The 57,105-nt window shown below is 55.0% G+C and carries 52 protein-coding genes, 5 tRNA genes and 3 rRNA genes (2 of these 60 cut by a window edge); 23 read left to right on the top strand and 37 right to left on the bottom strand.

Going from position 1 to position 57,105, the window contains the following annotated elements; translation table 11 throughout:
* The 13 genes from phnM to O1723_RS19850 all read right to left on the bottom strand — a co-directional run.
* On the bottom strand, nt 1-831 hold the 5' portion of the coding sequence (phnM, locus tag O1723_RS19910; protein WP_014882178.1) for an alpha-D-ribose 1-methylphosphonate 5-triphosphate diphosphatase. 306 nt of this gene lie to the left of the window's left edge; 831 of the gene's 1,137 nt are visible here — the first part of the coding sequence; the start codon lies at nt 829-831; its stop codon lies beyond the left edge, outside the window.
* Complete coding sequence (gene phnL, locus O1723_RS19905) at nt 828-1,508, bottom strand: phosphonate C-P lyase system protein PhnL (protein WP_014882179.1); 681 nt, start codon at nt 1,506-1,508, stop codon at nt 828-830. The genes phnM and phnL overlap by 4 nt, the downstream gene beginning before the upstream one ends.
* A gap of 106 nt (nt 1,509-1,614) precedes the next feature.
* Entirely contained in the window at nt 1,615-2,370 is a 756-nt protein-coding gene (gene phnK, locus O1723_RS19900) for a phosphonate C-P lyase system protein PhnK (RefSeq protein ID WP_014882180.1), read from the bottom strand.
* Nucleotides 2,367-3,212 (bottom strand): alpha-D-ribose 1-methylphosphonate 5-phosphate C-P-lyase PhnJ, encoded by an 846-nt coding sequence (gene phnJ, locus O1723_RS19895; RefSeq protein ID WP_014882181.1) that lies wholly within the window; start codon nt 3,210-3,212, stop codon nt 2,367-2,369. The genes phnK and phnJ overlap by 4 nt, the downstream gene beginning before the upstream one ends.
* The gene (locus O1723_RS19890) at nt 3,205-4,269 is read right to left on the bottom strand and encodes a carbon-phosphorus lyase complex subunit (RefSeq protein WP_248191030.1); all 1,065 of its coding nucleotides are present in this window, start codon (nt 4,267-4,269) and stop codon (nt 3,205-3,207) included. Before O1723_RS19890 ends, phnJ begins: the two co-directional genes overlap by 8 nt.
* On the bottom strand, nt 4,269-4,853 hold the full coding sequence (phnH, locus tag O1723_RS19885; RefSeq protein WP_014882183.1) for a phosphonate C-P lyase system protein PhnH: 585 nt from the start codon (nt 4,851-4,853) through the stop codon (nt 4,269-4,271). The genes O1723_RS19890 and phnH overlap by 1 nt, the downstream gene beginning before the upstream one ends.
* Complete coding sequence (gene phnG, locus O1723_RS19880; protein WP_014882184.1) at nt 4,850-5,302, bottom strand: phosphonate C-P lyase system protein PhnG; 453 nt, start codon at nt 5,300-5,302, stop codon at nt 4,850-4,852. The genes phnH and phnG overlap by 4 nt, the downstream gene beginning before the upstream one ends.
* A complete protein-coding gene (gene phnF / locus O1723_RS19875) occupies nt 5,303-6,028 on the bottom strand; it encodes a phosphonate metabolism transcriptional regulator PhnF (protein ID WP_014882185.1) in 726 nt (241 codons plus the stop codon).
* 20 nt (nt 6,029-6,048) lie between these two features.
* Complete coding sequence (gene phnE, locus O1723_RS19870) at nt 6,049-6,828, bottom strand: phosphonate ABC transporter, permease protein PhnE (RefSeq protein WP_014882186.1); 780 nt, start codon at nt 6,826-6,828, stop codon at nt 6,049-6,051.
* A gap of 118 nt (nt 6,829-6,946) precedes the next feature.
* Nucleotides 6,947-7,963 carry a phosphonate ABC transporter substrate-binding protein gene (gene phnD, locus O1723_RS19865; protein WP_023336612.1) on the bottom strand — a complete coding sequence of 339 codons (1,017 nt, stop codon included), beginning with the start codon at nt 7,961-7,963 and terminating at the stop codon, nt 6,947-6,949.
* 22 nt (nt 7,964-7,985) lie between these two features.
* Nucleotides 7,986-8,774, bottom strand: coding sequence for a phosphonate ABC transporter ATP-binding protein (phnC, locus tag O1723_RS19860; protein WP_014882188.1), 789 nt, complete (start codon nt 8,772-8,774; stop codon nt 7,986-7,988).
* 136 nt (nt 8,775-8,910) lie between these two features.
* Complete coding sequence (gene yjdN, locus O1723_RS19855; protein ID WP_014882189.1) at nt 8,911-9,348, bottom strand: VOC family metalloprotein YjdN; 438 nt, start codon at nt 9,346-9,348, stop codon at nt 8,911-8,913.
* Nucleotides 9,349-9,471: 123 nt separating this feature from the next.
* The gene (locus O1723_RS19850; protein WP_008500067.1) at nt 9,472-9,807 is read right to left on the bottom strand and encodes a zinc ribbon domain-containing protein YjdM; all 336 of its coding nucleotides are present in this window, start codon (nt 9,805-9,807) and stop codon (nt 9,472-9,474) included.
* Nucleotides 9,808-10,403: 596 nt separating this feature from the next.
* Here O1723_RS19850 and crfC point away from each other — a divergent pair.
* Both crfC and O1723_RS19840 read left to right on the top strand, forming a co-directional pair.
* Nucleotides 10,404-12,758: a clamp-binding protein CrfC gene (gene crfC / locus O1723_RS19845; RefSeq protein ID WP_248191032.1), complete on the top strand. Its 2,355-nt coding sequence runs from the start codon at nt 10,404-10,406 to the stop codon at nt 12,756-12,758.
* Nucleotides 12,755-13,630 (top strand): diguanylate cyclase regulator RdcB family protein, encoded by an 876-nt coding sequence (locus O1723_RS19840; RefSeq protein ID WP_023336613.1) that lies wholly within the window; start codon nt 12,755-12,757, stop codon nt 13,628-13,630. Before crfC ends, O1723_RS19840 begins: the two co-directional genes overlap by 4 nt.
* 63 nt (nt 13,631-13,693) lie before the next feature.
* On the opposite strand, the gene kdgT is transcribed toward O1723_RS19840, so the two are convergent.
* Complete coding sequence (gene kdgT, locus O1723_RS19835; RefSeq protein WP_014882192.1) at nt 13,694-14,686, bottom strand: 2-keto-3-deoxygluconate transporter; 993 nt, start codon at nt 14,684-14,686, stop codon at nt 13,694-13,696.
* 650 nt (nt 14,687-15,336) lie between these two features.
* Between kdgT and proP the strand changes: the two genes are divergently transcribed.
* Nucleotides 15,337-16,839, top strand: coding sequence for a glycine betaine/L-proline transporter ProP (gene proP, locus O1723_RS19830; RefSeq protein ID WP_014882193.1), 1,503 nt, complete (start codon nt 15,337-15,339; stop codon nt 16,837-16,839).
* Between the two features lie 33 nt (nt 16,840-16,872).
* Here proP and O1723_RS19825 read toward each other — a convergent pair whose 3' ends face one another.
* Entirely contained in the window at nt 16,873-17,826 is a 954-nt protein-coding gene (locus O1723_RS19825; RefSeq protein ID WP_023338934.1) for a nickel/cobalt transporter, read from the bottom strand.
* A 496-nt stretch (nt 17,827-18,322) separates the two neighbouring features.
* On the opposite strand from O1723_RS19825, the gene O1723_RS19820 reads away from it, so the two are divergent.
* From O1723_RS19820 to rrf, 4 genes are all read left to right on the top strand, one after another.
* Nucleotides 18,323-19,862 (top strand): 16S ribosomal RNA (locus O1723_RS19820).
* Between the two features lie 85 nt (nt 19,863-19,947).
* Nucleotides 19,948-20,023, top strand: a tRNA-Glu gene (locus tag O1723_RS19815).
* Between the two features lie 192 nt (nt 20,024-20,215).
* Nucleotides 20,216-23,119: ribosomal RNA gene (locus O1723_RS19810) — 23S ribosomal RNA — on the top strand.
* A 65-nt stretch (nt 23,120-23,184) separates the two neighbouring features.
* Nucleotides 23,185-23,300, top strand: a 5S ribosomal RNA gene (gene rrf / locus O1723_RS19805).
* The 16S, 23S and 5S rRNA genes sit together here with 1 tRNA gene alongside, the layout of an rRNA operon.
* 216 nt (nt 23,301-23,516) lie before the next feature.
* Here rrf and O1723_RS19800 read toward each other — a convergent pair.
* The 6 genes from O1723_RS19800 to aspA all read right to left on the bottom strand — a co-directional run bounded on the left by O1723_RS19800 (nt 23,517) and on the right by aspA (nt 29,314).
* Nucleotides 23,517-23,592, bottom strand: a tRNA-Phe gene (locus tag O1723_RS19800).
* A 127-nt stretch (nt 23,593-23,719) separates the two neighbouring features.
* Complete coding sequence (locus O1723_RS19795; protein WP_014882195.1) at nt 23,720-24,295, bottom strand: transcriptional regulator; 576 nt, start codon at nt 24,293-24,295, stop codon at nt 23,720-23,722.
* Nucleotides 24,296-24,344: 49 nt separating this feature from the next.
* Nucleotides 24,345-26,048: a protein-disulfide reductase DsbD gene (locus tag O1723_RS19790; RefSeq protein ID WP_014882196.1), complete on the bottom strand. Its 1,704-nt coding sequence runs from the start codon at nt 26,046-26,048 to the stop codon at nt 24,345-24,347.
* Entirely contained in the window at nt 26,024-26,347 is a 324-nt protein-coding gene (gene cutA, locus O1723_RS19785; protein WP_014882197.1) for a divalent cation tolerance protein CutA, read from the bottom strand. The genes O1723_RS19790 and cutA overlap by 25 nt, the downstream gene beginning before the upstream one ends.
* 113 nt (nt 26,348-26,460) lie before the next feature.
* The gene (locus O1723_RS19780; protein ID WP_023331834.1) at nt 26,461-27,762 is read right to left on the bottom strand and encodes an anaerobic C4-dicarboxylate transporter; all 1,302 of its coding nucleotides are present in this window, start codon (nt 27,760-27,762) and stop codon (nt 26,461-26,463) included.
* A 115-nt stretch (nt 27,763-27,877) separates the two neighbouring features.
* Nucleotides 27,878-29,314, bottom strand: a complete 1,437-nt coding sequence (aspA, locus tag O1723_RS19775; protein ID WP_003855923.1) for an aspartate ammonia-lyase — start codon at nt 29,312-29,314, stop codon at nt 27,878-27,880.
* Nucleotides 29,315-29,649: 335 nt separating this feature from the next.
* Between aspA and O1723_RS19770 the strand changes: the two genes are divergently transcribed.
* A complete protein-coding gene (locus O1723_RS19770; RefSeq protein ID WP_014882199.1) occupies nt 29,650-30,114 on the top strand; it encodes an FxsA family protein in 465 nt (154 codons plus the stop codon).
* Between the two features lie 24 nt (nt 30,115-30,138).
* On the opposite strand, the gene yjeH is transcribed toward O1723_RS19770, so the two are convergent.
* The gene (gene yjeH / locus O1723_RS19765; protein WP_014882200.1) at nt 30,139-31,386 is read right to left on the bottom strand and encodes an L-methionine/branched-chain amino acid transporter; all 1,248 of its coding nucleotides are present in this window, start codon (nt 31,384-31,386) and stop codon (nt 30,139-30,141) included.
* Nucleotides 31,387-31,565: 179 nt separating this feature from the next.
* On the opposite strand from yjeH, the gene O1723_RS19760 reads away from it, so the two are divergent.
* Both O1723_RS19760 and groL read left to right on the top strand, forming a co-directional pair.
* Nucleotides 31,566-31,859, top strand: a complete 294-nt coding sequence (locus O1723_RS19760; protein WP_003855929.1) for a co-chaperone GroES — start codon at nt 31,566-31,568, stop codon at nt 31,857-31,859.
* A 31-nt stretch (nt 31,860-31,890) separates the two neighbouring features.
* Nucleotides 31,891-33,534 (top strand): chaperonin GroEL, encoded by a 1,644-nt coding sequence (gene groL / locus O1723_RS19755; RefSeq protein ID WP_014882201.1) that lies wholly within the window; start codon nt 31,891-31,893, stop codon nt 33,532-33,534.
* Nucleotides 33,535-33,607: 73 nt separating this feature from the next.
* On the opposite strand, the gene iadA is transcribed toward groL, so the two are convergent.
* From iadA to O1723_RS19740, 3 genes are read right to left on the bottom strand one after another with little or no spacing between them, the layout of a single operon-like run.
* On the bottom strand, nt 33,608-34,771 hold the full coding sequence (iadA, locus tag O1723_RS19750; RefSeq protein ID WP_248191060.1) for a beta-aspartyl-peptidase: 1,164 nt from the start codon (nt 34,769-34,771) through the stop codon (nt 33,608-33,610).
* 10 nt (nt 34,772-34,781) lie between these two features.
* Complete coding sequence (locus tag O1723_RS19745; RefSeq protein ID WP_014882203.1) at nt 34,782-35,243, bottom strand: YjiG family protein; 462 nt, start codon at nt 35,241-35,243, stop codon at nt 34,782-34,784.
* On the bottom strand, nt 35,224-35,889 hold the full coding sequence (locus O1723_RS19740) for a nucleoside recognition domain-containing protein (RefSeq protein WP_023331837.1): 666 nt from the start codon (nt 35,887-35,889) through the stop codon (nt 35,224-35,226). Before O1723_RS19740 ends, O1723_RS19745 begins: the two co-directional genes overlap by 20 nt.
* A gap of 232 nt (nt 35,890-36,121) precedes the next feature.
* Between O1723_RS19740 and O1723_RS19735 the strand changes: the two genes are divergently transcribed.
* Entirely contained in the window at nt 36,122-36,475 is a 354-nt protein-coding gene (locus tag O1723_RS19735) for a DUF4156 domain-containing protein (protein WP_014882205.1), read from the top strand.
* A gap of 65 nt (nt 36,476-36,540) precedes the next feature.
* Here the strand turns inward: O1723_RS19735 and epmB are convergent, their stop codons facing one another.
* Nucleotides 36,541-37,569, bottom strand: coding sequence for an EF-P beta-lysylation protein EpmB (gene epmB / locus O1723_RS19730; protein WP_014882206.1), 1,029 nt, complete (start codon nt 37,567-37,569; stop codon nt 36,541-36,543).
* A 40-nt stretch (nt 37,570-37,609) separates the two neighbouring features.
* On the opposite strand from epmB, the gene efp reads away from it, so the two are divergent.
* The 3 genes from efp to ecnB all read left to right on the top strand — a co-directional run bounded on the left by efp (nt 37,610) and on the right by ecnB (nt 38,611).
* Entirely contained in the window at nt 37,610-38,176 is a 567-nt protein-coding gene (gene efp, locus O1723_RS19725) for an elongation factor P (protein ID WP_014882207.1), read from the top strand.
* Between the two features lie 48 nt (nt 38,177-38,224).
* A complete protein-coding gene (locus tag O1723_RS19720; RefSeq protein WP_013095266.1) occupies nt 38,225-38,356 on the top strand; it encodes an entericidin A/B family lipoprotein in 132 nt (43 codons plus the stop codon).
* Nucleotides 38,357-38,464: 108 nt separating this feature from the next.
* On the top strand, nt 38,465-38,611 hold the full coding sequence (gene ecnB, locus O1723_RS19715) for a lipoprotein toxin entericidin B (protein WP_003025482.1): 147 nt from the start codon (nt 38,465-38,467) through the stop codon (nt 38,609-38,611).
* A gap of 37 nt (nt 38,612-38,648) precedes the next feature.
* Here the strand turns inward: ecnB and O1723_RS19710 are convergent, their stop codons facing one another.
* Complete coding sequence (locus tag O1723_RS19710) at nt 38,649-39,248, bottom strand: helix-turn-helix transcriptional regulator (RefSeq protein WP_014882208.1); 600 nt, start codon at nt 39,246-39,248, stop codon at nt 38,649-38,651.
* Nucleotides 39,249-39,506: 258 nt separating this feature from the next.
* Between O1723_RS19710 and sugE the strand changes: the two genes are divergently transcribed.
* Entirely contained in the window at nt 39,507-39,824 is a 318-nt protein-coding gene (sugE, locus tag O1723_RS19705) for a quaternary ammonium compound efflux SMR transporter SugE (protein WP_014882209.1), read from the top strand.
* Here the strand turns inward: sugE and O1723_RS19700 are convergent.
* Nucleotides 39,821-40,351, bottom strand: coding sequence for a lipocalin family protein (locus tag O1723_RS19700; RefSeq protein WP_014882210.1), 531 nt, complete (start codon nt 40,349-40,351; stop codon nt 39,821-39,823). The two genes, sugE and O1723_RS19700, sit on opposite strands and share 4 nt — an antisense overlap.
* A gap of 98 nt (nt 40,352-40,449) precedes the next feature.
* On the bottom strand, nt 40,450-41,595 hold the full coding sequence (locus O1723_RS19695) for a cephalosporin-hydrolyzing class C beta-lactamase ACT-52 (protein WP_014882211.1): 1,146 nt from the start codon (nt 41,593-41,595) through the stop codon (nt 40,450-40,452).
* Nucleotides 41,596-41,727: 132 nt separating this feature from the next.
* Between O1723_RS19695 and ampR the strand changes: the two genes are divergently transcribed.
* The gene (ampR, locus tag O1723_RS19690; RefSeq protein WP_014882212.1) at nt 41,728-42,603 is read left to right on the top strand and encodes a LysR family transcriptional regulator AmpR; all 876 of its coding nucleotides are present in this window, start codon (nt 41,728-41,730) and stop codon (nt 42,601-42,603) included.
* Nucleotides 42,604-42,632: 29 nt separating this feature from the next.
* Here the strand turns inward: ampR and frdD are convergent, their stop codons facing one another.
* From frdD to frdA, 4 genes are read right to left on the bottom strand one after another with little or no spacing between them, the layout of a single operon-like run.
* Complete coding sequence (frdD, locus tag O1723_RS19685) at nt 42,633-42,992, bottom strand: fumarate reductase subunit FrdD (protein ID WP_000609653.1); 360 nt, start codon at nt 42,990-42,992, stop codon at nt 42,633-42,635.
* Nucleotides 42,993-43,002: 10 nt separating this feature from the next.
* Nucleotides 43,003-43,398 (bottom strand): fumarate reductase subunit FrdC, encoded by a 396-nt coding sequence (gene frdC, locus O1723_RS19680; protein WP_014882213.1) that lies wholly within the window; start codon nt 43,396-43,398, stop codon nt 43,003-43,005.
* A 10-nt stretch (nt 43,399-43,408) separates the two neighbouring features.
* On the bottom strand, nt 43,409-44,143 hold the full coding sequence (gene frdB, locus O1723_RS19675) for a fumarate reductase iron-sulfur protein (protein ID WP_014882214.1): 735 nt from the start codon (nt 44,141-44,143) through the stop codon (nt 43,409-43,411).
* On the bottom strand, nt 44,136-45,926 hold the full coding sequence (gene frdA / locus O1723_RS19670) for a fumarate reductase (quinol) flavoprotein subunit (RefSeq protein WP_014882215.1): 1,791 nt from the start codon (nt 45,924-45,926) through the stop codon (nt 44,136-44,138). The genes frdB and frdA overlap by 8 nt, the downstream gene beginning before the upstream one ends.
* 310 nt (nt 45,927-46,236) lie before the next feature.
* Between frdA and epmA the strand changes: the two genes are divergently transcribed.
* A complete protein-coding gene (gene epmA / locus O1723_RS19665; protein ID WP_014882216.1) occupies nt 46,237-47,214 on the top strand; it encodes an elongation factor P--(R)-beta-lysine ligase in 978 nt (325 codons plus the stop codon).
* 198 nt (nt 47,215-47,412) lie between these two features.
* Nucleotides 47,413-48,912, top strand: coding sequence for a glutamate/gamma-aminobutyrate family transporter YjeM (gene yjeM / locus O1723_RS19660; protein ID WP_248191062.1), 1,500 nt, complete (start codon nt 47,413-47,415; stop codon nt 48,910-48,912).
* Between the two features lie 36 nt (nt 48,913-48,948).
* Here the strand turns inward: yjeM and mscM are convergent, their stop codons facing one another.
* The 3 genes from mscM to rsgA all read right to left on the bottom strand — a co-directional run bounded on the left by mscM (nt 48,949) and on the right by rsgA (nt 54,410).
* Nucleotides 48,949-52,272 (bottom strand): miniconductance mechanosensitive channel MscM, encoded by a 3,324-nt coding sequence (gene mscM, locus O1723_RS19655; RefSeq protein ID WP_014882218.1) that lies wholly within the window; start codon nt 52,270-52,272, stop codon nt 48,949-48,951.
* A 19-nt stretch (nt 52,273-52,291) separates the two neighbouring features.
* On the bottom strand, nt 52,292-53,260 hold the full coding sequence (asd, locus tag O1723_RS19650; RefSeq protein WP_014882219.1) for an archaetidylserine decarboxylase: 969 nt from the start codon (nt 53,258-53,260) through the stop codon (nt 52,292-52,294).
* A 97-nt stretch (nt 53,261-53,357) separates the two neighbouring features.
* Entirely contained in the window at nt 53,358-54,410 is a 1,053-nt protein-coding gene (gene rsgA / locus O1723_RS19645; RefSeq protein ID WP_014882220.1) for a small ribosomal subunit biogenesis GTPase RsgA, read from the bottom strand.
* A gap of 107 nt (nt 54,411-54,517) precedes the next feature.
* Here rsgA and orn point away from each other — a divergent pair, with 107 nt between their 5' ends.
* From orn to O1723_RS19625, 4 genes are all read left to right on the top strand, one after another.
* A complete protein-coding gene (orn, locus tag O1723_RS19640; protein WP_014882221.1) occupies nt 54,518-55,063 on the top strand; it encodes an oligoribonuclease in 546 nt (181 codons plus the stop codon).
* Nucleotides 55,064-55,259: 196 nt separating this feature from the next.
* Nucleotides 55,260-55,335 (top strand) — tRNA-Gly (locus O1723_RS19635).
* 36 nt (nt 55,336-55,371) lie between these two features.
* Nucleotides 55,372-55,447, top strand: a tRNA-Gly gene (locus tag O1723_RS19630).
* 36 nt (nt 55,448-55,483) lie between these two features.
* A tRNA-Gly gene (locus O1723_RS19625) sits at nt 55,484-55,559 on the top strand.
* Nucleotides 55,560-55,829: 270 nt separating this feature from the next.
* Here O1723_RS19625 and queG read toward each other — a convergent pair.
* On the bottom strand, nt 55,830-56,969 hold the full coding sequence (queG, locus tag O1723_RS19620) for a tRNA epoxyqueuosine(34) reductase QueG (protein ID WP_014882222.1): 1,140 nt from the start codon (nt 56,967-56,969) through the stop codon (nt 55,830-55,832).
* Between queG and nnr the strand changes: the two genes are divergently transcribed.
* On the top strand, nt 56,968-57,105 hold the beginning of the coding sequence (gene nnr / locus O1723_RS19615) for a bifunctional ADP-dependent NAD(P)H-hydrate dehydratase/NAD(P)H-hydrate epimerase (RefSeq protein ID WP_014882223.1). The gene runs 1,386 nt beyond the window's last position; the window shows 138 of its 1,524 coding nt (coding positions 1-138); it begins with the start codon at nt 56,968-56,970; its stop codon lies off the right edge, out of view. The genes queG and nnr overlap by 2 nt on opposite strands.

Here is a 57,105-nt window from a genome sequence, read left to right as displayed (position 1 = left end):
GCCGCGCACGATATTCGGTGCGCCCATCAGTACGTTCATCCCGTGCTGACGCGACGCCTCTGCGGCTTCGAACGTAGTGGGAAATTCGGCGATCACGCTACCAAGCTGGTGGGATTCACGCACATGATCGTGCGTGGCATCGTCATGGCTTGCCAGCGCAATATTGCGGTCACGGCACATTGCGGCAATCCTGAGACGGTTCGGCTGCGACCACTGTGCCGCAAGCGCCAGCTGTTCTTCTTCGTAGCGCGCCATCTCGGCATCGTTGAGCGAGTATTTGCCCTGATAGTATTCACGATACTTCTCAATGTTGGCGAACTGACGCTGCCCCGGCGAGTGGTCCATCAGGGAGACCAGCGAGACAGGCTCGCGGCCCACCAGTTTTTCAAACAGCGGCAGGGTGGTGTGGTGCGGCAGTTCACAACGCAGATGCAGGCGGTGCTCGGCGCGGTTAAGGCCACGCTTTTGCGTCTCTTCCACGGCGTTAATCATCTTCTCCAGGTTTTCAAGCCTGTCGCCGCCGTCGCGCACGTCGCCAATCGCCACCGCGTCGAGCACGGTGGTAATACCGCTGGCGACCATCAGCGCGTCGTGGCTGCTCATCGCCGAATGGGCGGGCCAGTCCACCTTCGGGCGCGGGGTGAAAAATTTGTCGAGGTTGTCGGTATGCAGCTCAATGAGCCCCGGCAGCAGCCAGCCACCTTCGCCGTCCATCGCGTCAGGCGCGCGGCTCCGGGTTTCGGCAAACGCGCGGATGACGCCGTCCTGGATTTCAACCGAGCCATCCACGACCTCGTTTTCCAGCACCAGCCTGACATTATTGATAATCATACGTTTGTCCCCATCGGGTGCAGTCTGTCCGCTACGCGCTCGCGCACGGCTTCATCGTGGAAGATCCCGACGATCGCCGCGCCGCGCGCTTTGGCCTGTTCGATCAGCTCCATCACCGCTGCGCTGTTTTTGCTATCGAGCGAAGCGGTGGGTTCATCCAGGAGTAAAATCGGGTAGTCGACAATAAAGCCGCGTGCGATGTTGACCCGCTGCTGCTCGCCACCGGAAAAGGTCGATGGAGCAAGGTGCCACAGACGCTCCGGCACGTTGAGGCGCGTCAGTAGGCTGGCGGCTTTGGCGGCACAGGTGTCACGCGGGACGCCGAGATCCAGCAGTGGCTGCATCACCACGTCCAGAGCGGAGATCCGCGGGATCACCCGCAGAAACTGGCTGACCCAGCCGATCGTCGAACGGCGCACTTCAAGTACCTTACGTGCGGGTGCCTGTACCAGATCCACCCACTCGTTGTTGTGGCGGATATGAATGTGGCCTTCGTCTGGCTGATAGTTGGCGTACAGGGAGCGCAGCAGGGTGGATTTTCCACTGCCGGAGTGGCCGTGCAGCACGACGCATTCGCCGTTGCCGACTTCTAACGACGCGTTTTGCAGGACGGGCAGCCGCACGCCGTTTTGCTGGTGGAGCACAAAGGTTTTACTGACGTTTTGTACGTGGATCATGTTGGCCTCGAGATTCGTTTTGCCGGGTGGCGGCTTCGCCTTACCCGGCCTACAGGCGCGGTGTTCGTAGGCCGGGTAAGCGCAGCGCCACCCGGGGACAGCGCCCTCAATTCTGCAATACGGACGACACCAGCAGCTGGGTGTACGGATGATGGGGATCGTCGAGCACGCGGTCGGTCAGCCCACTTTCCACCACCTGACCCTGCTTCATCACCAGCAGACGGTCCGCCAGCAGGCGTGCGACGCCCAGATCGTGGGTGACAATCACCACCGCCAGGTTCAACTCCACCACCAGGCCGCGCAGCAGATCGAGCAGGCGCGCCTGAACCGAGACATCCAGCCCGCCGGTGGGCTCATCCATAAACACCAGCTTCGGATGGGTGACCAGGTTGCGGGCGATCTGTAAACGCTGCTGCATGCCGCCAGAGAAAGTGGTGGGCAGGTCGTCGATACGCGAGGCGGGGATTTCAACCTCCTCCAGCCAGTGCTGCGCGGTGGCGCGGATGTGACCGTAGTGGCGCGCGCCGGTGGCCATCAGCCGTTCGCCGATGTTGCCTCCCGCTGAAACCTGGCGGCGCAGCCCGTCCATTGGGTGCTGATGCACTACGCCCCACTCGGTACGCAGCAGGCGACGGCGCTCGGCCTCGCTCATGCCATACAGCGACGTGCCCTCATATAAAATCTCACCGTTCTGCGGCGTCAGGCGCGCGGAGAGGGACTTGAGAAGCGTGGTTTTGCCGGAGCCGGACTCGCCGACAATCCCCAGCACTTCGCCCGGCCACAGCTCGAACGACACGTCGCTGAAGCCTTTGCCAGGCGCGTATAGGTGAGTCAGGTTATTAACCGAAAGCAGCGGTTTCATTGGCTGTTCGCCTCGCTCTGTTGGCGGCAGAAATCGGTGTCGGAGCAGACGAACATCCGTTTGCCCGTGTCATCCAGCACCACTTCATCCAGATAGCTATGTTGGGATCCGCAGATGGCGCATGGCTCGTCCCACGCCTGCACCGTAAACGGGTGGTCATCAAAATCGAGACTCTCCACACGGGTGTAAGGCGGTACGGCATAGATGCGTTTTTCACGCCCGGCGCCAAAGAGTTGCAGGGCTGGCATCATGTCCATCTTTGGGTTATCGAATTTCGGGATTGGCGACGGGTCCATCACATAGCGCCCGTTGACCTTCACCGGGTAGGCGTAGGTGGTGGCGATATGGCCGAAGCGGGCGATGTCCTCGTAAAGCTTCACCTGCATCACGCCGTACTCTTCCAGCGCGTGCATGGTGCGGGTTTCGGTTTCCCGCGGCTCGATAAAGCGCAGCGGCTCCGGGATCGGCACCTGGAAAATCAGAATCTGATCTTCAGTCAGCGGGGTTTCCGGAATGCGGTGGCGGGTCTGGATCAGCGTCGCGTCTTCGGTTTTTTCAGTGGTCGCTACGCCGGTCACGCGCTTGAAGAAGTTGCGGATCGAAACGGCGTTGGTGGTGTCGTCTGCCCCCTGGTCGATGACCTTAAGCACGTCGGCTTCCCCGATCACGCTGGCGGTCAACTGAATACCGCCGGTGCCCCAGCCGTAGGGCATTGGCATCTCGCGGCCGCCGAACGGTACCTGGTAGCCCGGAATGGCAACCGCTTTGAGGATGGCGCGGCGGATCATGCGTTTGGTTTGCTCATCCAGATAGGCAAAGTTGTAGCCGCTTAAGTTAGCCATTGGCGCGCTCCCGTTGCAGACGTTTCAGCAGTTCCAGTTCGGCCTGGAAATCGACGTAGTGCGGCAGCTTGAGGTGCGAGACGAAACCGGCGGCCTCAACGTTGTCTGCATGGGCCAGCACGAACTCCTCATCCTGCGCCGGGCCGGCGATGTGCTCGCCGTAGTCCGGTGCCTGCAGGGCGCGGTCGACCAGCGCCATCGCCATGGCTTTGCGTTCGCTCAGGCCAAACACTAGCCCGTAGCCGCGGGTAAAGTGCGGGTCTTCATTCTCTGGCGCGACAAAGCCGTTAACCATTTCGCATTCGGTCATCAGCAGTTCGCCGACGTTCACCGCAAAACCCAGCTCTTCCGGCACAATTTCCACGTCGATATAACCGCTGCGAATTTCGGCCGCAAACGGGTGGTTACGCCCATAGCCGCGCTGGGTGGAGTAGGCCAGCGCCAGCAGATAGCCTTCGTCGCCACGCATCAGCTGCTGCAGACGCGAGGAGCGCGAGCACGGGAAAACTGGCGGCGTGCGGGTGATGTCATCCGGCGTGGTACCCGAATCTTCTTCCGCTTTCGCCAGCCCCTGGTTTGCCAGCAGGCTGAAGACGTGCGGAGACGGCTCCTGTTCGGCATCCGTGGTGCTGAGCCGTGGCGCTTCGCCGTTCGCCAGCAGGGTAAAATCCAGCAGGCGATGGGTGTAATCGTAGGTGGGGCCAAGCCGCTGGCCGCCGGGGATGTCTTTATAAACGGCAGAAATACGGCGCTCCAGGCGCATCTGCGCCGTATTCACCGGCTCGCTCGCCGTGAAGCGGGGAACCGTGGTGCGCCAGGCGCGCAGCAGAAAGATGGCTTCGACGTTATCGCCGCTGGCCTGCTTCAGCGCCAGCGCCGCCAGCTCGCGATCGGCGACGCCGCCTTCGGTCATCACCCGGTCAACGGCCAGGTTCAGCTGCTGCTCAATCTGGGCGACGCTCAGTTCGGGCAGTTTTTCATCGCCCCGTCGTCTGTGTTCCTGTAAGGCATGGGCGGAGGCGATCGCCTTTTCGCCCCCTTTAACGGCAACGTACATCAGCACACCTCCACGTGGGTGGTCCGCGGGATGGCGAGCAGACGCTCGCCGCAGGTCAGGAGCAGGTCTATGCCCAGCGGGAACGGGTGCGGGCGTTCGGTCAGCTCATGAATGATGCATTCCGGCAGCTGCGGCGCAACCATGCGTTCATCGGCGATACCTGCACCGGTCAGGCGGAGCATGCGGCCTCCGCTCAGGCTGGAGACCTGCAGAATCAGCGTGGCGCTGGTTTCCGGTGCAACGGCGCTCCCTTCGCTCAGGGCGTTGAGCTGCTCGTGGCTGATGTGTTCGTCGGCCACGGCAAAGACCGCCTGTCGCGGTTGCTCAACCAGCGGGGCACTGGTGTGAAAACGCAGGTTCTGGCTGGCGATGTCATTAGATAAGGCGCCTGACAGCCACACCGGCGTGTCGTTGTCGGCAAGGGTTAGCAACACGCTGGTGGTCGCCAGATTCAGCGGCAGCCAGCCCTGTGAAAGCTGGTGCAGCGAGACAATCACCCCCGGCTCGCTCATGGCTTTCAGCAGGCGACGAAAACTTTGTTGGGCATCCTGGACGGCCAGGGTAAAAGCAGGTTGAAGCGTCATGCGTTGTCTCCGCGAACGAGCGTAAAGAAGTCGACCCGGCTGGTATTCACTTCGGCCTGACGTGCGGCAAGTCGTGCGGCGCGGTCAGCTTCCAGCGGGGCAATAAGGGTTTCCATTAACGTCTGAAAATGCGTTTGTTCCTGCAAAAGGGCGTCTATTACTGCGCAGCGCTCGGCGTGTGCTTTATCGCGTCCCAGCACGTAGCTGTAGCCCAGCGTGCCGCTGTTCAGGCGGATCGCGGCGCGGGTGAGGGGGGCGTCTCCCGCAAAAAAGCGCTGCCCTGTGCCGCCCATCCGGGCCTGGATCTGCACCAGGCCAATTTCCGGTGCGCGGATAGTGTCGTAGTCTGGCGTCAGGCTCAGGGCGTTCATGCGATCGCGCAGGGCAGCAGGCTGGCTGTGGGCCAGCACACGCATCCAGCGCTGTCGGGTGGCGGTATCGACGTGCATTCAGTGCTCCATAGTGAATTCGATCATGTCGGCACGGGTCAGGCTGACGGAGTATTCCGTCGCATTGACCTCGCCGTCACGGTGGTTGAGGGTGCGCACGCAGAGCAGCGGCGCCATATTGGGGATTTCGAGCACTTTGCTCTCTTTAGCCTGCGCGCGGCGGGCGCTGATACGCGTCTGGGTGCGCTTGAGGGCGATGCCCGTGGCATCCTGCAGAAAGTCGTGCAGGGAACCGCTGGAAAAGTTTTGCAGCACTGGCCAGAGGGCGAGGTCCGCGAAGTAGTGGTCAATCTGGCATACCGCTACGCCGTTGACGCGGCGCAACGTGCGCAGGTGGATGACGTTATCGCCTTCCTGAATGCCCAGCGCGTCCGCCACATGGCTGGAGGCCGGGCGCAGGACCGAGAGCAGCTTTTCGCTGGTGGGATGGCTGCCCTGATCCAGCAGGTTCTGACTAAAGCGCGCCTGGGCATTGAGCGGATAGTCGAACGGGCGCATCAGCACCAGCACGCCCACGCCCTGACGGCGTTGCACCCAGCCGCGCTCGACCAGCTGGTCAATGGCGCGGCGCAGGGTGTGGCGATTCACTTCATAGCGATCCGCAAGCTGCTGCTCGGCGGGCAGGTAGTCTCCGCAGCGGTAGTGGGTGCGCAGCTCTACTTCGAGCTTTGCCGCAATTTCTTGCCAACGGGTTGGGTAACTGGTCGGATGTCTGGATAAGTACATAGAAAACAAAGCCTCGCTTCTCAGATGAAGTGCTTACGCAAACGTTGAGAGAGGAAATCCAGCAGGCTGACGGTGACGATGATGAGCACCATCAGGGCGCAGGTTTGCTGGAACTGGAAACCGCGAATCGCTTCCCACAGGGTGACGCCGATTCCGCCTGCACCGACCATGCCGACGACCGTGGCGGAGCGAACGTTGGACTCAAAGCGGTACAGCGAGTAGGAGATCAGCAGCGGCATCACCTGCGGCAGGACGCCGTAGAGGATCTCTTCGATTTTGTTGGCGCCGGTGGCGCGGATGCCTTCCACCGGGCCGGGCTCAATGGCTTCGACCGCTTCCGAGAGCAGCTTGGAGAGCACCCCGGTGGTGTGGATGAACAACGCCATGACGCCCGCGAACGGACCCAGACCCACGGCCACCACGAACAACATCGCAAAGACCATTTCGTTAATCGCGCGGCAGGCGTCCATCAGGCGGCGCATCGGCTGGTATACCCACCACGGCACGATGTTTTCCGCGCTCATCAGGCCAAACGGAATGGAGAGAATGACGGCAAGGGCAGTGCCCCAGACGGCAATTTGCAGAGTAATGGCCATTTCGCTGAGATAGTCCTGCCACTGGCTGAAGTCCGGCGGGAAGAAGTCGGCGGCGAAGGTTGCCATGTTGCCGGAATCTTTGAAGAGCAGCAGGGGATCCATTTCTGCGCCCTTCCAGGAGATAACCAGCACCGCCAGCAGGATGGCCCAGCTTACGAGCGAGAACCAGCTGCGCTTTGGCGGCGGGAGGGTGATGGTTTGCATGTTGGCTCCTTGGGTTTTAATTCCCTCTCCCTTGAGGGAGAGGGTTAGGGTGAGGGGGAAATGTGCGCGCTGATGCCCTCACCCCGGCCCTCTCCCACGGGGAGAGGGGGAAAAGAAACTACTGCACCGCTTTATTTACGCTGGTCATGGCGCCGAGTGCCGCGGTCAGGCGGTCAAGGTCTTCCAGCTGGGCCTGAATGTCAGAGACTTTGCTGGTCTTCTCTTCTTCCTTGAGCCCTTTGTTGTCCTTCACGGCCTGCATCTGTTTAAACAGCGCCAGCTGGCGAATCGGGACCAGCTGAAGGTCGCTGGAGGCGCGGAACGGTGCCCAGCCCAGTTTCTCAAGAACCGCTTTCTCTTCCGGCGTTTTGCCGTAGTTCATAAAGAAGTCGTACACCTTGTCCTTGGTGCTTTCGGAGAGGTTTTTACGCCAGACGATCGGGTCGCCCGGGATCAGCGGCGATTTCCAGATCACCTTCAGTTCTTTCAGCTTGTCCGGCGCGGAGGTTTTCAGCTTGTCGAGGTTTTCGGTGTTGTTGGTGGCAACATCCACCTGCTTGTTCGCCACGGCCAGGGCGTTGGTTTCATGGCTGGCGTTGACGGTGCGTTTGAAGTCGCTGGCGGAGGCGTTGTTTTTCGCGAAGACGTAGTAGCCAGGGACGAGGAAGCCGGAGGTGGAGTTCGGGTCGCCGTTACCAAATGTCAGCTCTTTGCGTTTGGCGAGCATGTCGTTGAGGTTGTTGATCGGGCTGTCTTTGTTCACGATCAGCACGCTCCAGTAGCCCGGGGAGCCATCTGCCGCAACGGTCTGGGCAAAGACCTGGCCGTTGGCGCGGTCTACCGCTTCCATTGCGGAGAGGTTGCCGTACCAGGCGATGTCGACTTTATTAAAGCGCATTCCCTGGATAATGCCCGCGTAGTCCGGGGCGAAGAAGGCATTCACTTTGATCCCCAGTTTGGTTTCCATATCTTTCAGGAACGGTTCCCACTGAGGCTTCAGGTTCTGCTGTGATTCCGTCGAAATAATGCCGAAGTTCAGCGCTTTTTCCTGCTCTTCCGCATACGCCGGGCTTAACAGGGTGCTGATGCTGAACATGCTGGTAAAGGCCAGCGCGGCAACGGCTTTGTAGTTCATTTCCATTCCTCGTTATGGGGAGTTATGCAGCCTGCGCGCGCTCTTCGACGCGGTTTACGCTGCGGTAGAGATGATCAAAACGTTCGTTATCAAACTGGTGGCTTGCGCCGTCAAAGAACACATGGCCCTGACGCAGGGCGACAATGCGCTCGCAGTAGCGCAGGGCGTAATCCACCTGATGCAGCGTTACCACCACGGTAATGCCGTCGTTCTGGTTAATGTCGCGCAGGGTTTCCATCACGATGCGGGCGGATTCCGGGTCCAGCGAGGCGATAGGTTCATCGGCCAGAATGATTTTTGCTTTCTGCATCAGGGCGCGGGCGATGGCGACGCGCTGCTGTTGTCCACCGGACAGGGTGGAGACACGCTGGTGGGCCAGGTGTGCCATACCGACGCGAGTCAACGCCTGAAGAGCTTCCTGCTTCTGGGAAGGTGAGAACCAGCGCAGGCAGGTGCGCCAGAACGGTGTGCTGCCGAGTGCGCCAATCAGCACGTTCTCCAGTACCGTCAGGCGATTGACCAGGTTGAACTGCTGGAAGATGTAGCCCGTCTGGGCACGGCTCTTGCGGATATCACTTGCCAGACGCCCGGCGCGCTGCACCGTGTTGCCCAGCAATTCGACGTGACTTTCCGGGGTTTTATCGCAGGTGATAAGACCGCTTAAATGGCGCAGAAGGGTGGATTTACCGGAGCCAGAAGGGCCGAGAAGCGCCACCATGTCGCCCTGCTGGACGGTCAGATCAACGGCATGCAGCGCCTTGTTGTGATTGAAGGTCTTGCTCAGTTTCTCGACGCGGATGACAGTTTGCATGTGCGGGGCCTCACGATAAATGTGGCCTCATGCTGGCGCATCAATGTGACATTTGGGTTAAGTCTGGGTTGCGGGAATTTGAAGAGTTGAGGGGAGTTTGATGACAGGCGGAGGCGGACCGCCCACCGCCAGAAAATTAGTGCTGCTGCTTAACGACGTTAATCATCCACGGTACGCCGTATTTATCGGTGACTTTACCGAAACCGTGCGCCCAGAAGGTCTCCTGCCACGCCATGTCGATATTGCCGCCAGCGGCGAGGTTGTCGAACCAGCGCTTGCCTTCTGACACATCCTGCGTGTCGAGCACCAGCGTGAACCCGGCATACTGCGCGTTGCTGCCCGGCGGCTGCCCGTCGCTCATCATGATGTCGCTGCCCGCAATGCGGACGTTAGAGTGGGCGATAGCGGAATCAGGAAACTGCATGCCGGACGGACAGCCTTCTTCACTGCTGTCGCTTTTGGGCATTTCACCGAAAGTGATTTTATAGAGGAGTTCAGCGCCGACGGCCTGCTGATAAAAGGCGGTTGCCTCTGCACAGTTGCCGGCGAAGGAGATGTAGGGACTTAACGGCATATTCTTTACCTCACGTAAGAAAAGCCCATTAAGTGTAGTTCTTTTTTTGTAGGCCGGATAAGCGTAGCGCATCCGGAAAAAGCGCCCGGCGGCGCTTCGGTTATCGGGCCTACAGGAGAAAAATCAGTTCTTTTTCACGAACTCAGATTTCAGTTTCATCGGACCGAAGCCGTCAATTTTGCAGTCGATATTATGATCGCCTTCAACCAGACGAATGTTCTTCACTTTGGTACCGATCTTCAGCATGGAAGAGCTGCCTTTGACTTTCAGATCTTTAACCACGGTGACGCTGTCGCCATCCGCCAGCAGGTTACCGTTCGCATCTTTTACGATCAGGGCATCTGCATCCTGTGCCGGTTCGGCATCATTCCATTCATGTGCACATTCCGGGCAGATGAACATGCCATTATCTTCATAGGTGTATTCAGAATTGCATTTCGGGCAGTGTGGGAGAGACATATCGGTATCCTCAAAAAAGTGTTAACACGCTGGAAAATGCCAGCTAAATGACGGCAGTGTGCCGAAAAAGGCGGCAAGTATAGCGCAAATCCACACGTTTGTCGGTGATATTCTGAATTTAAAAAAAAGCAAAAAATGTGTCGGGAGTGACACTTCCTGTCAGTCAGTTAAGCGATGCTAACGTCATTAACACGGTGGAAAGAGAAGTCGCTAAATATATCGAATATTTTATTGTGGCAAATTGCTACGCACCTTCATTTCGGATAAGGTGAAGCAACACATTGTTATTTATCTTTGGTCTTTGCTGCCATGCATTTCGTATGGTTGTGGCATAACCCGTTCTTTTTAGGTGGATAAATAATGATGATATATCCTGAAGTTTCTTAAAAAGGGCTACGCTTTTTATCTTTTGGCTGTCAGGCCTTGAGGAGAGCTTTACACGCCATGCAAGGATAGCCATTTATTTCTGATTATCTTCAATCAGTTATATTCCGGTGAACATGTTTTCCACACGTGATCATATAAGCCTGAACATCATAATTAATACCAGTGGCTTAATAAAAGTAATAAATTTGCGTTAAGGAAAGGCTTTTATCATGCACACACAGACCATTTTTGAATTAAGCCAGGAAGCTGAGCGTTTGTTACAGCTTGCCCTGCAAAATCTTGATACCTTGAAGTCAATGCCGACAGCGATGCTGGAGAACACGACGGCCGCTATTACGGGTGAAAAGAACAACGTTCTGCCTTTGCATTTTAGTGCGCGGGGTGTCGAAGCGCAGCAGGCAATGCTGAATAATGAATTACGCAAAATAACACGTCTGGAAATGGTTCTGGCTATCGTTGGTACCATGAAAGCGGGGAAATCGACCACCATTAATGCCATTGTGGGGACCGAAGTGTTGCCTAATCGCAACCGCCCAATGACGGCGCTTCCTACCCTGATTCGTCATACGCCAGGCCAGAAAGAGCCGGTACTCCATTTCTCACATGTCTCGCCTATTGATGATTTGATCCAGCTGCTGCAGAAACAACTCTGCGATTACGATCGCGGGAAGCTGGCTCAGCATCTGGAAATTGATAAAGACATGAATACGCTGCTGGAACGCATTGAAAAAGGTGAAGCCTTTGAAAAGCATCATCTTGGAGCGCAGCCAATATTTCATTGCCTGAAAAGCCTCAATGACCTGGTCAGACTCTCTCAGGCGCTGGGCGTGGCGTTTCCGTTTTCAGAATACGCGGCCATTGAACACATTCCGGTCATTGAAGTGGAGTTCGTGCATCTTGCGGGTCTGGATGCCCACCTCGGGCAACTGACGCTGCTCGATACCCCTGGGCCTAATGAGGCCGGACAGCCGCATCTGCAAAAAATGCTGAGTGAGCAGTTAGCCCGCGCATCGGCGGTGCTGGCGGTAATGGATTATACCCAGCTTAAATCTATATCTGATGAAGAGGTCCGTCAGGCTATTTCGGTGGCGGGGAAATCCGTGCCTCTGTATGCCCTGGTGAATAAATTCGACCAGAAAGATCGCAATAGCGATGATGAAGAGCAGGTCCGGGCGATGATCTCCGGTACCTTAATGAAAGGCAATATTTCGCCTGGCCAGATCTACCCTGTCTCCTCCATGTGGGCGTATCTGGCGAACCGCGCTCGCTACGAGATGAATACCCACGGACAACTGCCGGATCATCAGGAGCAACCCTGGGTGCAGGATTTTGCCGAAGCCGCCCTCGGTCGCCGCTGGCGTACGGCGGACCTGGATGATATTGGCCATATCCGTCATGCCGCCGATTTGCTCTGGGAAGATTCGCTGTTTGAACAACCGATACGCAAACTGATTTACGCCGCCTATGCTAATGCCTCGTTATTTGCGTTGCGCTCGGCGTCCCATAAGCTGCTCAACTACGCACAAAATGCCCGGGAATATCTCGACTTCCGCTATCAGGGGCTGACGGTCGCCTTTGACGCGCTGGAACTGAATATTACGCGTCTGGAAGAGGACATGGCGATGATGCAGACGCGCCAGCGGGTGGTGAGCGATGAGGTGAAACATGAAGTTGAGCAGGCGCTGAATGCCACTGCGGACTTTATGGGGGCCCAAAAAACAGCGCTTCACCAGGCGATTGGTCACGTGTTTAGCGCTCGCAATATCCTTGATTTAGCCGGTAACGATCGGTTGAATCCTCGCGGTGACGAACCGCAAGAACTACAGCAGCTGGTACTGGATGACGAGGGGCAGGCACAGATTGCCCTGAGTAAAATCCGCTCCTCCTGCGAGCTTATCATGCTGGATGCGCAGACAAAGATCTGCCGGGAGCTGGCGTTACGCTTCGATCAGCTGGAGTCTACGCTGGCGCGTTCCCTGAATGACGCCATGCGTCCCATCGAAACGCGTATTAAAGAGCATCTGAGCCATGCCGGCTTTCGGGCGCGGATTAGCTTCCCGGCTTTTCAGGCTAACCAGCTTAACGTCAATACGCAGGCGCTGTTTAACGATGCCATCGCGCAGGACAACCGCCCTGCAGGACAGCCATCGGGCGCGGGCAGCATGCGTGAGACCGTCTCTCGCTGGCTGAATAATCCGGGCTGGGGCTGGGATGAATATGTGGCGGCCCGCACGCGCTATGTTATCGACATTGCGCAGCTACATGACAAATTTAAGCAACATATTGATCAGTTTTGTGAACATATACGTAAAGCTTTGTCCGCCCAGGTCGATGTCTCTGTTACGGCAGGAATGGCGACGTTCTTTGCAGAATTTTCGTTATACCTGACCGGGTTACAGGAAAGCTTGCGTGATAGCCTCGCAGTGCGTCAACAAAATGAGCATTCGACCCGAGCGCTCAGCCAGCTGTTGAAGCAAAGTATCACTACTGCGACGTGGATACAGGAAGATACCCGACTGTTACGCGATGATATTCAAACTCTATTCGCGGCAGAGCAACCATGACAACACAGCTACTGGACGGTCCCGGGCGGACGCTGGAGTGTATTCATCCTAAATTTATGGTCGATCTTGTGCAGGGCGTGGACGTTGCGCGTCATCCTCATTTGGGGCCGCAGCAGCTGCAGTTTCGTGAGCGCTTGACTCAGGAGATCATGACGCACACCCGGTTACGACCCTGGGCGATGGCCGGAATGCTGAATGAGAATGCTGCCCTGCGCCTCGGTCTGGCTGAAAAACTCGCCGGGATGCTTGACCCTGGCCATCTTGCGCTGACGCTGATGGCGGATAAATTGAATACACTTCGTCAGCAGGCTCACTTAAGGGCTCAGCCCTCTCCGGGCCTGCCTGAACAGTACGCTGAGCTCTCATCGCATTTTACCCAACGTGCCGTTTATAAAGAAAAGGCGCTAACTCAGCGTGGACTGACCGTCCAGGCGGGTGAGCACAGCGAGCAAATTTTCACTCGCTGGCGAGCCGGTCATTATGATGGCTGGTCGCTGGCCGGGCGTTGTTTCATTGTCCTGGAAGAGTTGCGTTGGGGGGCCTTCGGCGATGCTTGCCGTCTGGCGAAGGACGATGTATCGGCCATGCTCAAGGATAATTTACGCAGTATGGCCGCCAATTATCTTGCTCAGGGTATCAATGCGTCTCCTACAACGCGCCATTTCTATCATCAGTGGCTGACCACCCCCGCTTCGGCGGGTTTAATCGATCATAAAGACATGCTGGGCTGGCTGGGTGACTGGTGTCAGGCGGATAAACACCCGGTGAGCTGGTCAGTTACGCAAAACTGGCAGACCGTTGCGCTGGGGATGCCGAGGCTGTGTTCGGCAAAACGTCTGGTGGAGGCGATGGTGGAGGAGATTTTTGGTTGAACCCCTCACCCCTCACTCTGGCCCTCTCCCCAGAGGGGAGAGGGGATGGTTTGGTGCGGTTTGTTAATGTTGAAGCTCTGCTGCCTTCCTTTCTACATCTTTCTCTTGCACGTTTCCGTAGCGTTTCGCGTACAGTGCCGTGATGATCGGCACCAGAATCGCGGTAACAATCACGCTGGCAGCCACCAGTGCCGTTGCAGAAGCGGCTACCGGTTCGAAGGCCGGGTTAATCTGAGCAATAATCACCGGGTTTGCGACCGCAGCACCTGCGGCTGAAGAGGCGGCGACACCCGCCGTGCCGTTTCCGCCGCCAATCACGCGGTCGGCAATAATCAACGGAATGCCGGTGATGATGATGACCGCAACCCCCAGCACAATACCCAGCAGGCCCGTATCAAGGATCACGTTCAGGTTGATGGTGTTGCCCAGCGCAAAACCAAAGAACGGGATGAGTACGGGTGTGGCTTTGCTGAAGAAATCGCGCAGATCGTGATCCAGATTCCCGAGCGCGAAACCGATCAGGAAGGGCAGGATCGCGCCAACAAAGTGGTGAGGCTCAAAAGAGGCCAGGCCAGCAGAACCCAGGATCAGCATCGTCATGAGCGGGCCGGACTCCAGAGACATCAGGACAAATGCCCCGGATTCTTCTTTCGTTCCGTACTGGTTCATCAGGCTGGCATACAACCCGCCGTTAGTCATATCCATCGCCGAGACAATTGCCAGGACCGATAAACCCGCGAAGAAACCGGTCTGAATTCCATTTTCCGGAATGAACATCGCGCATATCATGGCGACAACCCAGGCCACCGCTATTTTGGTTATGACCAGCGTGCCGGATTTGCGTAATACGGTGCCTGTTGCACGTAAATTAATGGATGCACCGATACAAAAGAACCAGACTGCCAGGATGGGGACGGTACCTGTAATCATCCCTTTTGTGAAACCGCCAAAATAAGCCCCGGTTTCAGGCGCTAAGGTATTCAGAATAGCACCGAGTACCAGGGGGACCAGCATCATACCACCAGGAATACGTTCTATCGTGGCTTTAATCTTCATATACAACCCTCACAATGTTACCCCTCGTAGCGAGCGGCGGGCGCGAATAAAAAATCAATAAATTCAAAATGATGAAGGGTTTTCTTGATGGCTTGTATTGGATGACCCCGCAACAAAATTCAGTAAGCGCTCTGGTTTTCTCTTGTCAGAAAACACTCATCGCTATGTTTCGGGAATTATCATGCGATCACTGGAATAATGATTCAATGAAAATAAAACAGTGTTTTAGTTATCTGCGTCACATATTGATTGTAAACTTTACGCCGCGTTCTGGCTGGATGGGGTTTATGTAAATCTCTTGTAAAAAAGCGGCTTTTTATGTCGTGATAAAAAGAAAAGGGGACAACATGAAAATGTTTCTCTGGGACAGGTTGAGAAAGTGCTTATTTGCGGAAATTGACAAAGACTGTCTTCACTTTACGCAGCATAAATATATGTGTGAAGTTGATCACAAATATAAACGCTGGTAGGGTAAAAAGGTCATTAACTGCCCTGGCAGGCGTCAACAGGTTCGGTTGTATCGACGATAAACGTCAATGTAAGTAAACCTGCTACGCTTGAATAAGGCGATTCGCATGGAGCGGATCCCAAGGTTCACAGCACCCACACTGGATTGTGAAACAGACAGGGCCGAGTCAACGAGGATAGCTATGCTGAGAAGGAAAAAGATTAAACCCATCACGCTTCGCGACGTCACTATTATTGACGACGCAAAATTGCGTAAGGCCATCACCGCAGCCTCGCTCGGTAATGCGATGGAATGGTTCGATTTTGGTGTCTATGGCTTTGTGGCCTACGCGTTAGGTAAAGTGTTTTTCCCTGGGGCTGATCCCAGCCTGCAGATGATTGCCGCACTGGGGACGTTCTCCGTTCCTTTCCTTATTCGCCCGCTGGGTGGTCTGTTCTTTGGTATGCTCGGTGATAAATACGGTCGCCAGAAGATCCTTGCCATCACCATTGTCATCATGTCGATAAGTACCTTCTGTATCGGCCTGATTCCGTCCTATGCCACGATCGGCATCTGGGCACCGATTCTGCTGCTGCTCTGTAAGATGGCGCAGGGTTTCTCCGTCGGTGGGGAATATACCGGTGCCTCGATCTTCGTCGCGGAGTATTCCCCGGACCGTAAGCGCGGTTTTATGGGGAGCTGGCTGGACTTCGGCTCGATTGCCGGGTTTGTGATGGGTGCGGGTGTCGTGGTGCTGATTTCAACCGTCGTCGGTGAAGAGAACTTCCTCGACTGGGGCTGGCGTATCCCATTCTTCCTCGCGCTGCCGCTGGGGATCATCGGTCTGTATTTGCGTCATGCGCTGGAAGAGACACCGGCGTTCCAGCAGCACGTTGAGAAACTGGAGCAGGGTGACCGCGAAGGGCTGCAGGATGGTCCGAAGGTGTCGTTCAAAGAGATTGCCACTAAGCACTGGCGCAGCCTGCTGACCTGTATTGGTCTGGTGATTTCGACCAACGTGACCTACTACATGCTGCTGACCTACATGCCGAGTTATCTGTCGCATAACCTGCATTACTCGGAAGATCACGGTGTGCTGATTATTATCGCCATCATGGTGGGTATGCTGTTCGTGCAGCCGATTATGGGTCTGCTGAGTGACCGCTTTGGCCGTCGACCATTCATTATTCTGGGAAGCGTGGCGCTGTTTGCCCTGGCAATCCCGGCCTTTATTCTGATCAACAGTAACGTGCTGGGGTTGATTTTTGCGGGTCTGCTGATGCTGGCGGTGATCCTGAACTGCTTCATCGGGGTGATGGCCTCAACGTTGCCTGCGATGTTCCCGACGCACATTCGTTACAGTGCGCTGGCGGCAGCCTTTAACATCTCGGTACTGATTGCCGGTCTGACCCCGACGCTTGCCGCCTCGCTGGTGGAAAGCACGCAGAATCTGATGATGCCTGCTTATTACCTGATGGTGATCGCGGTGATTGGCTTGATTACCGGTATTACGATGAAGGAGACGGCGAACCGTCCACTGAAAGGGGCGACGCCTGCGGCATCGGATATTCAGGAAGCGAAAGAAATCCTGCGTGAGCACTACGATAATGTAGAGCAGAAGATTGAAGACATTGACGCAGAGATTGAAGAACTGCAGAAAAAACGCTCCCGACTGGTGGATCAGCATCCACGCATCAACGAGTAATAAAGAAACCCGCCAACGGCGGGTTTTCTTTTATTAGCATCCGGCAGCGATGTAGTCGCCATTGGCGCTGATGGGGATGACCGTCAGGAAGAGAACGGTCGCGAACAGGATCAGAACTATCCCGCCGGCTATTTTGACGGCTGGCACTAGCCATCTTAACGTGCTATTTCCCCCGAAGCAGGCCACCGTGCGTTCACGGGCATAACGTACCGCCAGCGAGAGCCCCATAATCGAGAGTGCCGTTCCCAGGGACATTGTCATGACGGCAGCCATCCCCCAGGTGACAATGCCCAGCGCATTTGAAAACATCAGAATCATGATTGCCCCACTGCACGGGCGTGCGCCAATCGCCAGAATCACCCCCAGGCGAGTTTTCCAGTCTCCCTGCGTCAGGTCGGCACCCACGCCGTGATGGCCGCAGCCACAGTGTTCATTGTGCTGATGGAGGGGACTGATGGCTGAGATCGTCATTCTGCGCGGACGCAGGCTCTTTAATGCCTGATAAATGACGAACGCGCCGAATACACCAATCAGCACTGCGCTTATCTTCTCTACATACCAGCGGCTGGTACTAATATCCCCTGAGGCGAGGTTAAACCCCACCGCCAGAATAAAGACAAACAGAATGGCGCTCACGCCCTGCATCAGGCTGCCAAGGAAAGGAACGACCCGGGCAGCCCGCTCGCTTTCCTTATTAGTGGTCAGATAGGTCGTCACAATGAATTTCCCGTGCCCCGGCCCGATGGCGTGCAGCACGCCATAAAGGAAGGCGCCTGTTAAGAGCCATAGTCCGCCGCTGTACTGGTGGTTATTCAGCTGCAGCAGATACATCACCAGATAACGGTGCAGGGTAATTTGAGTGGCAAGACACCACTGGATAAAGGCGCTCCAGTGCGTATGCAGGGTAAAACTGGCAAACAGAATAGCCAGCAGCATCACCCCTGCGGTAGGGAGACGCCAGTCGCGGGCGAGGCGTTGTGTGTTCATGAGGGAGTGCTCTGCCAGGAAGAATATTTGCCGCTAGTATAGTTGATCTTCCTTTTCAGTTCGCAGGATCGCATCGGGATCCTGATGATGCTGTGGATAAGTCTGTGTGTAAAAGGGTATAAGGCGGGGTTTTGCTGTGGAATGCAGCAGTCAGTCATTTTTCTGTCATTTAGCGGTTGCGGCCTGCAGAGAACTCCCTATAATGCGCCTCCATCGACACGGCAGATGTGAATCACTTCACAGACAACCCGGTCGGTTGAAGAGAAAAAATCCTGAAATAACGGGTTGACTCTGAAAGAGGAAAGCGTAATATACGCCACCTCGCAACGGTGAGCGAAAGCCGCGTTGCAACTGCTCTTTAACAATTTATCAGACAATCTGTGTGGGCACTCAAAGTGACATGGATTCTTAATGTCTTCGGACAATAAATGAATACCAAGTCTCTGAGTGAACATACGTAATTCATTACGAAGTTTAATTCACGAGCATCAAACTTAAATTGAAGAGTTTGATCATGGCTCAGATTGAACGCTGGCGGCAGGCCTAACACATGCAAGTCGAACGGTAGCACAGAGAGCTTGCTCTCGGGTGACGAGTGGCGGACGGGTGAGTAATGTCTGGGAAACTGCCTGATGGAGGGGGATAACTACTGGAAACGGTAGCTAATACCGCATAACGTCGCAAGACCAAAGAGGGGGACCTTCGGGCCTCTTGCCATCAGATGTGCCCAGATGGGATTAGCTAGTAGGTGGGGTAACGGCTCACCTAGGCGACGATCCCTAGCTGGTCTGAGAGGATGACCAGCCACACTGGAACTGAGACACGGTCCAGACTCCTACGGGAGGCAGCAGTGGGGAATATTGCACAATGGGCGCAAGCCTGATGCAGCCATGCCGCGTGTATGAAGAAGGCCTTCGGGTTGTAAAGTACTTTCAGCGGGGAGGAAGGTGTTGTGGTTAATAACCGCAGCAATTGACGTTACCCGCAGAAGAAGCACCGGCTAACTCCGTGCCAGCAGCCGCGGTAATACGGAGGGTGCAAGCGTTAATCGGAATTACTGGGCGTAAAGCGCACGCAGGCGGTCTGTCAAGTCGGATGTGAAATCCCCGGGCTCAACCTGGGAACTGCATTCGAAACTGGCAGGCTAGAGTCTTGTAGAGGGGGGTAGAATTCCAGGTGTAGCGGTGAAATGCGTAGAGATCTGGAGGAATACCGGTGGCGAAGGCGGCCCCCTGGACAAAGACTGACGCTCAGGTGCGAAAGCGTGGGGAGCAAACAGGATTAGATACCCTGGTAGTCCACGCCGTAAACGATGTCGACTTGGAGGTTGTGCCCTTGAGGCGTGGCTTCCGGAGCTAACGCGTTAAGTCGACCGCCTGGGGAGTACGGCCGCAAGGTTAAAACTCAAATGAATTGACGGGGGCCCGCACAAGCGGTGGAGCATGTGGTTTAATTCGATGCAACGCGAAGAACCTTACCTACTCTTGACATCCAGAGAACTTTCCAGAGATGGATTGGTGCCTTCGGGAACTCTGAGACAGGTGCTGCATGGCTGTCGTCAGCTCGTGTTGTGAAATGTTGGGTTAAGTCCCGCAACGAGCGCAACCCTTATCCTTTGTTGCCAGCGGTCCGGCCGGGAACTCAAAGGAGACTGCCAGTGATAAACTGGAGGAAGGTGGGGATGACGTCAAGTCATCATGGCCCTTACGAGTAGGGCTACACACGTGCTACAATGGCGCATACAAAGAGAAGCGACCTCGCGAGAGCAAGCGGACCTCATAAAGTGCGTCGTAGTCCGGATTGGAGTCTGCAACTCGACTCCATGAAGTCGGAATCGCTAGTAATCGTAGATCAGAATGCTACGGTGAATACGTTCCCGGGCCTTGTACACACCGCCCGTCACACCATGGGAGTGGGTTGCAAAAGAAGTAGGTAGCTTAACCTTCGGGAGGGCGCTTACCACTTTGTGATTCATGACTGGGGTGAAGTCGTAACAAGGTAACCGTAGGGGAACCTGCGGTTGGATCACCTCCTTACCTTAAAGAACCTGCCTTTGCAGTGCTCACACAGATTGTCTGATGAAAAGTAAATAGCAAGGCGTCTTGCGATTGAGACTTCAGTGTCCCCTTCGTCTAGAGGCCCAGGACACCGCCCTTTCACGGCGGTAACAGGGGTTCGAATCCCCTAGGGGACGCCACTTGCTGGTTCGTGAGTGAAAGTCACCTGCCGTCATATCTCAAAACTGACTTGCGAGTCATGTTTGAGATATTTGCTCTTTAAAAATCTGGATCAAGCTGAAAATTGAAACGACACACAGTTAATGTGTGTTCGAGTCTCTCAAATTTTCGCAAACCGATGATGAATCGAAAGAAACATCTTCGGGTTGTGAGGTTAAGCGACTAAGCGTACACGGTGGATGCCCTGGCAGTCAGAGGCGATGAAGGACGTGCTAATCTGCGAAAAGCGCCGGCGAGGTGATATGAACCTTTGACCCGGCGATGTCCGAATGGGGAAACCCAGTGCAATTCGTTGCACTATCGTTAACTGAATACATAGGTTAACGAGGCGAACCGGGGGAACTGAAACATCTAAGTACCCCGAGGAAAAGAAATCAACCGAGATTCCCCCAGTAGCGGCGAGCGAACGGGGAGCAGCCCGGAGTCTGAATCAGCTTGTGTGTTAGTGGAACGGTCTGGAAAGTCCGACGGTACAGGGTGATAGTCCCGTACACGAAAATGCACAGGTTGTGAACTCGAAGAGTAGGGCGGGACACGTGGTATCCTGTCTGAATATGGGGGGACCATCCTCCAAGGCTAAATACTCCTGACTGACCGATAGTGAACCAGTACCGTGAGGGAAAGGCGAAAAGAACCCCGGCGAGGGGAGTGAAAAAGAACCTGAAACCGTGTACGTACAAGCAGTGGGAGCCTACTTGTTAGGTGACTGCGTACCTTTTGTATAATGGGTCAGCGACTTATATTCTGTAGCAAGGTTAACCGAATAGGGGAGCCGAAGGGAAACCGAGTCTTAACTGGGCGTTAAGTTGCAGGGTATAGACCCGAAACCCGGTGATCTAGCCATGGGCAGGTTGAAGGTTGGGTAACACTAACTGGAGGACCGAACCGACTAATGTTGAAAAATTAGCGGATGACCTGTGGCTGGGGGTGAAAGGCCAATCAAACCGGGAGATAGCTGGTTCTCCCCGAAAGCTATTTAGGTAGCGCCTCGTGAACTCATCTTCGGGGGTAGAGCACTGTTTCGGCTAGGGGGCCATCCCGGCTTACCAACCCGATGCAAACTACGAATACCGAAGAATGTTATCACGGGAGACACACGGCGGGTGCTAACGTCCGTCGTGAAGAGGGAAACAACCCAGACCGCCAGCTAAGGTCCCAAAGTCATGGTTAAGTGGGAAACGATGTGGGAAGGCACAGACAGCCAGGATGTTGGCTTAGAAGCAGCCATCATTTAAAGAAAGCGTAATAGCTCACTGGTCGAGTCGGCCTGCGCGGAAGATGTAACGGGGCTAAACCATGCACCGAAGCTGCGGCAGCGACACTATGTGTTGTTGGGTAGGGGAGCGTTCTGTAAGCCGTTGAAGGTGGCCTGTGAGGGTTGCTGGAGGTATCAGAAGTGCGAATGCTGACATAAGTAACGATAAAGCGGGTGAAAAGCCCGCTCGCCGGAAGACCAAGGGTTCCTGTCCAACGTTAATCGGGGCAGGGTGAGTCGACCCCTAAGGCGAGGCCGAAAGGCGTAGTCGATGGGAAACAGGTTAATATTCCTGTACTTGGTGTTACTGCGAAGGGGGGACGGAGAAGGCTATGTTAGCCGGGCGACGGTTGTCCCGGTTTAAGCATGTAGGCGGAGGTTCCAGGTAAATCCGGTACCTTTTAACGCTGAGGTGTGATGACGAGGCACTACGGTGCTGAAGTAACAAATGCCCTGCTTCCAGGAAAAGCCTCTAAGCATCAGGTAACACGAAATCGTACCCCAAACCGACACAGGTGGTCAGGTAGAGAATACCAAGGCGCTTGAGAGAACTCGGGTGAAGGAACTAGGCAAAATGGTGCCGTAACTTCGGGAGAAGGCACGCTGATATGTAGGTGAAGCCCCTGCGGGTGGAGCTGAAATCAGTCGAAGATACCAGCTGGCTGCAACTGTTTATTAAAAACACAGCACTGTGCAAACACGAAAGTGGACGTATACGGTGTGACGCCTGCCCGGTGCCGGAAGGTTAATTGATGGGGTTAGCGGTAACGCGAAGCTCTTGATCGAAGCCCCGGTAAACGGCGGCCGTAACTATAACGGTCCTAAGGTAGCGAAATTCCTTGTCGGGTAAGTTCCGACCTGCACGAATGGCGTAATGATGGCCAGGCTGTCTCCACCCGAGACTCAGTGAAATTGAACTCGCTGTGAAGATGCAGTGTACCCGCGGCAAGACGGAAAGACCCCGTGAACCTTTACTATAGCTTGACACTGAACACTGGTCCTTGATGTGTAGGATAGGTGGGAGGCTTTGAAGCGTGGACGCCAGTCTGCGTGGAGCCGACCTTGAAATACCACCCTTTAATGGCTGGTGTTCTAACGTAGACCCGTAATCCGGGTTGCGGACAGTGTCTGGTGGGTAGTTTGACTGGGGCGGTCTCCTCCCAAAGAGTAACGGAGGAGCACGAAGGTTAGCTAATCCTGGTCGGACATCAGGAGGTTAGTGCAATGGCATAAGCTAGCTTGACTGCGAGAGTGACGGCTCGAGCAGGTGCGAAAGCAGGTCATAGTGATCCGGTGGTTCTGAATGGAAGGGCCATCGCTCAACGGATAAAAGGTACTCCGGGGATAACAGGCTGATACCGCCCAAGAGTTCATATCGACGGCGGTGTTTGGCACCTCGATGTCGGCTCATCACATCCTGGGGCTGAAGTAGGTCCCAAGGGTATGGCTGTTCGCCATTTAAAGTGGTACGCGAGCTGGGTTTAGAACGTCGTGAGACAGTTCGGTCCCTATCTGCCGTGGGCGCTGGAGAATTGAGGGGGGCTGCTCCTAGTACGAGAGGACCGGAGTGGACGCATCACTGGTGTTCGGGTTGTCATGCCAATGGCACTGCCCGGTAGCTAAATGCGGAAGAGATAAGTGCTGAAAGCATCTAAGCACGAAACTTGCCCCGAGATGAGTTCTCCCTGAGACTATAAGTCTCCTGAAGGAACGTTGAAGACGACGACGTTGATAGGTCGGGTGTGTAAGCGCAGCGATGCGTTGAGCTAACCGATACTAATGAACCGTGAGGCTTAACCTTACAACGCCGAAGCTGTTTTGGCGTGAGAGAGACGATTTTCAGCCTGATACAGATAACAGAATTTGCCTGGCGGCTTTAGCGCGGTGGTCCCACCTGACCCCATGCCGAACTCAGAAGTGAAACGCCGTAGCGCCGATGGTAGTGTGGGGTCTCCCCATGTGAGAGTAGGGAACTGCCAGGCATCAAATAGAAGAACCCCGTACCGTAAGGTGCGGGGTTTTTTGCTTTGGGCGTTATTCCTCTCCTTGAAACTTTCCCGTAGGCCGGATAAGGCAAAGCCGCCATCCGGCAAAGCAGATTGCGCGATCTCACCGGAAAGAGAAGCAAGAATATAAAAGAAGGGATTTATAAACGCAGAAAAGCAAAAACCCAGCCTATGGCTGGGTTCTTTAAATAGTGGTGCCCGGACTCGGAATCGAACCAAGGACACGGGGATTTTCAATCCCCTGCTCTACCGACTGAGCTATCCGGGCAACGGAGCGCATTAAACCGCAATCGCGCCTTATCGTCAACATTATTTCGGGGAAAGCTGTTCAATTGCTTAACTTTACGGCAATCTGGCGGTTTACGCGCCGAAAAGACCAAATTTCGCTGATTCGCTTACGTCAACGCCCCGCCCATACGACACTGAGCAAAGCGAAGAATATCTTCCGCCAGGCGGTGTGCCGTATCCACATCGGCCTGGCTACGATTCACCAGCATGCGGCTCAGACAACCCTCCAGTACCAGCTCCATCTGCTTAGCGACCATTGCGGGGTCATCCACTTCAAGCGTTGTCAGTAGCTCGTGAGTGAAGTCATGCGCCGCACGCTTTTGCTGATCCGCCAGCTGATGTATTGGATGCCCAGGATCGGGATAAAATGTACAGGCGGCAATAAACAGGCAGCCCGGATAACGATTGTTACTGACACATTCAGTCAGGGCGGTGTAGCGAGCCAACAGCTTTTGCTCAGCCGTCAGTTCTTCATTAAGCATCAGCTGTCTGCGCCAGATATCCACCTGCTGGCTAAGGTAGCGCAGCGCATCATAAAGCAGGGCCTCTTTATCCGGCCAGAAACGCGTTAACTCATCCAGAGGGTAATCGATACGGTCGGCTACCATCTCAAGCGTGGTGCTGGCGATCCCTTGAATCTCAAGTAATTGCAGGGCTTGTCCCAGTACGTCTTCACGTTGCACGGTTATCTCCTCCGCTATTCCCAACGGTATGTCCCGTCTAAAGTGTTGTTTACGGTTGGCGATTGCGCAAATGCGCGCTGAATGCCGTTGAATCCATAAACCCGGTTACACGCTGTTCTGGCTGCTCTTCCCCTTGTTCATTGAAGAATAAAATGGTTGGCAGCCCGAGTACGCTAAGGTGCTTAAGCAGAGTCTTATCCTGCTCATTGTTGGCCGTGACGTTTGCCTGGAGCAACACCGTCTCTTTCAGGGCGCTTTGTACCTGAGGATCGCTAAAGGTGTATTTTTCAAACTCTTTGCAGGCAACACACCAGTCAGCATAGAGATCGAGCATCACCGGTTTACCTTTTGCCTGAGCCAGGGCGCTATTGAGCTCATCGACATTGTGAATGCGGGTGAAGTCCAGATGCGCCTGCGTCTGACCCACCGGCGTGCCAAATGCCCAGTCCTGCAGCGGACGCACGCTGACCAGTGCAGCCGCCAGCAGCAGGATTTGCACAAGGCGCATCCATGGCTTTTTCGCCCCCAGGCTGACGATAAATGCCCAGGAGAAGAATGCGACGCCAAGCATCGCCCACAGACGCCTTCCCCACTCGTCTCCGATGATGCGCTCCAGCAGGAACACCGGTAGCGCCAGAATGACAAAACCAAACGCGGTTTTCACCGTCTCCATCCACGGTCCGCTTTTCGGCAGCAGACGATTACCAAAGACCGTCACAAGAATGAGCGGCAGACCCATCCCCAGCGCATAAAGATACAGCGTTCCGCCACCGAGCCACATATTGCCGCTCTGGGCGATGTACAGCAGGATGGCGCTGAGCGGCGCAGTGGTGCAGGGTGAACAGATTAGCCCGGCAATTGCACCCATTGCGAACACGCCGCCTGCAGCTCCTCCCTGCTGACGATTACTCATCAGCGTTAAGCGGGTTTGCAGCGAAGAGGGCAGTTGCAGAGTGAACAGGCCAAACATCGACAGCGCCAAAAGAATAAAGACAACTGACAGACCAATAAGCACGTAAGGATGCTGAAGCGCTGCCTGGAATTGCAATCCAGCGGCGGCGACCACGAGGCCGAGCGCCGTGTAGGTTAATGCCATGCCCTGGACATAAATAAAAGCCAGCAGCAGCGCCCGGGCGGTGGAAAGCCGTTGCTTACCGCCTAGCACAATCCCGGAGATCAGCGGGTACATGGGCAGTACACACGGCGTAAAGGCAATGCCAATACCAATCAGTAGCGCCCAAAACGCTGAGAAGGGAAGATCTGAAGTGGCTTCGCCTTCTCCCTTCACCCTGGCCCTCTCCCCTGAGGGGAGAGGGGAGGCAGCGCCTTTAACTTCAGTAAGCGGAACGACCTTCGTTTCAGGAGGATAGCAGAAGCCCGCGTCGGCACAGCCCTGATACGTCACGGTCAGCGTGGCGCCTTTATCCGCCTGATTCACCGTGACGGGGACGTTTAAGCGCTGACGATAGATTTCACTCTTACCGTAGAACTCGTCCTCGTGCCACTCGCCCGCGGGCATCTGCAATGCGCCGACGTTAGCCTTTGCGGACGTGATGCTGACCTGTTTGCGGTAAAGGTAGTAACCCTCTTTCACCTGCCAGGTCAGATTGAGATCGTGCTGGTTCTGCTGAAAATCGAAAACAAACGCCTGGTCGGCAGGAATAAAGTTTGAACGGCCGGGTGCGTCAAACAACCCGGCAAATACTGATGTGCTGCACAGCAGCAGGATCAGCGTAAGGAAGCGTTGAGCCATGTGAGATAGTCGTTATCGCCATGGAGCACTGGCAGCACCAGCAGCTCTGGAGTTTGGTAAGGATGATGAGACTTGAGGCAGTCGAGGAGCGCCTGCTGGTTCGCCCGGTTGGTTTTAAGCAACATCTGGACTTCGTACTCCTGCTCCAGCTTGCCTTCCCAGTAATAAAGGGAGGTTGCGCCGGGGAGAAGCGTTACGCAGGCTGCCCATTTTTCGGCCAGCACTTTGGCGGCGAGATCCTGGGCAGAGGCTTCATCAGGGGCGGTACACAGTACGACAACGGCATCAGGCGTGTTCACAAGTCGACCTCCTCATCACGAAAGTCTTCACTATATCACGCAAGACGATTGGTCATTAATGAATCGGGCCGCAGTGCGGCCCGATTTTAACTATTTTTACAACGGCTGAAGGTTTACAGCACAATGCCACCGATGATAAAGCCGAGGATGACGCAAAGCGTAATTGCTACCACGCCCGGGATCAGAAACGCGTGGTTAAACACGTACTTACCGATACGGGTAGAGCCAGTGTCATCCATTTCAACCGCTGCCAGCAGGGTTGGGTAGGTTGGCAGAACGAACAGTGCGGAAACGGCTGCGAAAGAGGCAATCGCCGTCAGCGGCGTTACGCCTAACATGAGTGCCGCAGGCATCAGCGCTTTGGTGGTTGCTGCCTGGGAGTAAAGCAGGGTCGCAGCAAAGAACAGCACGACCGCCAGCAGCCACGGGTAGTTGTGCAGCAGGTCGCCGGCTACGGTCTGGATATCGCTGATGTGGGCCTTCACGAAGGTATCGCCGAGCCATGCCACACCCAGTACACACACGCAGGCGCTCATACCGGATTTAAAGGTACTGGCGTTCAGCACTTCGCTGGTGTCGATTTTACAGGTGATGCTAATCAGCGTCGCGATAGTCAGCATGAACACCACAATCGCTTCGTTACGCGGCAGAACCGGGTTCTGAATCAGCCCCACGGTGTCACTGATGGCGGTTGCGTAGAACATCACTGCGACGATACCAATCAGGAAAAGCAGTACGGAGCGCTTTGCGTGCGGCTTCAGTTCGAAGACCTGGCTACCGCGCAGTCTCACTTCACCTTTTGCCAGACGCTCCTGGTAAACCGGATCGTCTTTCAGTTCGGCACCGAGGAAGTTACACAGCACGGCAGTAATCATGACCGCAATCAGCGTCACCGGAATACAGATCGCCAGCAGCGTCAGGTAGCTCACGCCCATCGGCTCAAGGATACCGGCGAAGAAGACCACGGCGGCAGAGATCGGCGACGCGGTGATGGCAATCTGAGACGCAACGACGGCAATAGAGAGGGGACGAGACGGGCGAATCCCCTGTTCTTTTGCCACTTCGGTAATCACCGGCAGCGTGGAGAACGCCGTGTGGCCAGTTCCCGCGAGAATGGTCATAAACCAGGTGACCAGCGGGGCAAGGAAGGTAATGTATTTAGGATGGCGGCGCAGCATACGCTCCGCCAGACTCACCAGGTAGTCCATACCGCCTGCCACCTGCATAGCGGCGATAGCGGCAATAACTGCCATGATGATTTCGATAACGTCAAAGGGGATTGCGCCGGGTTTAATCTGAAAGATAAGGGTAAGAACGAGCACCCCGAGACCGCCGGCAAAACCGATGCCGATACCCCCGAGTCTTGCTCCCAAATAAATCGCCAACAAGACGATGACGAGTTCTGCTCCAAACATAAGGACCTGCCTTGCTTATTAACAAGTTGATATTGAATTGTTGTATTTTGGTAACGCCTAAAAAGAAAAAAGGCACGTCACAAGTGACGTGCCTTTAAAAGCCTAGCCTGAACGGTTACTGTTCGCTTTCATCGGTATATCGTTTCGCTTTATATGCCGGGTGCATCAGGTTCTGGGCGGAGAAGATATCGTCCAGCTCAGCCTCGGTCAACAGTCCGCGCTCCAGCACCACTTCACGCACGCTCTTACCGGTTTCGGCACAAATCTTACCGACGATGTCACCGTTATGGTGACCGATGAACGGGTTGAGGTAGGTGACGATCCCGATAGAGTTGTAAACGTAGCCTTCACACACTTCTTTATTTGCGGTAATGCCGTTAATGCATTTTTCCAGCAGGTTGTAGCAGGCGTTAGTCAGGATGTGGATAGATTCGAACATCGCCTGGCCAATCACGGGCTCCATTACGTTCAGCTGCAGCTGACCGGCCTCGGAGGCCATCGTCACGGTAGTGTCGTTACCGATGACTTTGAAGCAAACCTGGTTCACCACTTCTGGCACGACCGGGTTCACCTTAGCTGGCATGATGGACGAACCCGCCTGCAGCTCTGGCAGGTTGATTTCGTTCAGGCCAGCGCGCGGGCCGGAAGAGAGCAGGCGCAGGTCATTACAGATTTTGGACAGTTTCACCGCCAGACGTTTCAGTGCGCTGTGTACCATCACGTACGCGCCGCAGTCGGAGGTGGCTTCAATCAGGTCTTCCGCAGGCACGACCGGCAGGTTGGACACTTCAGCCAGCTTCTGAACCGCCAGCTGCTGATAGCCATCCGGGGTGTTCAGACGCGTACCGATGGCGGTTGCGCCCAGGTTCACTTCCAGTAGCAGCTCAGAGGTGCGCAGCAGGTTTTTGGTTTCTTCATTCAGCAGCACGTTAAATGCGTGGAATTCCTGGCCCAGCGTCATTGGCACTGCGTCCTGTAACTGGGTACGACCCATTTTCAGGATATCCTGGAACTCAACCGCTTTACGCTGGAAGCCATCGCCCAGTTGGTTGATGGCGTCCACCAGTTTCACCACGGAGGCATACACCGCGATACGGAAGCCGGTTGGGTAGGCGTCGTTGGTGGACTGGCATTTGTTAACGTGGTCGTTCGGGTTCAGGTACTGGTATTCACCTTTCTGATGACCCATCAGCTCCAGGCCGATGTTTGCCAGTACTTCGTTGGTATTCATGTTGACGGAGGTACCCGCGCCGCCCTGATAGACGTCAACCGGGAACTGGTCCATGCATTTGCCGTTGTTCAGCACTTCATCGCAGGCAGCGATAATCGCATTTGCCGCGCTTTTAGGAATGGTTTGCAGCTCTTTGTTGGCCAGCGCTGCGGCTTTCTTCACCATCACCATGCCACGGACAAACTCAGGGATATCGCTGATTTTGCTGTTGCTGATGTAGAAGTTTTCAATCGCTCTCAGAGTGTGAACACCATAGTAGGCATCCGCTGGAACTTCCCTGGTACCCAACAAGTCTTCTTCGATACGAATGTTGTTTAACATGTGAACCTTCTTTTCAAGCTGCCGATGGATTGTACTAAACACACAGTATATATGTGGTTTTGAATATTTTCTGACCGACGATTATTCCCTCAATCAGCCAGATGCTCGAGATCATATGCTGATGATAGCGAATTGCCGTAAGCTGGATCACTTATTATCGAGCCGATTCCATGATAATTATTAATCTGTGAAATGTGTCACCGCTTTAATATTTCCAGAAAAAATATCCGTGCAAACCGATTGAATTTTCGCTAACTGCCACCATTTCATACAAACGCGCGTCGCGAACACATTCAGACAGGGGCCTGACGGCACCTGCCCTACAGGAGATGCCAGTGCGCTGGATACCATTTATTGCTTTCTTTCTCTATGTTTACATTGAGATTTCCATTTTTATCCAGGTTGCCCATGTACTGGGCGTCCTGCTGACGCTGGTTCTGGTGATTTTCACCTCCGTCATCGGCATGTCGCTGGTGCGTAACCAGGGTTTCAAAAATTTCCTGATAATGCAGCAGAAGATGGCTGCAGGCGAAAGCCCGGCAGAAGAGATGATCAAAAGCGTGTCGCTGATTATCGCGGGTCTGCTGCTTATTCTGCCTGGCTTCTTTACCGACTTCCTCGGCCTTTTGCTGCTTCTGCCGCCAGTGCAAAAACACCTGACCATGAAGCTGCTGCCGCATCTGCGTTTTAGCCGTATGCCGGGTGGTGGCTTCAGTACGGGCCCGGGCGATACGTTTGAAGGGGAGTATCAGCGTAAGGATGAACAGCACGACCGTTTAGACCACAAAGACGATCGGTGATTTCTATGCCCGGTGGTGCATCGCTCACCGGGCCTGCGGGTTTTGCCGCTTCGGTAAAAACAGCCACAGCCCTGCCAGCATGACGATGGCATACACACTCTTCCATCCCACCATTGCCAGCAACAGCAGGCAAAGCACACCCCCGACGACCGCCAGTGCTTTATAGCGGCCTTCCAGCAGACGACAGCCCGCAAGCATGCACAGCAGATAGATCATAATGAAAATGCCGTTGGCGTAGACGATCAGGGCATCCAGATTGATTTTCAGTACGTAAATACCCAGCGTACTCAACACGCAGCAGCCTAGCACGGTATTCAGTGCATTCACCGGAAGTTGACGTTTGGACAACTGCGCAAGACGGCTTTCAGGATTATAAAGCGCCTGCGACCACACCAGACGGGCAAAGCTCTGGATATAAATATTCAGGCTGGCAAAACAGGCGAGATAGCCAATCATACATGCGACCCACAGCGCTTTTACGCCAAACAGGTGTACCACTATGCCCGGCAGTGACGCGGCAGCCGCTTTATCCGCACCGAATGCGTTGAAGTGCAATACCAGCACGGTGCAGGCCCAGTAAACTGTTCCTGCCAGCAGCAGGCCAATCATCAGCGCGCGCGGAAAATCGCGCTCAGGCTGCTTAAATTCAGAGGCCAGATGGGCGAACGCTTCGAGACCCACAAAACACCAGAACATAACGGCAAGGGCGGCGAAAAGCTGTGAATGGTCAATGTTTGTCGCTGCCGGGAAGGGAATGTCCTTAATTGTGATATCGCCCGCCCACCAGACAGCCGCGACGAGCGCAACAATCAGTACCGCAACCAGCGTCTGCAGGTTTGCACTTGAGCTGGCACCGCGTGAGCCCACCCACCAGACAATGGCCAGCGTACCCAGTTCAGCCAGCAGGAGCTGCTCGTTATGCCAGCCAAACAGCGCCTGTCCAAAGCCGGTTGCAATATGCAATGCCGCAGGAAGACCCACCGGGATCACCGAGAGAAACAGCCAGCCGGTAACACGCTTCAGTCGCGGGCCAAACGCCAGCCCGACAAAGTGCGCCACACCGCCTGCGTCAGGGAAGTGCCGCCCGAGGATGGCAAACACAATGGCTATCGGAAACACCAGCACAATCAGCACCGGCCACGCCCACAGGCTGTTATTGCCTGCTACCAGCGCCGCCAATGCGGGTACGGCAAATACGCCCGTACCTAACAAGGAGGTTGAGAGCAGGCCAACGCCCTGCGCCAGTCCCAACTCCTGTTTAAGTCCACTCATTGACATCGTCCTGCCAATACCAAAAGAGAGGGGATGGTAACACTTTCGCAAAATTTTTTTTCAACTCCCCCTTGAAGGGGGAAAAAGCTATCCCCATCTCTCAGGGCACTAGTCGGAAAACCGCATGCGGGCCGGCGTCATCCATAACTGATAATGACTTTCTCAAAGGAGAGCTATCAATGAGTATTCGTCCGTTACATGATCGTGTGATCGTCAAACGTAAAGAAGTTGAAACCAAGTCTGCTGGCGGCATCGTTCTGACCGGTTCTGCTGCAGCCAAATCAACGCGTGGCGAAATCATCGCTGTCGGTAAGGGCCGCATCCTGGAAAACGGAACTGTGCAGCCGCTGGACGTTAAAGTTGGTGACATCGTAATTTTCAACGATGGCTACGGCGTGAAATCCGAGAAGATCGACAATGAAGAAGTGTTGATCATGTCCGAGAGCGACATTCTGGCAATTGTTGAAGCGTAATTTACGCACGAGAATTTGAGGAAATAAGAACATGGCAGCTAAAGACGTAAAATTCGGTAACGACGCTCGTGTAAAAATGCTCCGCGGCGTAAACGTACTGGCCGATGCAGTTAAAGTGACCCTGGGCCCGAAAGGCCGTAACGTAGTGCTGGATAAATCCTTCGGCGCGCCAACCATCACCAAAGATGGTGTTTCTGTAGCACGTGAAATCGAACTGGAAGACAAGTTCGAAAACATGGGTGCGCAGATGGTGAAAGAAGTTGCCTCTAAAGCGAACGATGCTGCAGGTGACGGTACCACCACCGCGACCGTACTGGCGCAGGCTATCATCACTGAAGGTCTGAAAGCCGTTGCTGCGGGCATGAACCCAATGGATCTGAAACGTGGTATCGACAAAGCTGTCGCTTCCGCTGTTGAAGAGCTGAAAGCGCTGTCCGTACCGTGCTCTGACTCCAAAGCCATTGCTCAGGTAGGTACCATCTCCGCTAACTCCGACGAAACCGTAGGTAAACTGATCGCTGAAGCGATGGACAAAGTCGGTAAAGAAGGCGTTATCACCGTTGAAGACGGTACCGGTCTGGAAGACGAACTGGACGTGGTTGAAGGTATGCAGTTCGACCGCGGCTACCTGTCTCCATACTTCATCAACAAGCCAGAGACTGGCGCTGTTGAGCTGGAAAGCCCGTTCATCCTGCTGGCTGACAAGAAAATCTCCAACATCCGCGAAATGCTGCCAGTGCTGGAAGCCGTTGCGAAAGCAGGCAAACCGCTGGTTATCATCGCTGAAGATGTTGAAGGCGAAGCGCTGGCGACCCTGGTGGTTAACACCATGCGTGGCATCGTGAAAGTGGCTGCGGTTAAAGCACCTGGCTTCGGCGATCGTCGTAAAGCGATGCTGCAGGATATCGCTACCCTGACTGGCGGTACCGTTATCTCTGAAGAGATCGGTATGGAGCTGGAAAAAGCGACCCTGGAAGACCTGGGCCAGGCAAAACGCGTTGTGATCAACAAAGACACCACCACCATCATCGACGGTGTGGGTGAAGAAGCCGCTATTCAGGGCCGTGTTGGTCAGATCCGTAAGCAGATCGAAGAAGCAACCTCTGATTACGACCGTGAAAAACTGCAGGAGCGCGTAGCGAAACTGGCAGGCGGTGTCGCCGTTATCAAAGTCGGTGCTGCGACCGAAGTTGAAATGAAAGAGAAAAAAGCGCGCGTTGACGATGCCCTGCACGCGACCCGTGCTGCGGTAGAAGAAGGCGTGGTTGCTGGTGGTGGCGTTGCGCTGGTGCGTGTTGCCGCTAAACTGGCTGGCCTGACTGCACAGAACGAAGACCAGAACGTGGGTATCAAAGTTGCGCTGCGCGCAATGGAAGCGCCTCTGCGTCAGATCGTTTCTAACGCCGGTGAAGAGCCATCTGTGGTTGCGAACAACGTGAAAGCGGGCGAAGGTAACTACGGTTACAACGCGGCAACTGAAGAATACGGCAACATGATCGACTTCGGTATTCTGGACCCAACTAAAGTTACCCGTTCTGCTCTGCAGTATGCGGCATCTGTAGCTGGCCTGATGATCACTACCGAGTGCATGGTTACTGATATGCCTAAAGGCGACGCGCCTGACTTAGGTGCTGCTGGTATGGGCGGCATGGGTGGTATGGGCGGCATGATGTAATCATGTTGTTCTGAACCTCTCAGAACGAACCCCGGGCAGCGATGCCCGGGGTTTTTTATTGCCTGTCCAGCAGCTACTCAAAGGTGCCTTTCACGCACACAACACCTTCGCGCACCATCTGGCGGCCTTTCGCCCAGACCTCGTGGATTTTTAGATCGTCCGTCAACACCAGGAAATCGGCATCGCATCCGGGCGCGATCCGTCCTTTATGCTCCAGCCCGAGAAACTCCGCCACATTACGCGTAAATGGCAGAAGCGCCTCCTCCAGCGGCAGGTGATAGCGGCTGACCAACTGCTGAAGGGTTTCCGGAAGGGATTCGAACCCTGCCACGCCAATGCCTACCAGGTTGCCATTTGCGTCAAAATTCGGCTGGCTACCGTTACCGTCCGAGCTGAGCGTGAGACGGTTAAACGGCACCTGCGCTTCGCGGGCTGTCGCAATGGCGGTGGCGGCATCAATGGGTTCGCTGATGCTGGTGGTGATATCGATATAACCCCCTTCGCGAGCATAGTTTAGCGCGGCGAGGAAGAGCGCCTCACCGCGGTTAACGTGGGTGGGCAGCAGCTTCTTGCGGGGAACGTCAGCGTTATTCAGAATGTTAAGGAGCGGCTCCAGCAGCTTCGGGCTGTTGCCGAGGTGAAAAACGGAGATACCCGCTTTGGCACCCAATAGCCCGCCGACGCGTGGCTGGGCGGCCATGCTGGCGAGCCGATCGTCCGCTGGCGCGGAAGAGCGATGATCGGAAATCGCGCATTTCACACCAATGATTTTGTCGATCAGCGCCACATCTTTTTCAATACTGCCGGTAATCGTCGGAGAAGGCAGTCCGTACGCGCCCGTCAGCATCCACGCGCTGATCCCTTCATGCTCAAGCGCGCGTGTTTTTGCCAGCAGTGATTCAGGGTGTCGGGTGACGCCGTCGGTGCCCAGCAGGCCAACCACGGAGGTGATACCTGCTGCTACCAGCGCAGACAGCCGCACCTCCGGCGTGCGGGTGTGGGGCCCCGCTTCACCGCCGCCACCGATGAGATGCACGTGCTGATCGATAAATCCCGGGCAAATCACCGCTCCGGCGAGATCGGTTTCAGGACACGCCATCCGCGTTGTTGCATGCCCCGCTTTTTCGAACGCAACAATTTTTCCCCCAGCGATCAGCAGATCGCAATGTCCCCGATCCTCCGGGGCGTAGAGATGTGCGTTGCGGAAAAGATGGGGTTCCAGCACTGAAAAATCCATTTTTATCTCCTCAGAAGAGTAGCTGCATCACCCACATTGAGAGCAGGGCGTTAATGACACAAACCGTAATAATGTGCGGGTAATATTTCGGATTCACGCCTGCGGTACCCAGGCAGCGGCCGGTATTTTGCACCGGATTGCCCATCAAATAGATGGCGGGCAGCAGGATGGTGGCATCGTGACCGTTGAGTGAGCCGGCGGCGACCAGACTGGCGCAGACCCCCACGCCGCCGCCCATACTCATCACCGAGGCCAGAAGGACCGTTGCCGCCGCGCCTGGAAGCCCCCAGAGCGCCATGACGGGCTCGCAAACATTGCCCACGATATCCAGCAGGCCCGTCACCTTCAGCGCCTGAATAATGACAAATGCCATGACCACGTTTGGCAGCAGGCTGGTGGTCGCGATGGTAAAGCCGCGACGGGCACCATCAATAAACATGTCCATGATATTTTTACGCGGCTGGGCGATCATTTTTTTCCTCCTGAATACGATGATCTTCCATACGGGCGATCCACAGTCGCAGGAAGTTAGCACCAACAAATTTGAATACCAGAATGACGGCCAGCGGCGCGATCACCGGGACGGTAATAAACGTGAAAAGCGCGGCGCCGGAAGAAAAATAGTTGGTAATAATGGCGCTTCCGCTGGTCTGGAAGGTAGCGAAAATGGCGCGTTCATGGTCGGTAATTGCTCCGTCGTCGGTCAGCTCTTTGGTCATACCTGCCGCCGCATCGGTGTTTTGCAGGTTGGCGATAAGGGCCAGAGAGCAGATCCCCGGCACGCCAAGCAGCGGACGCAAAATAGGCGTCATCAGCTGTTGTGCGGCACGCAGTCCGCCCAGACCTTCGGTGACGGCAATGATCCCGAGCGATAAAATGACCGAGGGCGCCAGTTCAAGGGCAAATAAAAACCCGTCTTTCGCCCCCGTTCCGCCCGTGCCGCGAAACGTCAGGGCGCCGTTGACCGGTCCAAAGCTACCGTTTAAGACGGTAAAGTCCAGCACGCGCCACCATTCAGTACTTTTGGCGAAAAAACCGGAGAAAAATACGATGGTGAGTACAAACGCCAGATAGCCTACCCATGTCACTTTTTCCTCTCCTGAGGATGATGCACTCATGAAACCCCCTTTTTCATTGCGTACAAAAGTTGTACGTCGCACCACTACATACGATCGAGGGCTAAAACACGATATCCCAAAGGCTATTATCAGAATTCATTTAAGATGTCGGAGGAGTGCCTGGCGGAATCTGGCTCGCAGAAATGCTCGGCATTTTTCTTTTGGTCATCTTTTAGGTATAAGATTTAGACACGGACAACTACTGTCCAGCTTATTGAAAACGAGGAATAACATGCGCGTAAAAGTCTGTGCAGGGATTGTAGGGGCAGCATTGCTGCTGGCGGGTTGTAGCTCCAGCAATGAGCTGTCGGCGGCGGGCCAGGGTGTTCGCTTTGTGGAAGATAAGCCGGGTAGCGAATGCCAGCTGTTAGGCACAGCCACGGGCGAGCAAAGCAACTGGATGTCGGGACAGCATGGTGAAGAGGGCGGCTCTATGCGCGGTGCGGCGAATGCCCTGCGTAACCAGGCTGCGGCGATGGGCGGCAATGTGATTTACGGCGTGAGTAGCCCAACGCAGGGAATGCTCTCCAGCTTCGTGCCAACCGCCAGCCAGATGAGCGGCCAGGTCTACAAGTGCCCGAACTGAGTTAACGCGGTGATGGCGTTGCGCCCGGACCCTGTAGGGCAGGTAAGCGTAGCGCCACCTGCCTTTTAGTGCTGCCGCAGCTGCAAATCCAGCGGCGTCTTACTTGGCTCTCCGCCAATTTCGCGCGCCAGCTTGGGTACCATATAACCTGAAACCAGCGTTAACAGCTCGCGCATAATCTGTCGGGCTTCTTCATCGGTCACCATGAAGTGCGCCGCACCCTGCACGCGATCCAGCACATGCAGGTAATAGGGCAAGACACCCGCATCAAACAGGGCGTTGCTGAGGTCGGCCAGCACGCGGGCGCTATCATTTACCCCACGCAGCAGCACGCTCTGGTTTAGTAGCGTGACCCCCACTTTACGCAGGCGCGCCATGGCCGCGCGAAATGCATCGTCAATTTCATTCGCGTGGTTAATATGGTTCACCAGCAGCACCTGCAAGCGGGATTGCGCCAGGCGCGACACCAGCCCGTCAGTAATGCGTGCCGGAATGACAATCGGTAAACGGCTGTGAATACGCAGACGTTTGATGTGCGGGATGGCCTCAAGCTGGGTTAATAGCCAGTCCAGCTCATGATCTTTTGCCATCAGCGGGTCACCGCCGGAAAAAATAATCTCATCCAGCTCTGAATGGGCGGCGATATAGTCCAGCGCGACCTGCCAGTTGCGCTTATTTCCCTGGTTTTCGGCGTAAGGGAAGTGCCGACGGAAGCAATAACGGCAATTTACCGCGCAGCCGCCTTTGACCAGCAGCAGGGCGCGGTTGAGATACTTATGCAGTAAACCCGGTACCACACTGTTCTGCTCTTCCAGGGGATCGGTGCTGTACCCTGGTGCAGTAATGAACTCATCCTGCAAGGTAATGATTTGTTTTAAAAGCGGATCGTCAGGATTGCCTTTCTCCATGCGCGCAACAAACGCGCGTGGAACGCGTAGGGCGAAAAGGCGCTTTGCCTCGCGGCCCGCAAGCAACTCTGGGTGCTGATCGAGGTCTAAAAGACGCAGCAATTCATCAGGACTGGTGATTACATCGGCAAGTTGCGATAACCAATCTTCTCTGGACGGGGTGTTTAGGGTTACAATATGCGCCATTTTGTGGCTTAGCTACCAGTTAACAAATTTAGAGGGCCTTATGGCAACGTACTATAGCAACGATTTTCGTGCTGGTCTTAAAATCATGATGGACGGCGAACCGTACGCGGTTGAAGCCAGCGAATTCGTTAAACCAGGAAAAGGCCAGGCATTCGCACGCGTTAAGCTGCGCCGCCTGCTGACCGGTACCCGCGTTGAGAAAACTTTCAAGTCTACCGACTCCGCTGAAGGCGCAGATGTTGTGGATATGAACCTGACTTACCTGTACAACGACGGTGAGTTCTGGCACTTCATGAACAACGAAACCTTCGAGCAGCTGTCTGCTGACGCGAAAGCGATTGGCGATAGCGAAAAATGGCTGCTGGATCAGGCTGAGTGCATCGTGACCCTGTGGAACGGTCAGCCTATCGCTGTTACTCCACCAAACTTTGTTGAGCTGGAAATCGTTGAAACCGATCCAGGTCTGAAAGGTGACACTGCCGGTACTGGCGGTAAACCAGCGACGCTGTCTACCGGTGCTGTGGTTAAAGTGCCACTGTTCGTACAGACTGGCGAAGTGATCAAAGTGGATACCCGCTCCGGCGAATACGTATCACGCGTGAAGTAATAGTCAGGGCGCAGCGCCCGCTGCGCCTGATTTTTGCAGGCAGGGATGATGAAACGTACCGTTAAAATTCTGCTTCTGTTAGCGCTCTCCAGTGCATTGCTTTCCGGCTGTAACACCACGCGCGGCATGGGGGAAGATATCCAGGATCTTGGGCATATCATTTCTCACGCGGCCAGCTAAGCTCGTCTAATTTTCCGAAAAATGCTTCCTTGTCCGTCAATCGGCGGGATCTTGTCTATTCTTAAGTTGCTATACACAAAACAACTTTGGCTATAAAAGGAAGATATTATGGTTAAGAAGACAATTGCAGCGATCTTTTCAGTCCTGGTACTTTCTTCAGTATTAACTGCCTGTAATACCACGCGTGGCGTTGGTCAGGATATTTCTGAAGGTGGTAGTGCAATCTCTGGTGCGGCAACAAAAGCACAGCAGTAATTAATTAACGGTACGGAACCAGAAGGGTTTCGTACCGTCAGTTTTCTGTACCCTGCGGAGATAAAAACGGGGAAAAGCGCGTGTCCATATGCAGCTTCATGCGGATATTTCGCTTGTAGGTATATACCGTTTTCCCATTGATACTCAGGTGAGCGGCAATTTTTTGATTGCTTGCGCCGTCCATCCACATTGTCAGCACTTTCTCCTCCTGGCGGGTCAGCAACGGCGTGGCCACTGTTGGTCTGTGCGTGTCTGAGCCCGAAATTAAAGCGTCATTAATAACCGTGGCGAGTTCCTCAAGACGGGCATTTTTCATGAGTGAAGACCAGACAGGGAAGTTCTCCAGCCAGGCCGTCATGTCTCTGTCCTCTCGCGATTGCAACATAATAAAGGGGAGTTTTTCGCTGGCATTCAGTAAGGAAGAGAATTGCTGGAAATGGGGAGTATCCTGCCTGAAACCATGCAGGTCAGCGATAACCAGTGAGGGTTTCCATTGCAGAATGTGCTCTCTGGCGAGGAAAAGATTGTTCAGCCCGGTCACAACGTAATGTCCCGGGAATAAACCGGAATGATTGAGCCATGCTTCAAACCCCGCGCGGGTAAAGTGACAACGGTCAATCAAAAGTATTTTGAACATATTTTATTCGCAGTCGGCTAGTGGTTTGGCTTCCTGCCATCAGAAAGCACATCATCATAGAGAAGTCCGATGAGTAATAAATGCCTGAACTGCGCGCCTTACTGCGGCTATTTCTGGCCTTAAGGGGGTCAGCAGAAAATGATTGAAAAAAAATCGCACGTTAACCAAAATATGAGGCGTTATCTGCCTTGCGGGACGACCCGTAAGCGCTTTCTTCATCGGGGACGGCCCCAACTTATTTAAGTTAAGGAGCCTGAAATGTCCTGGATTATTCTTTTTATTGCCGGCCTGCTCGAAGTGGTATGGGCGATTGGTCTTAAGTACACACACGGTTTTACCCGCCTGACGCCCAGCGTCATTACCGTTTCTGCGATGATAGTGAGTATTGTTCTGCTCTCATGGGCGATGCGTTCCCTGCCCGTGGGAACAGCCTATGCTGTCTGGACGGGGATTGGTGCCGTGGGGGCTGCAATTACCGGTATTCTGTTGCTGGGTGAGTCAGCGAGCCTGGCGCGTATCGCCAGCCTCGCCCTGATTGTGGCCGGTATCATTGGACTGAAGCTCAGCACCCATTAGTGGGGCTGTTTAACCCAGATGAGTTTCGACACATCAAACCCTTGCCGGGTCGCGACATCCAGCATCTGCTGTTTCATCTCCGACGAAATGGTTGGCGTGCGGGAAAGAATCCACAGATAGTTGCGATCCGGCCCGCAGACCAGTGCGTGACGGTACTCTCTGTCGAGCGCTATCACGTTATAGCCGCCATAGAAGGGGCCAATGAAAGAGACTTTGAGCGCGGCCCGTCGCGGGTCGCCGGTGAAGTATGCTTTCCCGACAGACTGCTGCCACATCTGCCGATCGGGGTTATAGCCCCGGTTGATAACCTGAATACCCCCATCCTCCATCGTGCTGTAATGTGCAGTCACCTTCTCTAAACCCTGTTCGAACCGATGGTCGAGGCGGGCGATTTCATACCATGTTCCGAGAAAGCGTTGTGCGTCAAAAGGCGTGACGACAGTGACACCAGGAGGTGGGGTAGGGGAACTGCAGGCAACCACTAAAAACGCGGCTGTCACCGCGGCGATAACAGGCAGAATGCGCATAGGAGTTTCCTTACTGTTTTTTGTTAAGTGTAGATGACAGCAGGGAAAATGCGGGAATTTTGCAGGCCGGGTGGGCATCAGCGCCACCCGGCAAGGTTTTACTGCAGAGCGCTCAGAATACGGTATGCCGCTTCCACGCGCGCCGGGTTCGGGTAGCTCTTGTTCGCCAGCATAACAATGCCGAGTTCCTTCTCAGGAATAAATGCGACATAGCTGCCGAATCCACCCGTCGAGCCTGTTTTATGTACCCATGATGCTTTTACTGGCGGAGCTGGAGGGTTCACTTCTGCCACCGGTAACGGTGCAAGAGCCACCTTGTTATCGCTGCCCTCCACGACGGTTTTGGCTTCTACCGGCCAGTTGAGCATCTCCCAGCCCAGACCCTGATACATGGCACCCACGCGCCAGTAGCGAGACTGTGCCAGGGCAATACCCTGTTTCAGCGTTGAATCCGGAAGGGCGGCAGGGTTCATGTTGGCCTTCACCCAGCTCGATATATCCTGGACGTTGGTTTTGACACCATACGCTTCGGCATCCAGCATTCCCGGTGAAACGTGGACCGCTTTACCATCACGGTATCCCCAGGCGTAATGCGCCTCTTCTTCTTTCGGAACGTTAATCCATGTATGGTCCAGTTTGAGTGGCTTGAAGACCCGCTTCGTCATGGCCTGTTCAAAGCTCATACCGGAGGGTTTAACCGCGAGGGCGCCAAAAAGCCCGATGCTGGCGTTCGCATAAAGACGCGTTGCGCCTGGTTTCCACTGCGGTTGCCAGTGTTGATAGAAACGCAGCAGGGAGGCGTTATCCGTGACCTCATCCGGCACCTGTAGCGGCAGGCCACCCGCGGTGTAGGTCGCCAGATCCAACATGCGAATACCCTGCCACTGCTTGCCTGTTAGCTCGGGCCAGTACTTTGTCACGGGGTCGCCCAGCGATATTTCTCCGCGCGCAATCGCATCGCCACCTAATACGCCGGTGAAGGTTTTACTTATAGAGCCCAGTTCAAACAGGGTTTGCGGGGTGACAGGTTTGTTCGCCGCAACATCGGCCTTTCCGAAGGTAAAGTAGTGCGGCTGACCCTGATAAATCACCGCTACCGCCATGCCCGGAATGGCTTGCGCTTTCATCAGGGGGGTAACGGTACGTTCCACCACGTCAGACAGCTGTTTCTCTGACATCGGCGCGGCGAGAACAGAGCAGGAGGTGCTGAGCAGCAGGGCACAGCAAAGGGATTTTGTCTTCATCAGTTATCTTCCGTAATAGCGGTTCAAGGGAGTGTCCGGGCCCGTCAGACCTCAGTAGTCTGTTGGATTTGACTGTGGCTGACAAACGGTTAAATTTAGCATTAGCTGTTAATTTTTCTAACGGATGTAATGATGACCCGCAGCTATCTCCCGCTTAATTCCCTTCGCGCTTTCGAAGCGGCCGCCAGACACCTCAGTTTTACGCATGCCGCGATAGAGCTGAACGTGACCCACTCTGCCATCAGCCAGCACGTTAAAGCGCTGGAGCAGCATCTGAATTGTCAGCTGTTTGTCCGCGTTTCGCGCGGGCTGATGCTGACCACGGAAGGTGAAAACTTGCTGCCGGTGTTGAATGATTCATTCGATCGGATCGCCGGAATGCTGGATCGCTTTGCCAGTCATCGCGCCCAGGAGAAGCTAAAAGTGGGTGTGGTCGGCACCTTTGCTACCGGTGTTTTATTCTCGCAGCTCGCGGACTTTCGTCGCTGCTATCCGCATATCGATCTTCATCTTTCGACCCATAACAACCGCGTCGATCCCGCGGCGGAAGGGCTGGATTATACGATTCGCTACGGTGGCGGGGCGTGGCACGGCACTGAAGCACAGTTCCTGTGTTCTGCACCGCTGTCCCCGCTTTGCTCACCCGATATTGCTCTCGGGCTCCAGTCTCCGGCCGACATTCTGAAGTTTACCCTGCTGCGCTCCTACCGACGCGACGAATGGTCGGCGTGGATGCAGGCGGCAGGTGAACATCCCCCGTCACCCACGCATCGGGTGATGGTCTTTGATTCGTCCGTGACCATGCTGGAAGCCGCGCAGGCAGGTGTGGGCATCGCCATAGCACCTGTGGATATGTTTACCCATCTGCTCAATAGCGAGCGTATCGTGCAGCCGTTTGCCACCCGGATTGACCTGGGGAGTTACTGGCTCACGCGATTACAGTCGAGGGCTGAAACCCCCGCAATGCATGAGTTTGCTCAATGGCTGGTGGGAAAAATGCAGAAATAAAAGGCCCGCCGGAGGGCGGGCCAAATGTATCAGATAGTGACCACGGCAATCAGCGTCACCACGGTCAGGATGGTCGCCAGACCGTAGAATACCCATTTACCGCTCGGTACATGGATTTTCAGGTCATGCATCGCATGGTGAATACGGTGCAGGCCACACCACAGCGGCAGGACGATCATCAGGAAGATGAATACCCGACCAATAAAGCTGCTCGCAAACGCCAGCACGCGTTCGTAGCTCAGCGCATCGCCCGGGAATAACCCCAGCGGCAGCATAATCCCGACCAGCAGAATGATCACCGGCGCGATGATGGCGCTCCACATGCCGCCTGCGCCAAACAGGCCCCAGAAGACCGGCTCGTCTGAACGTTTTGGATTTGGATTAATCACAGTCGTCTCCTTACCAGAACAGTGCGACAAACAGAATGACCACAGTGACCAGGATCGTCACTCCCCATAGCCCTTTAATCACCGGCTCTGGCCCCATTTTCTCGCCTTTTACGATGATGTTTGCCGCTTTTGGCGCCAGTTCAAACCAGGTTTTGGTATGAAGCAGCGCTGCCGCGAGCACGATCAGGTTCAGAATTACAATGATGGGGTTTTGCAGGAAACCGACAAAGTTCGCCCAGGTTTCCGGCCCGTGCTTGAGGGCAAAAACGCCATACATCAGCTCAAGGCTGAACCAGACCGCCGGTACCGCCGTGCCTTCACGCAGCATGTAGAAGCGATAAAACGGCAGGTTTTTCCACCAGGTGGACGGCACTGGCCGCACATAGGCTTTGCGTTTAGTCGTCATCATGCACTCCTTAGCGTGGTTTCAGGGTAGCGATAAGAAAGTCTTTCGAGCTTTCCACTTTACCCTGCTGAATTGCGGCGGCAGGGTCGACATGCTTCGGACAGACTTCGGAGCAATAACCCACAAAGGTACAGGTCCAGACGCCGTTCTGGCTGTTAAGCTGCGCCATGCGTTCTTTTTTACCGTGGTCGCGGCTGTCTTCGTTATAGCGGTGCGCCAGGGTAATGGCGGCCGGGCCGATGAACTCAGGGTTCAGGCCAAACTGGGGACAAGCGGCGTAGCACAGGCCGCAGTTGATGCAGCCGGAGAACTGATGGTATTTCGCCATCTGCGCTGGCGTCTGGGTATTGGGTCCCTGATCCGGGGTACGCGGGTTGCCAATGATGTACGGCTTAATCGCTTCCAGACTTTCGATAAAGTGCGTCATATCGACCACCAGATCGCGCTCGATTGGGAAATTACCCAATGCTTCAACCTTGATGCCTTTGGTGTAATCGCGCAGGAAGGTTTTGCATGCCAGCTTCGGCACTTTGTTGACCATCATGCCGCAGGAGCCGCAGATTGCCATGCGGCATGACCAGCGGTAGCTCAGGTCCGGTGCCAGGTTATCTTTGATATAGCCGAGCGCATCCAGCAGGGAGGTTTGCTCGTCATAAGGCACTTCATAGAAAGCGCTGTGGGGGGCGGTATCCACTTCCGGATTGTAGCGCACCACTTCAACTTTCAGTTTTTGCATCTCAGCCATTCGCCTTCTCCTTCTTCTCGGCGGCTTCTGCTTCTGCGCCGTACACGCGTTTAGCCGGCGGCAGCGTGGTGATTTTCACGTCGCTGTAGTCCAAGCGCGTTGTGCCATCCGCATCGCGCCAGGCGAGAGTGTGTTTCAGGAAATTAACGTCGTCACGTTCGGTGCAGCCTTCGTCCAGACGCTGGTGCGCCCCACGCGACTCTTTACGCGCCAGCGCAGAGTGCGCCATACATTCCGCGACGTTCAGGCCGTGGCCCAGCTCAATGGTATAGAGCAGGTCGGTATTGAAGACGCTGGAGGTGTCGGTGATGCGCACGCGCTTGAAGCGCTCCTGCAGCTCCGCCAGCTTGTCGACGGTTTTCTGCATCAGCTCAGGGGTACGGTAGATACCGCAGCCTTCTTCCATCGACAGACCCATTTCATCGCGGATCTTCGACCAGTTCTCGTTACCTTCCTGGTTCACCAGATCTTTCAGGCGTTTTTCAACGTCTGCGACCTGCGCATCCAGCGCGGCACCGTTAGCTTCGCCTGCGGTTGCGGCACGCTCCATTGCGCGTTCGCCCGCCATGCGGCCAAAGACCACCAGCTCTGCCAGCGAGTTAGATCCCAGACGGTTGGCGCCGTGCAGACCCACAGAGGAACATTCGCCCACCGCAAACAGGCCCTGAATACGGGTTTCACACTGCTGATCGGTTTCGATACCGCCCATGGTGTAGTGTGCAGTTGGGCGAACCGGAATCGGCTCTTTCACCGGGTCGACGCCCACATAGGCTTTCGCCAGCTCACAGATAAACGGCAGACGTTCCAGCAGTTTCTTCTCGCCCAGGTGACGCAGGTCAAGGTAAACCACGTCCCCGCGCGGCGTTGAGATGGTGTTGCCTTTGCGCCACTCGTGCCAGAAGGCCTGAGAAACTTTGTCGCGCGGGCCGAGTTCCATGTATTTGTTCTTCGGCTCGCCAAGCGGCGTTTCCGGACCCATACCGTAATCCTGCAGATAGCGGTAGCCGTTTTTGTTGACCAGAATACCGCCTTCACCGCGGCAGCCTTCCGTCATCAAAATGCCGGACCCTGGCAGACCGGTTGGGTGATACTGCACAAACTCCATATCACGCAGCGGCACGCCGTGGCTGAGCGCCATGCCCATGCCGTCACCGGTAACGATGCCGCCGTTGGTGTTGTAGCGGTACACGCGTCCCGCGCCGCCCGTTGCCATCACCACCGCGTTAGCGCGGATCTGAACGAGCGTGCCTTCCATCATGTTCATTGCCACCAGGCCGCGCGCATGCCCGTCATCAACCAGGATATCGAGGACGAAATGTTCATCAAAGCGCTGAATTTGTGGGAACTGAAGGGAGGTCTGGAACAGGGTATGCAACATGTGGAAGCCGGTCTTATCGGCGGCGAACCAGGTGCGTTCAATCTTCATTCCGCCGAAGCGGCGGACGTTGACGCTGCCGTCCGGACGGCGGCTCCACGGGCATCCCCACTGCTCAAGCTGGGTCATCTCCGTTGGACAATGATGGACAAAGTAGTCAACGACATCCTGTTCGCAAAGCCAGTCGCCCCCTGCAACCGTGTCGTGGAAATGGTATTCAAAGCTGTCATGATCCTGCGCAACGGCGGCGGACCCTCCTTCTGCGGCAACCGTGTGGCTGCGCATCGGATAGACTTTTGAAATCAGTGCGATTTTAGCGTTTGGATTAGCCTGCGCTGCAGCAATCGCAGCACGTAATCCAGCCCCGCCAGCGCCAATTACGGCAAGATCGGCTTGAAAAGTTTGCACGACATTCCTCCAGATTTTTGTTATTTCGCAACGCGACAAACTAAAGGTAGTTCACCCGTCCAAAGGGACGATTGCGAAAGCGTTTCCACTGCTCCTTTATGGGTAAAAGAGTATAACCGTGTAGATGTCAGGGAAATTTGACGTGTTCGATTTTTTTGCTGTTCTGTGCGGTGATTTATCATCGTGATTGATGAATTACGTCACGAAATAATCAACCTAAATGAAATGCGCTTTTTTACTGCGCAAAATTTGTCTCTGTCCCTGCTAACGAGTAGACTTCGTGCCCTTGTCTGAAATCGGAGAAAAACTCATGAGCGAAACGGCCACCTGGCAGCCGAGCGCATCCATCCCAAATCTGTTAAAACGCGCTGCAATTATGACGGAGATCCGCCGTTTCTTTGCCGACCGCGGTGTCCTGGAGGTGGAAACCCCGTGCATGAGTCAGGCAACGGTGACGGATATTCATCTGGTCCCGTTTGAAACCCGTTTTGTTGGTCCTGGCCACTCTCAGGGCATGAATCTGTATCTGATGACCAGCCCGGAATACCACATGAAACGCCTGCTGGCGGCGGGGTGTGGTCCGGTGTATCAGCTGTGCCGCAGTTTCCGAAATGAAGAGATGGGTCGTCACCATAACCCGGAATTCACCATGCTGGAGTGGTACCGCCCGCATTATGATATGTACCGCCTGATGAATGAGGTGGACGATCTGTTGCAGCAGGTACTGGAGTGTTCAGAAGCAGAAACGCTCTCTTATCAGCAGGCTTTCCAGCGCCATCTGGAAATCGATCCGCTGTCGGCGGACAAGGCCCAGCTGCGCGAAGTGGCGGCAAAACTGGATCTGAGCAACGTGGCGGATACCGAAGAGGATCGCGACACGCTGCTGCAACTGCTGTTCACTTTTGGCGTTGAACCGCTGATTGGCAAAGATCGCCCGACCTTTGTTTACCATTTCCCGGCAAGCCAGGCGTCACTGGCGCAGATCAGCACCGAAGATCACCGCGTGGCGGAGCGTTTTGAGGTCTATTACAAAGGCATTGAGCTGGCGAACGGTTTCCACGAACTGACCGACGCGCGTGAACAGCAGCAGCGTTTTGAGCAGGATAACCGCAAGCGCGGCGCGCGTGGTCTGCCGCAGCAGCCAATTGATAACAACCTGCTGGAAGCGTTAAAAGCCGGTCTGCCGGACTGCTCAGGCGTAGCGCTGGGTGTTGACCGTCTGGTAATGCTGGCTCTTGGCGCAGAGCAACTGGGCGATGTGATTGCCTTTACGGTCGATCGCGCGTAAAGAATTGCCGGGTGGCGCTATCGCTTACCCGGCCTACGCTTCTGGTGGCAATTATCCTTTCCATTTCGTCATGGCAACATTAAAAACTGCCATTTTCTGTGTACACGGGTCTTTTTCTTAAATTGCCTCGTATAGCCACAATATTTGTCTGGTCATCTGCTACCATCCGCGCAGTTTAATTCCTCTTCGGATGGTTATATGTCCCACTCACTAAAAAAAATGACCCTTACCGGGCTCATACTGATGATTTTTACGTCAGTTTTTGGCTTTGCTAACAGCCCGTCGGCTTTCTATCTGATGGGCTATAGCGCGACGCCGTTTTATATCGTTTCTGCTCTGTTCTTCTTTATCCCGTTTGCGCTAATGATGGCGGAGATGGGCTCGGCTTACCGAAAAGAAGAGGGCGGTATCTATTCGTGGATGAACAACAGTATCGGCCCGCGTTACGCGTTTATCGGGACGTTTATGTGGTTTTCATCCTACGTCGTGTGGATGGTCAGCACGGCGGCCAAAGTCTGGGTGCCATTCTCCACGTTTCTTTTTGGTACGGATAAAACGCAGGTCTGGTCGCTGGCGGGGCTGAGCTCCACGCAGGTCGTCGGTATTCTGGCGGTCTTCTGGATGGTGATGGTCACGCTGGTGGCGTCGAAAGGCATCAACAAAATTGCCCGTATCACCGCGGTTGGTGGTATTTCAGTGATGTGTCTGAACCTGGTGCTGCTGCTGGTGAGTATCGCTATTCTGTGCCTGAACGGCGGGCATTTTGCGCAGGAGGTCAATTTTGTTTCATCCCCTAATCCGGGTTATCAGTCCGGGCTGGCTATGCTCTCCTTTGTGGTGTTTGCCATCTTCGCTTACGGTGGTATTGAAGCGGTAGGCGGGCTGGTCGACAAGACCGAGAACCCGGAAAAGAACTTCGCCAAAGGGATTATTTTTGCCGCTATCGTGATTTCCATCGGCTATTCACTGGCCATTTTCCTCTGGGGCGTCAGTACCAACTGGCAACAGGTGTTGAGCAATAACACCACTAACCTCGGCAACATTACGTATGTGCTAATGAAAAGCCTGGGGATGACCCTGGGGCAGGCGATGAACCTGAGCCCCGAGGCGGCATCGGTAATGGGAGTCTGGTTTGCGCGTATCACCGGCCTGTCGATGTTCCTCGCCTATACCGGCGCATTCTTCACGCTGATCTACTCGCCGCTGAAAGCGATCATTCAGGGTACGCCTAAAGCGCTGTGGCCAGCACACATGACGCAGTTGAACACCGCAGGAATGCCAGCTAACGCTATGTGGATGCAGTGTCTGCTGGTCTGCATGTTCATCCTGCTGGTGTCTTTTGGTGGCGATACGGCGTCTGCGTTTTACAACAAGCTGACCCTGATGGCGAACGTGTCGATGACGCTGCCCTACCTGTTCCTGACCCTGGCGTTCCCGTTCTTCAAAGCGAAGCAGGATCTTGAGCGTCCGTTTGTGATCTTCAAAACCCGCGCGGCAACGCTGCTGGCGACCACGGTAGTGGTGCTGGTCGTGGCGTTTGCCAACATCTTTACCGTTATACAGCCCGTGGTTGAGGCGAATGACTGGAACAGCGCGTTGTGGATGGTTGGTGGACCGATCTTCTTCTCGCTGCTGGCGATGGGGATTTACGAGAATTACCGTCGACGCTCGCAGGCGTTCGTCACGGAAGTGGCATAGCGCTAAAATACCCCTCCCGAAAGGGAGGGGAGACAGTTACAAACTTCCTGCCGGGCGGGTTCTTGCCGTCGAGGTTAGGGTTTTACCCATCTTTCGTCCGTCCATACTTTCCAGACGCATCTGGAACGGTGGGAACGGCATATCAATTCCGTGCTCGCGGAAGCCCGCCAGAATCAGCTGGTGGATCTCGTGGCGAAGCGGCATTCGGTGCCCCATTTCGGCGGCGTAGATACGCAGCTCGAAAATCTGGATCCCCTGTTGTAAATCGACCAGGAACACTTCCGGTGCAGGGTTATCGAGCACCAGCGTGCAGCGTTCGGCAGCGGTATAGAGGATCTGCGTGACTTCTTCACTGTTAGCATCCGACGGTGCCGGCACTGTCAGCACCACACGCGTGACGGAGTCTGACAACGACCAGTTGATAAACTGCTCGGTGATAAACGCCTTGTTAGGCACGATGATCTCTTTACGGTCCCAGTCACTGATTGTGGTGGCGCGAGTGTTGATCTTCGTTACGCTACCGGTCAGATCGCGAATCGTCACCGTATCGCCTATACGAATCGGTTTTTCAAACAGGATGATCAGGCCGGACACAAAGTTGGCGAAAATCTCCTGCATGCCAAAACCCAGGCCAAACGTCAGCGCGGCGACCAGCCACTGCAGTTTAGACCACTCGATACCAATCATTGAGAAACCGACCATCCCACCAAAAAGCAATATCAGGTATTTGGTGATGGTGGTAATCGCATATCCCGTGCCGGGGGTTAAATCCAGATGCTGCAATAGCGCCAGCTCGAGCAGTGCCGGGAAGTTACGCACCAGTTGGGTGGTGATGATCAGCACCAGAATGGCAATCAGCACCGCACCCAGGGTAATCGGCTCCAGGCTTTCCACGCCCTGCACCGTGGACGTCACATCCCACAGAGAGATGTTCTCCAGGAAGCCAAACGCGGAATGAATTTCCGACCACAGGAAGATTACCGACAGGAGGGCTATCAGCATCAGGATGGAACGCACCAGCCGCAGGGACTGGGTACTGATGGCATCCAGATCCAGTTCGACCTCGTCCGCGTCTATCGTGCCTTCCGTGCTGTTAACATGGTTTGACTCTTCCTCACCTCGCGCACGTTGAGCGAGGATCTCCGCCCGGCGATGCTTGGCGCGGTCGAAGGCCAGACGACGGCGCTGGATCAGCATTCCGCGGCGGATAACGTGATACACCACCAAAAGCAGGAACCAGATCGCCACCGAGGTTTCCAGACGCGCCAGTAGCGCCTTCGAGGTAGCCAGATATCCCACTGCTGCGGCCAGCATTGCAATCAGAGGGGCACTGAGCAGCAGGTTCCAGAGCAGTCGGTTAAACATGTTGTCGCCGCTACCGGATTTATCCAGATAGAGCGGTATCCCTGCACGTTTCAGGCTGAGCGTGACAATGGCCAGCGCACCGCATATCAGCATAAAGCAGAGGCGGCCCAGCGAGCCTGAGAACTCGCGGTCATCGAGATTATCAAACATGATCAGCGCCATAATCAGCGGCACAATCAGCCCGATGCTCATCAGGTAGTAGCGCATGGCGCGCGCAACGCGGTTACGTGGCCAGCCAAAGTGGGCAATGAAAAGGCCATTTGGCCGCGCGAGGGTGGCGCAGATCATCACGACCCACAGCAGCGGTACCGTGGCGGTCACGCCATCGCCAATGGCAACGGCGAGTGGATAGGGCCAGGCTTCCCGTAGCCCGTACCCGAGCGTCATCCACAGCACCGGCAGCGGAGAGGCGACAAGTATCGACCAAAACACGGTGCGCAGCGTCAGCCAGAAATGGTCCTGAGTGACTTTCCCCACCCGTGCGCTGGAACGCTCCAGGAAACGGGTAAAATGCCTGCGTGAGTAAATGCTGAATCCCACCAGAATCAACGCGCCCAGCAGCGGGAAGATGGTCTCTTTGCTGGTCAGCATCATCACGCTGGCCTGTCCCAGTTGGCTGACGGTGTCCAGCGAAATCAGACGGCGCAAATCCTGCACGATCTCGATCGGCCACGAGAAGGTCATTGGACGCACGTCGGATGTCCAGAAAAGATAACGGTGCGTTGCCTCGTTGACCTCTTTCAGCGCATCTTCCAACTGGCTGTTGGAAACCTTGAGCTTAGTCAGCTCCAGAATCAGCGTATCGCCGCCCTGCAGCAGGGAGTTCAGCAGTTCACGCTGGGTACGCAGCTGAGCTTCCAGAATCCGGTTTTGCTCGCTGGTCAGGGGCTGGCCATCCGCCTGTCGGATTTGGCGAATTTGCGGCTGCTTATTGAGGAGATCCTCAAAATGTAATCGCTGAACGCGTAGCTGGGCCATCTCAGTATCCAGCTGCTGCGGCTTCGGCATTTCCGGCAGACGCGCAACCTGGGCACGCAGCGCCTCGCCCAGCAGGTTTGATGACCCAAGCCACTGGGACTGTTCGCGCAGGGTGTTGAGCGCCTGACGCACCTGCAGGGTTTGATTGGTCGCCTGACGTTGCTGTGAGGCAACCAGATCCATACGCTGCGCCTGCTGATTCAGTGCGGCAGAAAGCTCACGGTTGACCTTAAACTGATCGACGATGTCCGCTGGCAGGTTGGCACTGTTTTCCGCCAGCAGTTCGGTGCTTTCAAGAGCACGTTCGGCCTCGCGCTGGCGCTGGCTATTAAGCTGATTACGCAGGGCCTGAAGATACGCATCCAGCTGCTCGCTCTGCTTTTGTGCGAGTTCCGAGCGCATCCGCGACAGCTCCTGGCGGTTATTGGCGGACAGCTGCGCCAGTTCCAGTTCATCTACCAGGGCTTTCAGACGCGCCGATTCCGCCTGCAGACCAAGATTTTGTGCCTGCGCCTGCGGCGTGTTGCCAGTTTGCGTACCCACGCGGCGCTCAACTTCATTAAGCTGGCGACGGGCGTCGGTTTGCTGCTGCGGGAGCTGGCTGAGGGAGTCGGCAATTTCACGTGCACGCTCTTGCTCCTGCTGAGCCAGACGGCTCTTCTCCAGAAGCTGGCTGCTGACCTGCAGGATTTCCTGATTCAGGGCGTCCGTGGTCATGTTGGCTGGCACATCGCGCGGCTCATCACGCAGATTAGCCAGCTGTGCGCGCAATGTTTGCGAAAGTTTGGGGAAGTTGTCGATAACTTGCTGATATTGCTGAGCGCGCTCAAGAGAGCCTTTCCTCTCTTCAAGCGCGTTCAGGGCGGACTGAAGCGACTCGACGGTCTCTGGCTGAGCAGGTTTAGCCGCTTTTGCCTGCTCCAGTTCCTGAGTTATCTGTTTGGCGTCGGGGGCTGTCGCTGCGTACGCCCCCATGCTGAGGCACCAGGCCATCAGTAGAACGATAATCGGGCGCACGTCAGCGATCCTTCTGTTGTTAGCCTTCGTCTTTTTTGTCGTCAACCAGCGGGCTGGCGTCATGCTCGGCGTTGATCTCTTGTTGTGACAGCGGAGCAGGTTCTGCATCGGATGTCACAAAAGTTTCGGTGGAGACAGCCAGCGGCTGGCCAAGTTTGGTCACCGACAGGCTTTCAAGCTGTTCAGCCAGCTTCACTTTGCCCGGCGCAAACAGGTTGATAACGGTAGAGCCCAGCTTGAAGCGCCCCATCTCCTGACCTTTCAGCAGGGCGACAGAGCCTTCCGCTTCACCGGCAGGCCACGTCCAGCGTTTGATGATACCTTCACGCGGAGGCGTGATGGTGCCAGCCCAGACGGTTTCAATACTGCCGACAATGGTCGCGCCCACCAGAATTTGCGCCATCGGGCCAAATTCAGTATCGAACAGGCAGATGACGCGTTCGTTACGGGCAAACAGGTTCGGTACGTTCTGCGCGGTCAGGTGGTTCACGGAGAAGAGATCGCCCGGAACGTAGATCATCTCACGCAGGATACCGTTACACGGCATGTGTACGCGGTGATAGTCGCGCGGCGACAGGTAGGTGGTCGCAAACGTACCGTTACGGAACAGGTCCGCCATCAGGTAGTTACCCGCCAGCAGCGCTTCCAGGCTGTAGTTATGGCCTTTCGCCTGCAGGATTTTGTCGTCTTCGATATTACCCAGCTGGCTGATCACGCCGTCAGCGGGCATCACCAGTACATTAGGGTCGGTGTTCAGCGGACGCACTTCATCGCGCAGCGGGCGTACAAAAAACTCGTTGAAGGTACGGTAGCTGGCGGTGTCTGGCTTCTGTGCCTCTTTCATGTCGACCTTGTAATACTTCACAAAAAGGTCGATGACCAGTTTGGTCAGCCAGCCCGCGCGTTTGCTTGCGCCCCAGCCCGCCAGGCGAGTGAGCCACAGTTTTGGCAGAATGTATTGAAGCGAAAGTTTAAATGCGTTTAACAAGGTAGCCTCCAGGCCATTGTTTTGTCGTTCCTGATCCGGCGGTAAGCCGCCGGAACCTGAAAAAAGGGGACGATTTTAGCGATGCTTAGCTTAGTTGTCAGTTGTCAGAATCAGAAAAGTTTTTACGCGTTTTTACCTGATCCATGCTCTCAAGAATGCGGTGGTAATTCTCGAAGCGGGTCTCCGCAATCTCACCTTTTTCGACCGCTTCACGGATAGCGCAACCTGGGTCGTTATCGTGTTTACAGTCGCGGTACTTGCAAGCGCCTAAATAATCATGGAATTCGACAAATCCGTTGAAGATTTGTTCCGGTTCAAGATGCCACAAACCGAACTCGCGCACGCCCGGGGAGTCGATGACATCGCCCCCGTGCGGGAAGTGATACAGGCGTGATGCGGTGGTGGTGTGCTGGCCAAGACCCGAGACATCAGACACATCATTGGTAAGGATCGCCTGCTGGAGGCCAAGCAAATTGTTCAGCAGACTCGATTTGCCCACGCCGGACTGGCCCGCAAAGATGCTGATGCGATCGGTGAGCGCCTCTTCCAGCGGTTTCAGACCATCTTTGGTATGGCTGGAGACCATCAGGACGCGATAGCCAATATTGCGATAGATATCCATCTGCTCATTGACGAAGGCCATCCCGTCGTCGTCCAGCAGATCGATTTTGTTTAATACAATGATCGGCTCAACCTGCAGCGTTTCGCAGGCGACAAGGTAACGGTCGATAATATTGAGCGAAAGCTCAGGTAAAATCGCCGAAACAATAACGATCTGGTTAATGTTGGCGGCAATCGGCTTCACGCCATCGTAGAAATCCGGGCGGGTGAGCACCGACGTGCGTTCATGCACGGCTTCAACGATACCTTTAACCGTGACCCCTTCAGCCGCCTCTTTACCCGGACGCCAGACCACGCGATCGCCGGTAACCAGTGAACGGATGGTGCGACGGATATTGCAGCGGTGAATATCCCCGTCGGCGGATTCCACATCGGCATGCATACCGAAACGGCTGATGACGACGCCTTCTGTCGCTTCACCAAACAGGTTATCGTCATAATCCGGCTTCTCCGAAGTGGTTTTAAGACGGCGCTGGTGGTTGGCGTTTACGCGGCGCTGCTGCCCTTTGGAGAGTTTATTTTTACTCAATCGCGCTGGCTCCTGGTCGCCCGTAAGGGGCAAAACCTCTATGATACACTCTAATTAATACTAGTTAACCTGCTACTGCCGGTTATGCGAGAAGGGTGGAAAATAACATGAGCGCGGATGAAAACAACCTGATTTGGATCGATCTCGAAATGACCGGGCTGGATCCCGAGCGCGATCGCATTATTGAGATTGCAACTCTGGTGACGGACGCCAACCTGAATATTCTGGCCGAAGGGCCGACGATTGCCGTGCATCAGTCCGACGATCAGCTGGCTTTGATGGATGAATGGAACGTGCGCACCCACACCGGTAGCGGCCTGGTGGATCGCGTGAAGGCCAGCACGTTGGGCGATCGCGAGGCAGAACTGGCGACGCTTGAGTTCCTGAAACAATGGGTTCCGGCAGGTAAATCGCCTATCTGTGGGAATAGCATTGGCCAGGATCGCCGTTTCCTGTTTAAGTACATGCCGGAGCTGGAGTCTTACTTCCACTACCGCTATCTGGATGTCAGTACCCTGAAAGAGCTGGCGCGCCGCTGGAAACCTGAAATCCTTGATGGCTTTAAAAAGCAGGGGACGCACCAGGCGATGGACGATATTCGTGAGTCCGTGGCAGAGCTTGCGTACTACCGCGAAAACTTTATTAAGCTGTGATTTTGAGATCCGGCGCCTTGCGTGGCCGGGTTTTTGTCGTTAAATTGTTCAGCTTGCCGATTTAATAAGCATTTGAACTGAATTTCGAAAAAATCGCTTTAAGGGGGGTTGCAGCTAAAAGGATTTCTCGTATAATGCGCCTCCCGTAACGACAGAGAATTACACGTTACGACAGCAACAAAAGCAGTACAGATTTGCGGGAATAGCTCAGTTGGTAGAGCACGACCTTGCCAAGGTCGGGGTCGCGAGTTCGAGTCTCGTTTCCCGCTCCAAAATTTGAAAGTGCTTTCACGGCACAGACTGCCCAAGCGGGAATAGCTCAGTTGGTAGAGCACGACCTTGCCAAGGTCGGGGTCGCGAGTTCGAGTCTCGTTTCCCGCTCCAAAATTTGAAAGTGCTTTCACAGCACGGACCACCCAAGCGGGAATAGCTCAGTTGGTAGAGCACGACCTTGCCAAGGTCGGGGTCGCGAGTTCGAGTCTCGTTTCCCGCTCCAAATTCTTCTTCATATCTAAATTATCCACAGCGAAAAGAGTCGTTGGGGACGTTTTCTATTATTCCTGAAATACTCTTGTGAACAGAGTTATCCACAGATTTCGTCTTCAATCCTGACTGTGCAAAAAGTTAGCAGGGTGAATAATATCATTGTAAGTGATTGTATAAATTGAAGAAAATTTGATTTCAAAATGTTATTGAGATCACTTGACCTCTTCTCAAGCCCAGATGGCGCTTGAGTTTTTATTTTTATACACAGGCTGTGAATAGTTCACGCATCCCGCGTAAGTCCTTTTTCGATGACCCTGACCAGCCGCTGTTTTTTCGGAAGCTGCACCTCAACCACACAGGCATTACGCTTCTCAATCTGCTGCGCAATCGCCCATTCTATGTGTTCATCAAGAAGTGGGTGCTCACCTCTACGGCTTTCAAGAGCCTGAATGTTCGCTTCATCCCACGGGGCATTACCCAGCGCGACGGCGACATTACGCAGCCAGCGCAGATGACCGATACGACGAATGGCCGAGCCTTCCGTCACTTTCAGGAACCAGGCTTCGCTCCAGGCGAACAGTTCGATGAGTTGTGGCGCATGCAGCGCCTTACGCGGGCTGAAATCCTCTTCATCCGTAAGCTGAGAATAACGGTTCCACGGGCAGATTAGCTGGCAGTCATCGCAGCCGTAGATGCGGTTGCCGATAAGCGGTCGAAACTCCTCCGGAATGGCCCCTTCCAGTTCGATAGTGAGATAGGAGATGCAGCGACGGGCATCAACGGTATAAGGCTCAACGATAGCCCCCGTCGGGCAGATGGTCATGCAGGCCACGCAGCGGCCACAGCCTTCCTCCACCGGGCCGTCTATCGGTAACGGTAAATCAATCAGCAATTCGCCAAGGAAGAAGAACGATCCGGCGTCACGGCTAAGGATAAGTGAGTGCTTACCTGTCCAGCCAAGCCCGGCTTTTTCAGCGATCGGGCGCTCAAGAATAGGCGCGGAATCAACAAAGGGTCTAAAATTCAGCGAAACACAGTGCTGCTGAATAGTTTCCCCGAGTTTTTTTAAACGGTTACGCAGAAGCTTATGGTAATCACGCCCCAGGGCGTACCGGCTAACGTAACCCAGAGAGGGATTTTTTAGCGTGCGCGCAAAAGCTGCGTTGGCAGGCAGATAGTTCATGCGTACGCTGATGACGCGCAAGGTACCCGGTAAAAGCTCGTGTGGGCGGGCACGCATCATGCCGTGACGCGCCATCCACTCCATTTCGCCGTGGTATTGTTTGTCCAGCCAGGCCTGCAGTTTTGGCTCGCTGGCGGAGAGGTCGGTGTCGGTAATACCCACCTTCTGGAAGCCAAGCTCAGCACCCCACTGTTTTATTTTTTGCGCTAACTCATTGAGATCGAGGGGCTGTGACATGACGGACCATACAGTGAAGAAAAACCCCGCAAGTATACCACATTCCATCTGGCATGCGGATGACCTCCGGTGCGCCGAAAAAGAGGCTGCAGACAGCCTCGGGATCACCCTTTATGAACTGATGCAGCGTGCGGGA

It is taken from the genome of Enterobacter cloacae complex sp. HYC080_NIDB (genome assembly GCF_056673325.1).
This window is presented reverse-complemented; position numbering and strand designations above follow the sequence as displayed.

Coding starts and splice junctions, on each gene's coding strand:
- epmA (WP_014882216.1), top strand. CDS start 46,237: ATGAGCGAAACGGCCACCTGGCAGCCGAGCGCATCCATCCCAAATCTG.
- ampR (WP_014882212.1), top strand. CDS start 41,728: ATGACCCGCAGCTATCTCCCGCTTAATTCCCTTCGCGCTTTCGAAGCG.
- groL (WP_014882201.1), top strand. CDS start 31,891: ATGGCAGCTAAAGACGTAAAATTCGGTAACGACGCTCGTGTAAAAATG.
- O1723_RS19780 (WP_023331834.1), bottom strand. CDS start 27,762: ATGTTTGGAGCAGAACTCGTCATCGTCTTGTTGGCGATTTATTTGGGA.
- phnL (WP_014882179.1), bottom strand. CDS start 1,508: ATGATCCACGTACAAAACGTCAGTAAAACCTTTGTGCTCCACCAGCAA.
- phnE (WP_014882186.1), bottom strand. CDS start 6,828: ATGCAAACCATCACCCTCCCGCCGCCAAAGCGCAGCTGGTTCTCGCTC.
- aspA (WP_003855923.1), bottom strand. CDS start 29,314: ATGTTAAACAACATTCGTATCGAAGAAGACTTGTTGGGTACCAGGGAA.
- O1723_RS19695 (WP_014882211.1), bottom strand. CDS start 41,595: ATGAAGACAAAATCCCTTTGCTGTGCCCTGCTGCTCAGCACCTCCTGC.
- queG (WP_014882222.1), bottom strand. CDS start 56,969: ATGTCACAGCCCCTCGATCTCAATGAGTTAGCGCAAAAAATAAAACAG.
- O1723_RS19840 (WP_023336613.1), top strand. CDS start 12,755: ATGACAACACAGCTACTGGACGGTCCCGGGCGGACGCTGGAGTGTATT.
- phnF (WP_014882185.1), bottom strand. CDS start 6,028: ATGTACTTATCCAGACATCCGACCAGTTACCCAACCCGTTGGCAAGAA.
- sugE (WP_014882209.1), top strand. CDS start 39,507: ATGTCCTGGATTATTCTTTTTATTGCCGGCCTGCTCGAAGTGGTATGG.
- yjdN (WP_014882189.1), bottom strand. CDS start 9,348: ATGCCGTTAAGTCCCTACATCTCCTTCGCCGGCAACTGTGCAGAGGCA.
- epmB (WP_014882206.1), bottom strand. CDS start 37,569: ATGGCGCATATTGTAACCCTAAACACCCCGTCCAGAGAAGATTGGTTA.
- O1723_RS19745 (WP_014882203.1), bottom strand. CDS start 35,243: ATGATCGCCCAGCCGCGTAAAAATATCATGGACATGTTTATTGATGGT.
- proP (WP_014882193.1), top strand. CDS start 15,337: ATGCTGAGAAGGAAAAAGATTAAACCCATCACGCTTCGCGACGTCACT.
- phnD (WP_023336612.1), bottom strand. CDS start 7,963: ATGAACTACAAAGCCGTTGCCGCGCTGGCCTTTACCAGCATGTTCAGC.
- O1723_RS19720 (WP_013095266.1), top strand. CDS start 38,225: ATGAAACGTACCGTTAAAATTCTGCTTCTGTTAGCGCTCTCCAGTGCA.
- orn (WP_014882221.1), top strand. CDS start 54,518: ATGAGCGCGGATGAAAACAACCTGATTTGGATCGATCTCGAAATGACC.
- iadA (WP_248191060.1), bottom strand. CDS start 34,771: ATGGATTTTTCAGTGCTGGAACCCCATCTTTTCCGCAACGCACATCTC.
- O1723_RS19710 (WP_014882208.1), bottom strand. CDS start 39,248: ATGTTCAAAATACTTTTGATTGACCGTTGTCACTTTACCCGCGCGGGG.
- phnK (WP_014882180.1), bottom strand. CDS start 2,370: ATGAAACCGCTGCTTTCGGTTAATAACCTGACTCACCTATACGCGCCT.
- O1723_RS19700 (WP_014882210.1), bottom strand. CDS start 40,351: ATGCGCATTCTGCCTGTTATCGCCGCGGTGACAGCCGCGTTTTTAGTG.
- phnJ (WP_014882181.1), bottom strand. CDS start 3,212: ATGGCTAACTTAAGCGGCTACAACTTTGCCTATCTGGATGAGCAAACC.
- O1723_RS19890 (WP_248191030.1), bottom strand. CDS start 4,269: ATGTACGTTGCCGTTAAAGGGGGCGAAAAGGCGATCGCCTCCGCCCAT.
- O1723_RS19825 (WP_023338934.1), bottom strand. CDS start 17,826: ATGAACACACAACGCCTCGCCCGCGACTGGCGTCTCCCTACCGCAGGG.
- phnH (WP_014882183.1), bottom strand. CDS start 4,853: ATGACGCTTCAACCTGCTTTTACCCTGGCCGTCCAGGATGCCCAACAA.
- phnC (WP_014882188.1), bottom strand. CDS start 8,774: ATGCAAACTGTCATCCGCGTCGAGAAACTGAGCAAGACCTTCAATCAC.
- O1723_RS19790 (WP_014882196.1), bottom strand. CDS start 26,048: ATGGCTCAACGCTTCCTTACGCTGATCCTGCTGCTGTGCAGCACATCA.
- kdgT (WP_014882192.1), bottom strand. CDS start 14,686: ATGAAGATTAAAGCCACGATAGAACGTATTCCTGGTGGTATGATGCTG.
- frdB (WP_014882214.1), bottom strand. CDS start 44,143: ATGGCTGAGATGCAAAAACTGAAAGTTGAAGTGGTGCGCTACAATCCG.
- O1723_RS19735 (WP_014882205.1), top strand. CDS start 36,122: ATGCGCGTAAAAGTCTGTGCAGGGATTGTAGGGGCAGCATTGCTGCTG.
- yjeH (WP_014882200.1), bottom strand. CDS start 31,386: ATGAGTGGACTTAAACAGGAGTTGGGACTGGCGCAGGGCGTTGGCCTG.
- phnG (WP_014882184.1), bottom strand. CDS start 5,302: ATGCACGTCGATACCGCCACCCGACAGCGCTGGATGCGTGTGCTGGCC.
- ecnB (WP_003025482.1), top strand. CDS start 38,465: ATGGTTAAGAAGACAATTGCAGCGATCTTTTCAGTCCTGGTACTTTCT.
- efp (WP_014882207.1), top strand. CDS start 37,610: ATGGCAACGTACTATAGCAACGATTTTCGTGCTGGTCTTAAAATCATG.
- O1723_RS19740 (WP_023331837.1), bottom strand. CDS start 35,889: ATGAGTGCATCATCCTCAGGAGAGGAAAAAGTGACATGGGTAGGCTAT.
- O1723_RS19850 (WP_008500067.1), bottom strand. CDS start 9,807: ATGTCTCTCCCACACTGCCCGAAATGCAATTCTGAATACACCTATGAA.
- O1723_RS19760 (WP_003855929.1), top strand. CDS start 31,566: ATGAGTATTCGTCCGTTACATGATCGTGTGATCGTCAAACGTAAAGAA.
- frdC (WP_014882213.1), bottom strand. CDS start 43,398: ATGACGACTAAACGCAAAGCCTATGTGCGGCCAGTGCCGTCCACCTGG.
- crfC (WP_248191032.1), top strand. CDS start 10,404: ATGCACACACAGACCATTTTTGAATTAAGCCAGGAAGCTGAGCGTTTG.
- yjeM (WP_248191062.1), top strand. CDS start 47,413: ATGTCCCACTCACTAAAAAAAATGACCCTTACCGGGCTCATACTGATG.